The organism is Marmoricola sp. URHA0025 HA25 (genome assembly GCF_054059435.1).
The window spans coordinates 1,072,390-1,128,134 of record NZ_JBSSCD010000001.1 but is presented as its reverse complement, the minus strand read 5'-3'; the positions used below and the strand labels follow the sequence as shown (position 1 = coordinate 1,128,134).

The 55,745-nt window shown below is 71.7% G+C and carries 56 protein-coding genes and 1 riboswitch (1 of these 57 running past the window's edge); of the genes, 21 read left to right on the top strand and 35 right to left on the bottom strand.

What is annotated here, in order from left to right; all coding sequences use genetic code 11:
• Positions 1-167: 167 nt before the first annotated feature.
• From ACVW00_RS05440 to ACVW00_RS05425, 4 genes are all read left to right on the top strand, one after another.
• On the top strand, positions 168-893 hold the full coding sequence (locus ACVW00_RS05440) for a succinate dehydrogenase cytochrome b subunit (protein WP_457109887.1): 726 nt from the start codon (positions 168-170) through the stop codon (positions 891-893).
• Positions 894-930: 37 nt separating this feature from the next.
• Positions 931-2,982 (top strand): fumarate reductase/succinate dehydrogenase flavoprotein subunit, encoded by a 2,052-nt coding sequence (locus tag ACVW00_RS05435; RefSeq protein WP_457109886.1) that lies wholly within the window; start codon positions 931-933, stop codon positions 2,980-2,982.
• Positions 2,982-3,725: a succinate dehydrogenase/fumarate reductase iron-sulfur subunit gene (locus ACVW00_RS05430; protein WP_457109885.1), complete on the top strand. Its 744-nt coding sequence runs from the start codon at positions 2,982-2,984 to the stop codon at positions 3,723-3,725. Before ACVW00_RS05435 ends, ACVW00_RS05430 begins: the two co-directional genes overlap by 1 nt.
• 123 nt (positions 3,726-3,848) lie before the next feature.
• Entirely contained in the window at positions 3,849-4,838 is a 990-nt protein-coding gene (locus tag ACVW00_RS05425) for a CAP domain-containing protein (protein ID WP_457109884.1), read from the top strand.
• Between the two features lie 52 nt (positions 4,839-4,890).
• Here the strand turns inward: ACVW00_RS05425 and ACVW00_RS05420 are convergent, their stop codons facing one another.
• Both ACVW00_RS05420 and trpS read right to left on the bottom strand, forming a co-directional pair.
• A complete protein-coding gene (locus ACVW00_RS05420) occupies positions 4,891-5,403 on the bottom strand; it encodes a 2'-5' RNA ligase family protein (protein WP_457109883.1) in 513 nt (170 codons plus the stop codon).
• Between the two features lie 2 nt (positions 5,404-5,405).
• Entirely contained in the window at positions 5,406-6,428 is a 1,023-nt protein-coding gene (trpS, locus tag ACVW00_RS05415) for a tryptophan--tRNA ligase (protein ID WP_457109882.1), read from the bottom strand.
• Between the two features lie 125 nt (positions 6,429-6,553).
• On the opposite strand from trpS, the gene ACVW00_RS05410 reads away from it, so the two are divergent.
• Genes ACVW00_RS05410 through ACVW00_RS05400 form a run of 3 tightly spaced genes read left to right on the top strand, consistent with a single transcriptional unit; the run spans position 6,554 to position 9,407 of the window.
• Positions 6,554-7,057, top strand: a complete 504-nt coding sequence (locus ACVW00_RS05410) for an RNA polymerase sigma factor (protein WP_457109881.1) — start codon at positions 6,554-6,556, stop codon at positions 7,055-7,057.
• Complete coding sequence (locus ACVW00_RS05405; RefSeq protein ID WP_457109880.1) at positions 7,050-8,234, top strand: hypothetical protein; 1,185 nt, start codon at positions 7,050-7,052, stop codon at positions 8,232-8,234. The genes ACVW00_RS05410 and ACVW00_RS05405 overlap by 8 nt, the downstream gene beginning before the upstream one ends.
• Before the next feature lie 42 nt (positions 8,235-8,276).
• Positions 8,277-9,407, top strand: a complete 1,131-nt coding sequence (locus ACVW00_RS05400; RefSeq protein WP_457109879.1) for a GNAT family N-acetyltransferase — start codon at positions 8,277-8,279, stop codon at positions 9,405-9,407.
• Between the two features lie 2 nt (positions 9,408-9,409).
• Here ACVW00_RS05400 and ACVW00_RS05395 read toward each other — a convergent pair whose 3' ends face one another.
• Positions 9,410-11,629, bottom strand: a complete 2,220-nt coding sequence (locus ACVW00_RS05395) for an NADP-dependent isocitrate dehydrogenase (RefSeq protein ID WP_457109878.1) — start codon at positions 11,627-11,629, stop codon at positions 9,410-9,412.
• A gap of 100 nt (positions 11,630-11,729) precedes the next feature.
• On the opposite strand from ACVW00_RS05395, the gene aqpZ reads away from it, so the two are divergent.
• Positions 11,730-12,464: an aquaporin Z gene (gene aqpZ, locus ACVW00_RS05390; protein WP_457109877.1), complete on the top strand. Its 735-nt coding sequence runs from the start codon at positions 11,730-11,732 to the stop codon at positions 12,462-12,464.
• A 117-nt stretch (positions 12,465-12,581) separates the two neighbouring features.
• Here aqpZ and katG read toward each other — a convergent pair whose 3' ends face one another.
• The gene (katG, locus tag ACVW00_RS05385) at positions 12,582-14,786 is read right to left on the bottom strand and encodes a catalase/peroxidase HPI (RefSeq protein WP_457109876.1); all 2,205 of its coding nucleotides are present in this window, start codon (positions 14,784-14,786) and stop codon (positions 12,582-12,584) included.
• Positions 14,787-14,825: 39 nt separating this feature from the next.
• The gene (locus ACVW00_RS05380) at positions 14,826-15,254 is read right to left on the bottom strand and encodes a Fur family transcriptional regulator (RefSeq protein ID WP_457109875.1); all 429 of its coding nucleotides are present in this window, start codon (positions 15,252-15,254) and stop codon (positions 14,826-14,828) included.
• A 138-nt stretch (positions 15,255-15,392) separates the two neighbouring features.
• On the opposite strand from ACVW00_RS05380, the gene ACVW00_RS05375 reads away from it, so the two are divergent.
• Complete coding sequence (locus tag ACVW00_RS05375; protein ID WP_457109874.1) at positions 15,393-16,379, top strand: malate dehydrogenase; 987 nt, start codon at positions 15,393-15,395, stop codon at positions 16,377-16,379.
• 21 nt (positions 16,380-16,400) lie between these two features.
• On the opposite strand, the gene ACVW00_RS05370 is transcribed toward ACVW00_RS05375, so the two are convergent.
• From ACVW00_RS05370 to ACVW00_RS05345, 6 genes are all read right to left on the bottom strand, one after another.
• Positions 16,401-17,303, bottom strand: a complete 903-nt coding sequence (locus ACVW00_RS05370; protein WP_457109873.1) for a Gfo/Idh/MocA family protein — start codon at positions 17,301-17,303, stop codon at positions 16,401-16,403.
• A 1-nt stretch (position 17,304) separates the two neighbouring features.
• Positions 17,305-17,601, bottom strand: a complete 297-nt coding sequence (locus tag ACVW00_RS05365) for a DUF3017 domain-containing protein (RefSeq protein WP_457109872.1) — start codon at positions 17,599-17,601, stop codon at positions 17,305-17,307.
• Positions 17,598-18,446 carry a bifunctional methylenetetrahydrofolate dehydrogenase/methenyltetrahydrofolate cyclohydrolase gene (locus tag ACVW00_RS05360; protein ID WP_457109871.1) on the bottom strand — a complete coding sequence of 283 codons (849 nt, stop codon included), beginning with the start codon at positions 18,444-18,446 and terminating at the stop codon, positions 17,598-17,600. The genes ACVW00_RS05365 and ACVW00_RS05360 overlap by 4 nt, the downstream gene beginning before the upstream one ends.
• A gap of 14 nt (positions 18,447-18,460) precedes the next feature.
• Positions 18,461-20,038: a bifunctional phosphoribosylaminoimidazolecarboxamide formyltransferase/IMP cyclohydrolase gene (gene purH / locus ACVW00_RS05355; protein ID WP_457109870.1), complete on the bottom strand. Its 1,578-nt coding sequence runs from the start codon at positions 20,036-20,038 to the stop codon at positions 18,461-18,463.
• Positions 20,039-20,068: 30 nt separating this feature from the next.
• Positions 20,069-20,157: riboswitch (ZMP/ZTP riboswitch) on the bottom strand.
• A gap of 1 nt (position 20,158) precedes the next feature.
• Complete coding sequence (purN, locus tag ACVW00_RS05350) at positions 20,159-20,797, bottom strand: phosphoribosylglycinamide formyltransferase (RefSeq protein ID WP_457109869.1); 639 nt, start codon at positions 20,795-20,797, stop codon at positions 20,159-20,161.
• A 10-nt stretch (positions 20,798-20,807) separates the two neighbouring features.
• Positions 20,808-22,118, bottom strand: coding sequence for a cell division protein PerM (locus ACVW00_RS05345; protein WP_457109868.1), 1,311 nt, complete (start codon positions 22,116-22,118; stop codon positions 20,808-20,810).
• A gap of 159 nt (positions 22,119-22,277) precedes the next feature.
• Here ACVW00_RS05345 and ACVW00_RS05340 point away from each other — a divergent pair, with 159 nt between their 5' ends.
• The 4 genes from ACVW00_RS05340 to ACVW00_RS05325 are packed head-to-tail and all read left to right on the top strand — an operon-like array spanning position 22,278 to position 27,305.
• Positions 22,278-24,059, top strand: coding sequence for a sigma factor-like helix-turn-helix DNA-binding protein (locus tag ACVW00_RS05340; protein ID WP_457109867.1), 1,782 nt, complete (start codon positions 22,278-22,280; stop codon positions 24,057-24,059).
• Entirely contained in the window at positions 24,056-25,318 is a 1,263-nt protein-coding gene (kynU, locus tag ACVW00_RS05335; RefSeq protein WP_457109866.1) for a kynureninase, read from the top strand. Before ACVW00_RS05340 ends, kynU begins: the two co-directional genes overlap by 4 nt.
• 38 nt (positions 25,319-25,356) lie before the next feature.
• On the top strand, positions 25,357-25,854 hold the full coding sequence (locus ACVW00_RS05330) for a DUF2834 domain-containing protein (protein WP_457109865.1): 498 nt from the start codon (positions 25,357-25,359) through the stop codon (positions 25,852-25,854).
• Between the two features lie 35 nt (positions 25,855-25,889).
• On the top strand, positions 25,890-27,305 hold the full coding sequence (locus tag ACVW00_RS05325) for an MFS transporter (protein WP_457109864.1): 1,416 nt from the start codon (positions 25,890-25,892) through the stop codon (positions 27,303-27,305).
• A gap of 200 nt (positions 27,306-27,505) precedes the next feature.
• Here the strand turns inward: ACVW00_RS05325 and sucD are convergent, their stop codons facing one another.
• The 3 genes from sucD to ACVW00_RS05310 form a co-directional block, all read right to left on the bottom strand.
• The gene (gene sucD / locus ACVW00_RS05320) at positions 27,506-28,387 is read right to left on the bottom strand and encodes a succinate--CoA ligase subunit alpha (protein ID WP_457109863.1); all 882 of its coding nucleotides are present in this window, start codon (positions 28,385-28,387) and stop codon (positions 27,506-27,508) included.
• An 11-nt stretch (positions 28,388-28,398) separates the two neighbouring features.
• Entirely contained in the window at positions 28,399-29,562 is a 1,164-nt protein-coding gene (gene sucC / locus ACVW00_RS05315; protein ID WP_457113075.1) for an ADP-forming succinate--CoA ligase subunit beta, read from the bottom strand.
• 147 nt (positions 29,563-29,709) lie between these two features.
• Positions 29,710-30,099, bottom strand: coding sequence for a cobalamin B12-binding domain-containing protein (locus ACVW00_RS05310; protein WP_457109862.1), 390 nt, complete (start codon positions 30,097-30,099; stop codon positions 29,710-29,712).
• A gap of 192 nt (positions 30,100-30,291) precedes the next feature.
• On the opposite strand from ACVW00_RS05310, the gene ACVW00_RS05305 reads away from it, so the two are divergent.
• Positions 30,292-31,191 carry a M23 family metallopeptidase gene (locus ACVW00_RS05305; protein WP_457109861.1) on the top strand — a complete coding sequence of 300 codons (900 nt, stop codon included), beginning with the start codon at positions 30,292-30,294 and terminating at the stop codon, positions 31,189-31,191.
• A 127-nt stretch (positions 31,192-31,318) separates the two neighbouring features.
• Here the strand turns inward: ACVW00_RS05305 and pcrA are convergent, their stop codons facing one another.
• The 3 genes from pcrA to ACVW00_RS05290 are packed head-to-tail and all read right to left on the bottom strand — an operon-like array spanning position 31,319 to position 35,490.
• Complete coding sequence (pcrA, locus tag ACVW00_RS05300; RefSeq protein ID WP_457109860.1) at positions 31,319-33,799, bottom strand: DNA helicase PcrA; 2,481 nt, start codon at positions 33,797-33,799, stop codon at positions 31,319-31,321.
• 59 nt (positions 33,800-33,858) lie between these two features.
• Positions 33,859-34,320: a DUF4234 domain-containing protein gene (locus tag ACVW00_RS05295; protein WP_457109859.1), complete on the bottom strand. Its 462-nt coding sequence runs from the start codon at positions 34,318-34,320 to the stop codon at positions 33,859-33,861.
• Positions 34,321-34,329: 9 nt separating this feature from the next.
• Positions 34,330-35,490 carry an MBL fold metallo-hydrolase gene (locus ACVW00_RS05290; protein ID WP_457109858.1) on the bottom strand — a complete coding sequence of 387 codons (1,161 nt, stop codon included), beginning with the start codon at positions 35,488-35,490 and terminating at the stop codon, positions 34,330-34,332.
• A gap of 115 nt (positions 35,491-35,605) precedes the next feature.
• Between ACVW00_RS05290 and ACVW00_RS05285 the strand changes: the two genes are divergently transcribed.
• Positions 35,606-36,001, top strand: a complete 396-nt coding sequence (locus ACVW00_RS05285) for a DUF2237 family protein (RefSeq protein ID WP_457109857.1) — start codon at positions 35,606-35,608, stop codon at positions 35,999-36,001.
• On the opposite strand, the gene ACVW00_RS05280 is transcribed toward ACVW00_RS05285, so the two are convergent.
• A complete protein-coding gene (locus ACVW00_RS05280; RefSeq protein ID WP_457109856.1) occupies positions 35,994-36,758 on the bottom strand; it encodes a class I SAM-dependent methyltransferase in 765 nt (254 codons plus the stop codon). The two genes, ACVW00_RS05285 and ACVW00_RS05280, sit on opposite strands and share 8 nt — an antisense overlap.
• Before the next feature lie 35 nt (positions 36,759-36,793).
• Here ACVW00_RS05280 and ACVW00_RS05275 point away from each other — a divergent pair, with 35 nt between their 5' ends.
• From ACVW00_RS05275 to ACVW00_RS05260, 4 genes are all read left to right on the top strand, one after another.
• Positions 36,794-37,465, top strand: coding sequence for a hypothetical protein (locus ACVW00_RS05275; protein ID WP_457109855.1), 672 nt, complete (start codon positions 36,794-36,796; stop codon positions 37,463-37,465).
• A gap of 114 nt (positions 37,466-37,579) precedes the next feature.
• A complete protein-coding gene (locus ACVW00_RS05270; protein ID WP_457109854.1) occupies positions 37,580-37,942 on the top strand; it encodes a YciI family protein in 363 nt (120 codons plus the stop codon).
• A gap of 60 nt (positions 37,943-38,002) precedes the next feature.
• A complete protein-coding gene (locus ACVW00_RS05265; protein ID WP_457109853.1) occupies positions 38,003-39,313 on the top strand; it encodes an RNA polymerase sigma factor in 1,311 nt (436 codons plus the stop codon).
• Positions 39,314-39,359: 46 nt separating this feature from the next.
• Positions 39,360-40,184 carry an alpha/beta fold hydrolase gene (locus tag ACVW00_RS05260; RefSeq protein WP_457109852.1) on the top strand — a complete coding sequence of 275 codons (825 nt, stop codon included), beginning with the start codon at positions 39,360-39,362 and terminating at the stop codon, positions 40,182-40,184.
• A gap of 22 nt (positions 40,185-40,206) precedes the next feature.
• On the opposite strand, the gene ACVW00_RS05255 is transcribed toward ACVW00_RS05260, so the two are convergent.
• From ACVW00_RS05255 to ACVW00_RS05185, 15 genes are all read right to left on the bottom strand, one after another.
• Positions 40,207-40,356, bottom strand: a complete 150-nt coding sequence (locus tag ACVW00_RS05255; protein ID WP_457109851.1) for a hypothetical protein — start codon at positions 40,354-40,356, stop codon at positions 40,207-40,209.
• Between the two features lie 76 nt (positions 40,357-40,432).
• Entirely contained in the window at positions 40,433-40,621 is a 189-nt protein-coding gene (locus ACVW00_RS05250; RefSeq protein WP_457109850.1) for a DUF1918 domain-containing protein, read from the bottom strand.
• 107 nt (positions 40,622-40,728) lie between these two features.
• A complete protein-coding gene (locus ACVW00_RS05245; protein ID WP_457109849.1) occupies positions 40,729-41,718 on the bottom strand; it encodes a TIGR03557 family F420-dependent LLM class oxidoreductase in 990 nt (329 codons plus the stop codon).
• A 57-nt stretch (positions 41,719-41,775) separates the two neighbouring features.
• Positions 41,776-42,264, bottom strand: coding sequence for a hypothetical protein (locus ACVW00_RS05240; RefSeq protein WP_457109848.1), 489 nt, complete (start codon positions 42,262-42,264; stop codon positions 41,776-41,778).
• Positions 42,261-44,645 carry a molybdopterin oxidoreductase family protein gene (locus ACVW00_RS05235; RefSeq protein WP_457109847.1) on the bottom strand — a complete coding sequence of 795 codons (2,385 nt, stop codon included), beginning with the start codon at positions 44,643-44,645 and terminating at the stop codon, positions 42,261-42,263. The genes ACVW00_RS05240 and ACVW00_RS05235 overlap by 4 nt, the downstream gene beginning before the upstream one ends.
• A 39-nt stretch (positions 44,646-44,684) precedes the next feature.
• Positions 44,685-45,197 (bottom strand): flavin reductase family protein, encoded by a 513-nt coding sequence (locus tag ACVW00_RS05230; RefSeq protein ID WP_457109846.1) that lies wholly within the window; start codon positions 45,195-45,197, stop codon positions 44,685-44,687.
• A 69-nt stretch (positions 45,198-45,266) separates the two neighbouring features.
• Positions 45,267-45,650, bottom strand: coding sequence for a VOC family protein (locus ACVW00_RS05225; RefSeq protein ID WP_457109845.1), 384 nt, complete (start codon positions 45,648-45,650; stop codon positions 45,267-45,269).
• A gap of 160 nt (positions 45,651-45,810) precedes the next feature.
• On the bottom strand, positions 45,811-46,227 hold the full coding sequence (locus ACVW00_RS05220) for a globin domain-containing protein (protein ID WP_457109844.1): 417 nt from the start codon (positions 46,225-46,227) through the stop codon (positions 45,811-45,813).
• A gap of 91 nt (positions 46,228-46,318) precedes the next feature.
• Complete coding sequence (locus tag ACVW00_RS05215; protein ID WP_457109843.1) at positions 46,319-47,329, bottom strand: zinc-dependent alcohol dehydrogenase; 1,011 nt, start codon at positions 47,327-47,329, stop codon at positions 46,319-46,321.
• A 113-nt stretch (positions 47,330-47,442) separates the two neighbouring features.
• Positions 47,443-47,874 (bottom strand): hypothetical protein, encoded by a 432-nt coding sequence (locus ACVW00_RS05210; protein ID WP_457109842.1) that lies wholly within the window; start codon positions 47,872-47,874, stop codon positions 47,443-47,445.
• Between the two features lie 96 nt (positions 47,875-47,970).
• A complete protein-coding gene (locus tag ACVW00_RS05205; protein WP_457109841.1) occupies positions 47,971-50,589 on the bottom strand; it encodes an NERD domain-containing protein in 2,619 nt (872 codons plus the stop codon).
• An 88-nt stretch (positions 50,590-50,677) separates the two neighbouring features.
• The gene (locus tag ACVW00_RS05200; RefSeq protein ID WP_457109840.1) at positions 50,678-50,947 is read right to left on the bottom strand and encodes a hypothetical protein; all 270 of its coding nucleotides are present in this window, start codon (positions 50,945-50,947) and stop codon (positions 50,678-50,680) included.
• Between the two features lie 25 nt (positions 50,948-50,972).
• Positions 50,973-51,392: a hypothetical protein gene (locus tag ACVW00_RS05195; RefSeq protein WP_457109839.1), complete on the bottom strand. Its 420-nt coding sequence runs from the start codon at positions 51,390-51,392 to the stop codon at positions 50,973-50,975.
• A 99-nt stretch (positions 51,393-51,491) separates the two neighbouring features.
• On the bottom strand, positions 51,492-52,133 hold the full coding sequence (locus tag ACVW00_RS05190; RefSeq protein ID WP_457109838.1) for an SDR family oxidoreductase: 642 nt from the start codon (positions 52,131-52,133) through the stop codon (positions 51,492-51,494).
• Positions 52,134-52,143: 10 nt separating this feature from the next.
• Complete coding sequence (locus tag ACVW00_RS05185) at positions 52,144-52,953, bottom strand: class II glutamine amidotransferase (RefSeq protein ID WP_457109837.1); 810 nt, start codon at positions 52,951-52,953, stop codon at positions 52,144-52,146.
• A 113-nt stretch (positions 52,954-53,066) separates the two neighbouring features.
• On the opposite strand from ACVW00_RS05185, the gene ACVW00_RS05180 reads away from it, so the two are divergent.
• Both ACVW00_RS05180 and ACVW00_RS05175 read left to right on the top strand, forming a co-directional pair.
• The gene (locus tag ACVW00_RS05180; protein ID WP_457109836.1) at positions 53,067-54,182 is read left to right on the top strand and encodes a carboxylate-amine ligase; all 1,116 of its coding nucleotides are present in this window, start codon (positions 53,067-53,069) and stop codon (positions 54,180-54,182) included.
• Positions 54,183-54,222: 40 nt separating this feature from the next.
• The gene (locus ACVW00_RS05175; RefSeq protein ID WP_457109835.1) at positions 54,223-54,894 is read left to right on the top strand and encodes an HD domain-containing protein; all 672 of its coding nucleotides are present in this window, start codon (positions 54,223-54,225) and stop codon (positions 54,892-54,894) included.
• Here ACVW00_RS05175 and ACVW00_RS05170 read toward each other — a convergent pair.
• Together ACVW00_RS05170 and ACVW00_RS05165 are read right to left on the bottom strand one after the other, a co-directional pair.
• Positions 54,854-55,120, bottom strand: a complete 267-nt coding sequence (locus ACVW00_RS05170; RefSeq protein ID WP_457109834.1) for a DUF4031 domain-containing protein — start codon at positions 55,118-55,120, stop codon at positions 54,854-54,856. The genes ACVW00_RS05175 and ACVW00_RS05170 overlap by 41 nt on opposite strands.
• On the bottom strand, positions 55,117-55,745 hold the 3' portion of the coding sequence (locus ACVW00_RS05165; protein ID WP_457109833.1) for an NYN domain-containing protein. The gene runs 199 nt beyond the window's last position; only the last 629 of its 828 coding nucleotides appear in the window; the start codon falls outside the window, past its right edge; it ends in the stop codon at positions 55,117-55,119. The genes ACVW00_RS05170 and ACVW00_RS05165 overlap by 4 nt, the downstream gene beginning before the upstream one ends.

Below are 55,745 nucleotides of genomic sequence, written 5' to 3'. Positions count from 1 at the left end.
GTGGACGCCATCGCCACCTCCGTAACTCATCCAGGGGAACCGGCGGGTTCCCTGACAACGGGTCCGACTATGGCGGGAATCACCCTGAGTGGGAAGGGGACGCGCGTGGGATTCCTCACGTCCTCGGGCCGATCTGGAGGGGTCGAGGTCGGGATACGGTGGCGATCGTGGCAATCCAGACTTCCCACCGCACTTCCGGCGCGACCCTGGTCACCGGCGCGCGCGCCGCGCGGACCACGATCTACCTCAAGATCCTGATGGCCACCAGCGGCCTGGTCTTCGTCGCCTTCGTCCTGGCACACATGTACGGCAACCTCAAGGCGTTCGCCGGCCACGACGCGTTCGACGAGTACGCCGAGCACCTGCGCACCATGGGCACGCCGATCCTCCCGTACGCCGGCGCCCTCTGGATCATCCGCGCGGTGCTGATCGCCGCGCTGGTGGTGCACGTCGCGTCGGCTGCCGCACTCTGGAAGCGCGCCCGCCGGGCCCGCACCGTGCGCTACCAGGTCAAGAAGCACACCGGCGCGATCTTCGCGAGCCGGCTGATGCGCTGGGGCGGCGTGACGATCCTGCTGTTCATCATCTGGCACCTGCTGAACTTCACCGTCGGCAAGGTCAACGTCGAGGGCGGACCGACGAACGACCCCTACAACCTGCTGGTCGACACGTTCGACACCTGGTGGCTCACGCTGATCTACCTGGTGGCGATGGCCATGCTCGGCGCCCACCTGCACCACGGCACCTGGAGCGCGATGCAGACGCTGGGCCTGACCAGCACCGCGCGTGCACGGGCCCGGGCCAAGCGGCTCGCCCTGACGGTCGCGCTCGTGGTCACGGTCGGCTTCTCGATCGTCCCGATCTTCGTCCTCGCCGGCGTCATCTCCAAGTAACGGCAGCCCCCATGAGAGGCCACGCAGCATGACCGACATGCCGGACACCACCCTCACGTCCGACCCCTCGTACCACGAGCCCGCACCCGGGGAGAGCGACGACGCCGTCGGCTACTACGTCCCCGGCGATCCCCTGGTGGACACGAAGGCACCCGGCGGCCCGATCGACGAGCGGTGGGGCACCCGCAAGTTCGAGGCGCGCCTGGTCAACCCGGCCAACCGCCGCAAGCTCTCCATCATCATCGTCGGCACCGGCCTGGCCGGCGCCTCGGCGGCCGCCACCCTCGGCGAGGCCGGCTACAACGTGAAGTCGTTCTGCTACCAGGACTCCCCCCGCCGGGCGCACTCGATCGCGGCACAGGGCGGCATCAACGCCGCCAAGAACTACAAGGAGGACGGCGACTCCGTCCACCGCCTCTTCTACGACACCGTCAAGGGCGGCGACTACCGCTCCCGGGAGGCGAACGTCTACCGGCTGGCCGAGGTCAGCACGAACATCATCGACCAGTGCGTCGCCCAGGGCGTCCCGTTCGCGCGGGAGTACGGCGGCCTGCTGGACAACCGCTCCTTCGGCGGCGTGCAGGTCTCGCGGACGTTCTACGCCCGCGGGCAGACCGGCCAGCAGCTGCTCATCGGCGCCTACCAGGCGCTCGAGAGGCAGGTCCACGCGGGCACCGTCACGACGTACACGCGGCACGAGATGCTCGAGCTGATCGTCGTCGACGACGGGGCCGGCCAGAAGCGGGCCCGCGGCATCATCGCCCGCGACATGGTCACCGGCGAGATCCAGACCCACCTCGCCGACGTGGTGGTGCTGGCCAGCGGTGGCTACGGCAACGTCTTCTACCTCTCCACCAACGCGATGGGCTCCAACGTCACGGCGAGCTGGCGGGCGCACCGCAAGGGCGCGTACATGGCGAATCCCTGCTACACCCAGATCCACCCGACCTGCATCCCGGTCTCCGGGGCACACCAGTCCAAGCTCACGTTGATGAGCGAGTCGCTGCGCAACGACGGCCGGATCTGGGTGCCGAAGAACAAGTCCGACTGCGCCAAGGACCCGCGGGAGATCCCCGAGGGGGCCCGCGACTACTACCTGGAGCGGATCTACCCCAGCTTCGGCAACCTGGTCCCCCGCGACATCGCCTCGCGCGCCGCGAAGTACCAGTGCGACGACGGCCGCGGCGTCGGGCCCGAGGTCGACGGCGTACGCCGGGGCGTCTACCTGGACTTCGCCGACGCGATCGCGCGGCTCGGGCGCGACGCCGTCGAGGAGAAGTACGGGAACCTCTTCGACATGTACTACCGGATCACCGGTGAGAACCCGTACGACGTGCCGATGCGGATCTACCCGGCGGTGCACTACGTCATGGGCGGGCTCTGGGTCGACTACGACCTGCAGTCGACGATCCCGGGGCTGTTCGTCACCGGCGAGGCGAACTTCTCCGACCACGGCGCCAATCGCCTCGGCGCCTCGGCGCTGATGCAGGGTCTCGCCGACGGCTACTTCGTCCTGCCGCACACGATCCGCGACTACCTGGCCGACGGTCCCTTCGAGCCGGTGCCCGACGACCACCCCGCGGTGGTCGAGGCGCGTGCCTCCGTGCAGGAGCGGATCGAGCACTACCTGACCGTGAACGGCACCCGCAGCGTGGACTCCTACCACCGCGAGCTGGGCAACATCATGTGGGAGTACTGCGGAATGGAGCGCACGGAGGACGGCCTGAAGAAGGCGATCGACCTCATCCGCACCCTGCGCGACGACTTCCACCGCAACGTCAAGGTGCTGGGCAGCGCCGACAGCCTCAACCAGAGCCTCGAGAAGGCGGGCCGCGTGGCCGACTTCCTCGAGCTCGGGGAGCTGATGTGCATCGACGCGCTCAACCGGCGCGAGTCCTGCGGCGGCCACTTCCGCGGGGAGTCGCAGACCGAGGACGGCGAGGCCCTGCGCCACGACGACCTCTACGCCTACGTCGCCGCCTGGGAGTACGCCGGCGACCCCGGCACGGACGCCATGGGCACCCCCGTCCTGCACAAGGAAGACCTCGTCTACACGGCCATCGAGATGAAGCAGCGGAGCTACAAATAATGAGAGTCACCCTGAAGATCTGGCGGCAGCCGAACGCCGACGCCGCCGGCGCGATGCACACCTACGAGGTCGACGACGTCTCCACCGACATGTCCTTCCTCGAGATGCTCGACGTGCTCAACGAGCAGCTCAACGCCCGCGACGAGGAGCCGATCGCCTTCGACTCCGACTGTCGCGAGGGCATCTGCGGCATGTGCGGCCTGATGATCAACGGCGAGCCGCACGGGCCCGAGGTGACCACCACCTGCCAGCTGCACATGCGGTCGTTCAAGGACGGTGACGAGATCACCATCGAGCCCTGGCGCGCCGACGCGTTCCCGGTCGTCAAGGACCTCTGCGTCGACCGCGGCGCCTTCGACCGGATCATCCAGCAGGGCGGCTACATCTCGGTGAACACCGGCTCGGCGCCCGAGGCCCACTCCATCCAGGTGCCCAAGGAGGCCGCCGACCGCGCCTTCGACGTGGCGACCTGCATCGGCTGCGGCGCGTGCGTGGCGGCCTGCCCCAACGGGTCCGCCTCCTTGTTCATGGGCGCGAAGATCACCCACCTCGGCGAGCTGCCGCAGGGACAGGCCGAGCGGGACAACCGGGTGGTCAGCATGGTCGCCCAGCACGACCACGAGGGCTTCGGCGGCTGCACGAACATCGGCGAGTGCACCGCGGCCTGCCCCAAGGAGATCCCGCTGGACGTGATCTCGCAGCTCAACCACGACCTGAGGAGGGCCCTGCAGCACGGCCACTGAGCACTGGTACGGTCTGGTGCCGCTCCGGACTAGACCAGACTGATCAAACCCGTATAAAGTTTTCATAACAGACCTTCCCGATTATCTGGTCAAATCGGACATTTGGGGCTTATCGTTCTTCTCGTGAGGGAGAACACGAAGCGGTTCGGCACCGGCCTAGGCCTGGTGACCGTCATTGCCACGCTGGTGGTGGGCCTTGTCCTGCAGGCCGCGCCAGCTGATGCCCGGACGTCGGACGCGAGCGTCACCGCCCGGTGGTCCGGGGCGATCGACACCCGCAGCGTCGCCGCCGTGAACGCGGCGTACTGGGACCAGTACGCGTCGGTGCAGGCGCTGCCGATCGGCTGGCTCGGTGGCAGCCTCCTGGGCTGCCTGGCCGGCCTGACCTCGGCGTCCACCAACGCCGCGACGCTGTCGGCGATGAACTACGTGCGGTCGCTCGCCGGTCTCGCACCGGTGACCGAGTCCCCGAGCCTGAGCGCCGGGGCCCAGCAGGCGGCGCTGATGATGTCGGCCAACGGCACCCTGAGCCACGAGCCGCCGTCGAGCTGGAAGTGCTACAGCTCCGCAGGCGCAGCGTCCGCCCACCGGTCCAACCTGGCGCTGTCCTACCCGGCGATCACGGCCGGCCAGATCATCGACCTCTACATGGACGACCCGGGCAGCACCAATGCCGCCGTCGGCCACCGCCGCTGGGTGCTCAACCCGTTCACCACGCAGGTGGGGATCGGCAGCACCAGCACGGCCAACGCGCTCACCGTGATCGGGCCCACGAGCGCCGGCCGGCCGAACCCCCGCTATGTCGGCTGGCCGACCGCGGGCTACTTCCCGAACGCGATCGAGCCCGACGGGCGCTGGTCACTGAGCGCCGGTCGCCGCAACATCAGCTTCGCCAAGGCCAAGATCCACGTCTACGGCCCCTCGGGCCGCCTGTCGGTGCACAAGTACGCGGTCGAGAACGGCTACGCGATGCCGACGGTGGTCTGGCAGATGCCGGCGGGGTTCGACAAGTCGGCGTCGTACCGCGTCGTCGTGAAGAACATCCACCGCAGGGGCTCCTCGAAGCACTTCAAGTCCGTCTACACGGTCCGGCTGTTCACGCCCACCCAATGAGCCAGGTGGGGGGCGGGCCTCCTCCCTCGTGCCCGCCCCCCACCTACACCCTTCAGCGACCGAGCTGGAAGGCCTTCGACGGACGCCACCCGTGGCGTTCGTCGTGCTTGTAGAGCCAGAACTCGTCGACCTCGAAGCCGGCCTCGTAGTCGGCCAGCTCCGCGAACGCCCGGTCGAGCCGGTCGTCGGTCAGGTCGTGGGCCACCGTCACGTGCGGGTGGTAGGGGAAGCTGGCCTCCATCGCGAGCGGGCCCTGACGGGTCGCCGCGGCGAGCATCTCGCAGCCGGCGATGCCCTCGACCACCCCGACGAACACGACGGGCGAGACCGGACGGAACGTGCCGGTCCCCCGCAGCCGCACCCGGAACGGCTCGAGGCAGGCCGCCGCGCCGGCCAGGTGGGCCTCGATGTCCCCGAGCGACTCGTCGGGCACCACGGCCGGCGGCACCAGCGTGATGTGGGTCGGGATGTGCTCTGCAGACTCGTCGCCCAGCGAGACGCGGAAGTCCTGCAGCGCGCAGCCGTACGGGTCGGGTACGGGGATGGAGACGCCGATCGTCGGCACGGCTAGGCCTGCGCCGGGAGGAAGCCGACCCGCTCGTACACGTCCGCGAGCGTCCGCGAGGCGACCTCGCGCGCCCGCTCGGCACCGCGGCTGAGCACGGCGTCCAGCTCGGCCCGGTCCTCGAGCAGCTCCCGGGTGCGCGACCTGAACGGGGTCACGAACTCGACGACGACCTCGGCCAGGTCGCCCTTGAAGTCGCCGTACCCCTTGCCGGCGTAGGCCTTCTCGAGGTCGTCGATGCTGCGGCCGGTCAGGGCGGAGTAGATGGTGAGCAGGTTCGACACTCCCGGCTTGGCCGCCTCGTCGAAGCGCACCTCGGTCTCGGAGTCGGTCACCGCGGACCGGATCTTCTTTGCCGAGACCCGGGGCTCGTCGAGGAGCTCGATGATCCCGCCCGGTGCCGAGCCGGTCTTCGACATCTTGCTGGTCGGCTCCTGGAGGTCGAAGATCTTCGCGGTCTCCTTGAGGATGTAGGGCTCCGGCAGCCGGAACGTCTTCTTGTAGCGGTGGTTGAACCGCTGCGCGAGGTCGCGGGTCAGCTCGAGGTGCTGGCGCTGGTCCTCCCCGACCGGGACGTACTGCGGCCGGTAGAGCAGGATGTCGGCGGCCATCAGCATCGGGTAGGCGAACAGCCCCACCGACGACGCGCCCTCGCCGCCCTTGGCGGACTTGTCCTTGAACTGGGTCATCCGGCGGGCCTCGCCGAAGCCGGTCAGGCACTCCATCACCCAGCCGAGCTGGGCGTGCTCGGGCAGGTGGGACTGGACGAAGATCGCGCTCCGCTCCGGGTCGACGCCCGCGGCCAGCAGCTGGGCCGCAGCGGCCAGCGTCCGCTCACGCAGCGCCTTCGGGTCGTGCTCGACGGTGATCGCGTGCTGGTCGGCGATGAAGAAGAACGGCTCGAAGTCGTCCTGGAGCGCCACCCACTGCCGCACCGCGCCGATGTAGTTGCCCAGGTGGTAGGAGTCCGAGGTCGGCTGGATCCCGGACAGGACGCGAGGGCGAGCGGTGGGAGCGTCGGGCATGCGGTCATTGTTCCAGCCGCCGGGTCGCCGGACCCATCGGGCCGATCGATGACACGCTGGTGCAACCAAACCCAGCCCTCGTGAGTCGTAGGTGTGAAGGCCAGGGATCCGGACGAGGGGGCTCCATGCACGGCGAGGACTTCGTCCGCGAGCTGTACGACGCGTCGTACGCGCGCTTGGTCGGCCAGCTCACCGCCTTCACCGGGAGCCGCGAGGAGGCCGAGGACGTCGTCCAGGAGGCCTTCGCGCGCGCGGTCAACCACGCGCGCACGCTGCTGGCTGCGGACAACCCGGAGGCCTGGCTGCGGACCGTGGCGGTGAACCTGGCCCGGAGCCGCTGGCGCCGCGTGCGCCGGCTCGCGGGACTCCTTCCCGACCTCGTCGCCGACCAGCTTCCCCTCGAGGACGACGCTGCGCGGCTCGACCTGGTCGCGGCCCTGCGCCGGCTCCCCGCCGCCCAGCGGGAGGCGATCGCGCTGCACCACCTTGCCGGCCTCCCGGTCCACGAGGTGGCCACGACCCTCGGGGTGCCCAGCGGGACGGTGAAGGCCCGCCTCGCCCGTGGCCGGGCCGCGCTCGCGGCGCGGCTGCGCATCGACGAGACCACGACGGAGGCGCACCATGCCTGAGCTCCCCTTCCCCGACCTCGCCACGCCGGTCGCGCGGGCGACCGAGCCGCCGCCGTTCGAGGAGGTCCTCGGGCGGGCGCGGCGGCGGCGTCGCCGGACCGTCCTCGGCACGGCCGCAGGCACGGCGGCTGTGGTGGCTGCCGTGGCCGGAGGCGCCCTCTTCGGCAACGGCGAAACCGGCTCGGCACCGCAACCGGCGAAGCCCTCGCCGAGCGCGGGCCGCACGGCGGCGCCGGCCGCGGCCGACGCCGCCCGGATCGTCGGGACGGGCGGCCTCCTCTCCTACGCCGGTGGGGCGGACGGGTCACTCCTGACGGTCTGGCGGGCCTGCTCCGCCGCTGGCGAGACCGACTGCGACTCCGCCTGGCAGCTCCAGGTCGGCGGCCACGTGACCCAGGGGCTGGTGAAGGAAGACAACCCGTCCGTGCAGGCCGGCACCGGCGGTTTCGTCATCGGGTCCTGGCACAGGCTCGGCATCGTGGTCGACGAGCAGGGGCAGGTGCGACAGATCCAGAGAGTCGGCTCCGGCACGGTGGCCCCGGGTGACGTGTTCGTGCAGGTCCGTCAGGCGCTCTTGGTGGACCCGCGGACCGCGACCGCATGGCAGCTCGCCACCACTCCCGACCTCGGCAACTGGGTGCAGGCGTCGGTGGCCGGTGACGGCTCGATCTGGGCGATGCGCGAACGCGGCCACGACCTGCCGATGGTCTGGAGCAAGACCCTGTCGCCGGCCTCGCCGTGGAAGCAGCACCTGATGACGTCGACCGACACGCACGACTCACTTCCCGGCTACCTCGCCACCAGCGGGGACCACGTCGCCGCGCTGTCCGGCTTCGACGGAGCGACCGTCCTGCCGGTCGCCGACCTCGCAGTCACGGCGGACGGCGGCGCCACCTGGACCGACCTGCACCAGTCCGACCTGCCTTTCAGGTACGTCGACTCGATGGCGGCCACCTCCGGCGGCACGCTCTACGTGGTCACGCCCGCCGGTGAGCACCTTTACCGCAGCACCGATGCCAGCTGGACCCGTTTCACCGAGGTGCCGAACCCGACCAGGGCCGACACGCTGGTGGCCGCGGGCGACCGCGTGCTCGCACGCGGCGGCACCTTCGAAGATCCCGTGCTGGTGGCGCTGGACTCCGCTGGGCACTCGACTCCCGTCCCGGTCGCCCGCTGAAAGGCGCTTGTGCCGGCTTCGCTGCCTTGGCAGGGTGCGCGCATGGCCCTCGCCCGTGTCCCGACGCTCACGGACGGCGTGGTCACCCTGCGGGCGCACCGCGACGCCGACGTCGACGCGATCGTCGAGCAGAGCCGTGACCCGCTCAGCTGGCGCTGGACGAAGGTCCCGGATCCCTACGACCGGGAGGACGCCCGGCGGTTCGTGCGCGACGTGATGCCCGGCGGGTGGGCGGCCGAACAGGAGTGGGGCTTCGCCGTCGAGGCCGTGGACGACGGCGCGGCCCGGTACGCCGGCACCGTGAGCCTGCGCAGCGAGGGCGAGGGCCGGGCCGAGATCGCCTACGGCTCCCACCCGTGGGCGCGGGGGAGTGGCGTGATGGAGCGGGCCCTGAGGCTGCTCCTGGACTGGGGCTTCTCGCCCGCCCGGGACGGCGGCCGCGAGCTGGACACGGTGATCTGGTGGGCCGAGTCGGGGAACTGGGCGTCGCGCCGCCTCGCCTGGAAGGTCGGCTTCTCGTGCGACGGCACCGTCCGGCGCTGGCTGCGCAACCGGGACGGCCGGGTCGACGCCTGGGTGGGCAGCCTCTGCGCCGGCGACGCACGCGAGTCGCGGACGCCCTGGCTCGACGTCCCGCGGATCGAGGGCGAACGGGTGCGGCTGCGGATGCACCGGGCCGACGACCTGGACCGGATGCACGAGGGCGCGACCGACCCGGTCACGGCGTACTGGCTGGGCCGGATCCCGGACCCGTACACCCTCGAGATGGCCGCGGACTTCCTGGTGCACCGGTCCGACGGGATGGCCGCCGGCACCGACCTGCACTGGATGCTCGCCGACCCCGCGAGCGACGTGCTCCTCGGCACGGTCTCGCTGATGCACCTGGCCGAGGGGATGGCCGAGATCGGCTACTGGTCGCACCCCGAGGCACGCGGCCGCGGGGCGATGACCGAGGCCGTCCGGATGGCCTGCAGGCACGCCTTCATCGACCCCGATGACGGCGGCCTTGGCCTGCACCGCGTCCACGCGACCGTCGCCGTCGACAACCTCGCCTCACGCCGCGTGCTCGAGCGGGCCGGGTTCGCCGAGACCGGCACCGAGCACCGCTCGGTGATCGTCCGCGACGGCATGCACGACGGAGCGGCCTACGAGCTGCTCACACCCGGTGGTTGAGGTCAGAGGCTGGCCAGCGCCTCGTTGAGGGTCTTCGACGGGCGCATCACGGCGTCGACGAGCTTCTCGTCGGGGCGGTAGTAGCCGCCGATGTCGGCCGGGGACCCCTGCACGGCGAGCAGCTCGTCGGCGATCGTCTGCTCGTTCTCCCGCAGCGTCTTCGCCAGTCCGGAGAACGCCTCGGCGAGCTCGGTGTCCTCGGTCTGCGCGGCCAGCTCCTCGGCCCAGTAGAGCGCGAGGTAGAAGTGGCTGCCGCGGTTGTCGGTGGTGCCCAGCCGGCGCCCCGGTGAGCGGTCCTCCTCGAGGAACGTGCCGGTCGCCCGGTCCAGGGTGTCGGCGAGCACCTGCGCACGCGTGTTGCCGGTCGCCTGGGCGAAGTGCTCGAAGCTGGCGGCCAGGGCGAAGAACTCACCGAGGCTGTCCCAGCGCAGGTAGTTCTCCTTGACCAGCTGCTGGACGTGCTTGGGCGCCGAGCCGCCAGCGCCGGTCTCGAACAGGCCACCCCCGGCGATCAGCGGGACGACCGAGAGCATCTTGGCCGACGTGCCGAGCTCGAGGATCGGGAACAGGTCGGTGTTGTAGTCACGCAGCACGTTGCCGGTCACCGAGATGGTGTCCTCACCGCGCCGCAGCCGCTCCAGGGAGTACGCCGTGGCCAGCTCCGGGCTCAGGATCTTGATGTCCAGCCCTTCTGTGTCGTGGTCGGAGAGGTAGGCAGTGACCTTCGCGATCAGGGTCCGGTCGTGCGCGCGGCTCTCGTCGAGCCAGAAGACCGCCGGGGCACCGGTTGCACGTGCACGCGTCACCGCGAGCTTGACCCAGTCGCGGATCGGCACGTCCTTGGTCTGGCACGCGCGCCAGATGTCCCCGGCCTCGACGTCGTGCTCGAGGAGGGCGTCACCTGCGGCGTTCACGACCCGGACGGTGCCGGCGGTGCGGATCTCGAAGGTCTTGTCGTGCGAGCCGTACTCCTCGGCCGCCTGGGCCATCAGGCCCACGTTGGGCACCGAGCCCATCGTGGTCGGGTCGAAGGCGCCGTTGGCCCGGCAGTCGTCGAGCACCGTCTGGTAGACACCGGCGTAGCTGGAGTCGGGGATGACAGCGAGCGTGTCGTGCTCCTGGCCGTCGGCGCCCCACATGTGGCCCGAGGTGCGGATCATCGCCGGCATGCTCGCGTCGACGATCACGTCGCTGGGCACGTGCAGGTTGGTGATGCCGCGGTCGGAGTCGACCATCGCGAGGTCGGGCCCGTCGGCGATCGCCTGCTCGAACGCCGCCCTGATCTCAGCGCCGTCGTCGAGCCGGTCGAGGCCGGCGAGGATCCCGCCGAGCCCGTCGTTGGGGCTCAGGCCGGCGGCAGCCAGCCGGTCGCCGTACTTGGCGAACACGTCGTCGAAGAACGCGGTGACGACGTGGCCGAAGATGATCGGGTCGGAGACCTTCATCATCGTCGCCTTGAGGTGCACCGAGAACAGCACGCCCTCGGCCCTGGCCCGGGCGATGGCGTTGCGCAGGAAGGCGTGCAGGTGAGCCACCTGCATGACGGTCGCGTCGACCACCTCGCCGGCCTGGACGGGCAGCGACTCCTTGAGCACCGTCACGGTGCCGTCAGCGGCCTCCAGCTCGATCCGCAGGGTGTCCTCGGACTCGAGCACCACCGACTTCTCGTTGGCGCGGAAGTCGTGCTGGCCCATGGTGGCGACGTTGGTCTTCGAGTCGGCGGTCCAGGCACCCATCGAGTGCGGGTGCTTGCGGGCGTAGTTCTTCACCGCCGCCGGGGCGCGACGGTCGGAGTTGCCCTGCCGCAGCACCGGGTTGACCGCGCTGCCCTTGACCCGGTCGTAGCGTGCGCGGGCCTCGCGCTCCTCGTCGGTCTGCGGGTCGTCCGGGTAGTCCGGCAGCGCGTAGCCCTGGCCCTGCAGCTCGGCGATCGCGACCTTCAGCTGCGGCATCGACGCGCTCACGTTGGGCAGCTTGATGATGTTCGCCTCGGGCTCGAGCGCCCACTGGCCGAGCTCGGCGAGCGCGTCCGGGATGCGCTGCTCCTCGGTGAGGCGCTCGGGGAAGCTCGAGATGATCCGGCCGGCCAGCGAGATGTCGCGGGTCTCGACGGCGACGCCGGCCTTGGCGGCGTACGCGGCGACGATCGGCAGGAACGAGTACGTCGCCAGCAGGGGCGCCTCGTCGGTGTGGGTGTAGACGATCTTCGGTTCAGTGCTCACGTTCGTGACTCTATCGGTCGGCGTGTCGCCCCGATTCGGCCGGTTCGGTGCCCCAGCATCGAAAGGCTAGGTCCCATTCCGACTCCCCCGGGAGGTCGTCATGTCCGAAGCAGATGCCATTCCGACACCGGTGGTCGACCCCGGCACACCGGTGCCCCCGACCGGCAACTCACGGCTGGGGGCGGAGGCCCTCGGCACGTTCTGGCTGGTCCTCGGTGGTTGCGGCACCGCCATCTACGGCGGCGACCACGTCGCGATCGCCCTCGCGTTCGGTCTCACGGTGCTGACCGGCGCCTACTCGCTGGGCCACATCTCCGGAGCGCACTTCAACCCGGCGGTGACGATCGGCCTCGCGACCGCCCGGAGGTTCGACTGGAAGGACGTCCCCGGCTACGTGATCGCCCAGGTCGTCGGCGCGACGGTGGCCGGCGCCCTGCTGCTGCTGATGGCCGAAGGCGTCGACGGGTTCACGGCCAGCGGCCACATGGCCACCAACGGGTACGGCGACCACTCGCCGGCGCACTTCGCCCTGTGGTCGGTGATCATCGCGGAGATCGTGTTCACCGCGATGTTCCTCTACGTGATCCTCGGTGCGACCTCGCGGCGGGCCACCCCGGCCGTCGCCGGCGTGACCATCGGCCTGTGCCTGACCCTCATCCACCTGGTGTCGATCCCGATCGACGGTACGTCGGTCAACCCGGCCCGGTCCCTCGGGGTCGCCTGGTTCGGCGGAGGCGACGCCCTCGCCCAGGTCTGGGTCTTCCTGCTCGCCCCGCTCCTCGGCGCGGCGATCGCCGGCATGACCCACGCGATGATTGTCGGCGAGACCGACTGACCCCCCCAAATTCCGCCGAGGCGGCGGAGATGAAAGCCTGAAAGACGCCGAGGCGGCGCAGATGAAAGAGAATTCCTTTCATCTGCGCCGCCTCGGCGGTCTCGTGGGTGAGTCCGCTCAGCGCAGGTCGTACCGGTCGAGCTCCATCACCTTCGTCCAGGCGGCCACGAAGTCGCGGACGAACTTCTCGCCGGCGTCGTCGCTGGCGTAGACCTCCGCGAGCGCACGCAGCTGGGAGTTCGACCCGAAGACCAGGTCGACCGCCGTGGCGGTCCGGGTGACCTCGCCGGTGGCGCGGTCGCGACCGTCGTACACGTTCTCGCTGCCCTCGGACGCCTTCCACTCCGTGCCCATGTCGAGCAGGGTCACGAAGAAGTCGTTGCTCAGCACGCCGGGCCGGTCGGTGAAGACACCGTGCGTGGAGCCGCCGTGGTTGGTGGCCAGCACGCGCATGCCGCCGACGAGCACGGTGAGCTCCGGAGCGGTGAGCGAGAGCAGGTTCGCACGGTCCAGCAGCAGCATCTCCGGCGGCAGCTTCTCGCCGGCGCGGAGGTAGTTGCGGAACCCGTCGGCCCGCGGCTCGAGGACCGCGAACGAGTCCACGTCGGTCTGCTCCTGGGTCGCGTCGGTGCGGCCCGGCGTGAACGGCACGGTGACCTCGACGCCCGCCTCTCGCGCTGCCTGCTCGACCGCCGCAGAGCCACCGAGCACGATCAGGTCTGCCAGCGAGACCCGCTTGCCGCCGGTCTGGGAGCCGTTGAAGTCCTGCTGGACCGTCTCGAGCGTCGCCAGGGCCCCGGCGAGCTCGTCGGGCTCGTTGACCTCCCAGCTCCGCTGCGGCTCGAGGCGGAGCCGGCCCCCGTTCGCGCCGCCGCGCTTGTCGGTGTCGCGGTGGCTCGCGGCCGCGGCCCAGGCCGTGGCGACGAGCCGTGAGACCGACAGCCCGGAGGCGAGCAGCTGCGCCTTGAGCGCCGCGACGTCCTCGTCGTCGATCAGCTCGTGGTCGGCCGCCGGCACGGGGTCCTGCCACAGCTGCGGCTCGGGCACCCACGGGCCGAGGTAGCGGGACACCGGGCCCATGTCGCGGTGCAGGAGCTTGTACCAGGCCTTGGCGAAGGCCCCGGCGAACTCCTCGGGGTGCTCCAGGAAGCGCCGCGAGATCTTCTCGTACGCCGGGTCGACGCGCAGCGCGAGGTCCGTGGTGAGCATCGTCGGCTTCCGGGCGGGTCCACCGAACGCGTCGGGCACGGTCGCCTCGGCATCCTTGGCCACCCACTGGTGCGCACCCGCGGGGCTCTCGGTGAGCTCGTACTCGTAGCGGAAGAGGTTCTCGAAGAACCCGTTGCCCCACTGCGTCGGGGTGTTGGTCCAGGTCACCTCGAGCCCGCTGGTGATCGCGTCGGCGCCCTTGCCCGAGCCGTGGCTGCTCTTCCAGCCGAGGCCCTGGTCCTCGACCGGCGCCGCCTCGGGCTCAGGCCCGACGAGGTCGGCGTTGCCGGCCCCATGCGTCTTGCCGAACGAGTGCCCTCCTGCGATCAGGGCGATCGTCTCCTCGTCGTTCATCGCCATCCGGGCGAAGGTCTCGCGGATGTCCCGCGCCGCCGCCAGCGGGTCGGGGTTGCCGTTCGGACCCTCGGGGTTGACGTAGATCAGGCCCATCTGGACCGCACCGAGCGGACCGGCGAGCTCACGGTCGCCGCTGTAGCGCTCGTCGCCGAGCCAGGTGTCCTCGGGACCCCAGAAGACCTCCTCGGGCTCCCAGATGTCCTCACGCCCGAAGCCGAACCCGAACGTCTTGAAGCCCATCGACTCCAGGGCGACGTTGCCGGCGAGCACCAGGAGGTCGGCCCACGAGATCTTGTTGCCGTACTTCTTCTTCACCGGCCACAGCAGACGGCGGGCCTTGTCCAGGTTCGCGTTGTCGGGCCAGCTGTTCAGCGGCGCGAACCGCTGGCTCCCGTCGCCCGCGCCGCCGCGACCGTCGGCGATCCGGTAGGTGCCGGCGGCGTGCCAGCTCAGCCGGATCATCAGGCCGCCGTAGTGACCGAAGTCGGCCGGCCACCAGTCCTGCGAGGTCGTCAGCACCTCGACCACGTCCTGCTTGAGAGCCTCGACGTCGAGGCTCGCGAACGCCTCGGCGTAGTCGAAGTCCTCGTCCAGCGGGCTCGCCGCGGGCGAGTGCTGGTGCAGCACCGACAGGTCGAGCTGGTTGGGCCACCAGTCGCGGTTGGACCGCGGTCGGTGTGCGTGCGCCTCGGGCGAGTCGATCGCCGGGTTCTCGCTCTCGCTGCCCTGCTCGGTGACGCCGTGGGTGTCAGTCATGTGCAACCTTTCGGGAGATGGCCTGCGGGAAGGTGCCGGTCAGGCGGGTCGTGAGGTGGAGCAGGCGGGGCACAGGCCCCAGTAGGTGACCTCGGCCTCGTCGATGACGAAGCCGTGGGTGTCCGAGGCGGTCAGGCAAGGGCGCGCGCCGACGGCGCAGTCGACGTCGGCGATGGTGCCGCAGCCCCGGCAGACCACGTGGTGGTGGTTGTCGTCGACCCGCACCTCGAACCGCGCCGGCGACCCGGCCGGCTCGATCCGGCGCGCCAGGCCCGCGTCGGTGAGGGCTCTGAGTACGTCGTACACGGCCTGCGTGGAGACCGAGCCGAGCTCGGCTCGCGCGGCGTCGGCGAGGGTGTCGGTGTCCGCGTGCGGGTGCTCCTGGAGCGCCCGGAGCACGGCGATGCGGGGACCGGTCGCACGCAGTCCGGCGTCGCGCAGGGCGGCGGTCGGGTCGGCGGTCGGCACCCGCCCACTCAAGCACCGTTTCTGGAATCGATCAAGACTGGGCGGCGCGATTTCCCGGGACCCGGGCTGGTCGCGGGCCGGCCGGAGGGGTGCGCTAATTTCGACCCGAGTCCCCCAGAACGCGGCGAGGAGCCCCACGTGAGCACTACTCCCCTCAAGGTTGCGGTGACCGGCGCAGCCGGTCAGATCGGCTACAGCCTGCTGTTCCGCCTCGCGAGCGGCTCGCTGCTCGGCGACCGGCCGATCGAGCTGCGGCTGCTCGAGATCGAGCCGGCACTGAAGGCCCTCGAGGGCGTCGTGATGGAGCTCGACGACTGCGCGTTCCCGACGCTCGCCGGCGTCGAGATCGGCGCCGACGCGACCAAGATCTTCGACGGCGTCAACCTCGCACTGCTCGTCGGCGCCCGCCCGCGCGGGCCCGGCATGGAGCGCGGCGACCTCCTGGAGGCGAACGGCGCGATCTTCACCGCGCAGGGCAAGGCGCTCAACGACGTCGCCGCCGACGACATCCGCATCGGCGTCACCGGCAACCCGGCGAACACCAACGCGCTGATCGCGATGAAGAACGCCCCCGACATCCCGGCCGAGCGGTTCTCCGCCCTCACCCGGCTCGACCACAACCGCGCCATCTCGCAGCTGGCGGCGAAGACCGGCGCGGCGGTGACCGAGATCAGGAAGATGACCATCTGGGGCAACCACTCCGCCACCCAGTACCCGGACGTCTTCCACGCCGAGGTCGGTGGCCGCAACGCCGCCGAGGTCGTCGGCGACCAGGACTGGATCGAGAACACCTTCATCCCGACCGTCGCCAAGCGCGGCGCGGCGATCATCGAGGCACGCGGTTCCTCGTCGGCCGCCTCCGCGGCGTCGGCGACGATCGACGCCGCCCGCGACTGGCTGACCGGCTCGGCCGACGACGACTGGCTCTCGATGGCGGTCGTCTCCGACGGCTCCTACGGGGTGCCCGAGGGCCTGATCTCGTCGTTCCCGGTCACCACCAAGGACGGCAACTGGGAGATCGTCCAGGGCCTGGAGATCGACGACTTCTCCCGCGGCCGGATCGACGCGTCCACCGCCGAGCTCGCCGAGGAGCGCGACGCGGTCAGCGAGCTCGGGCTGATCTGACCGTCGGCGAGACCCCTCCGGTCAGGAGCGGCGGCCGAGCACGTCCTCGCAGCGGCTGAGCACCTCGACCACGTCGCGGCCGAAGCGTACGTCGCAGCGGTGCCGGGTCTCCCCTGCGGCCGCATTGGCGAGCAGCTCGTCGAGCGCGGTCGCATAGGCCTGCTGGACGTCGCGCTCGGGCTCCGGCCGGGTGTGCCAGCCGTGCTCGTCGTAGACCTCGATCCCGACCCGCTCGCCGCCGGCGGGCATCGTCATGCTCAGCGACATCACGCTGGTCGCGCCGCTCTCGTGGGTCAGCACCAGGTGGGCGAGGTCGCCGTGGCCGCGCGAGCCGGTGATCGCCGTGACCGGTCCGAGCGCGGGAAGCAGCCCGGAGAGGGCATGCGGTCCGACGTCCCACAGCGCGCCTTCCTGCTGGCGCCACGGCGACGAGGCGAACGGGCTGCCCGCGGCCGCGTGGCCGGCGTACCACCACGCGGCGCCGCCGAGCAGGTCGTGGGAGGCGACGTCCTGGAGCCAGGTCTCCGCGACCGGCACGAAGCGGTAGGTGAAGAACACGACCGTGCTGATCCCGGCCCCGTCAGCCGCCTCGACCATCCGGTCCGCGGACGCGAGGTCGATCGCGATCGGCTTCTCCAGGAGCAGGTGCTTCCCGGCCTCGGCGGCACGGACGGCCAGCGGCGCCTGCACGTCCGGCGGCACCGCGAAGGTGAGCACGTCGACGGTGTCGAGCAGGGCATCGAAGTCGTCGTACGCGCGTGCACCGCGGGGGTCGGCCACCGCGGCCGCCTTCTCGAGGTCGCGGCCCCACACTCCGAGCAGGTCGACGCCCGGGTGCTCGGCCGCGCCGGACACGTGCACGACGTCGGCCCAGTAGCCGGTCCCGACCACACCCATCCGCAACCGGGGCGTCTCAGCGGTCATCTCAGGGCCCCGTCTGCTCGGGGATGCTCGCGCCCAGGGCGAGCAGCGCGACGCCCACCCCGGCGAGCACGGTGACGTCGAACCAGCGGCTGCGCACCCGCAGCATGCCGGCCTCGTCCTCCTTGGTCACCAGGCGCATCGCAGCCGCGAAGATCAGCGCGAACCCGAGCAGCGAGACACCCCGCCGCCACGGGCCGAAAGCGACCAGCGCCAGGCCGACGATCGTGACCAGCACGACGACGATGTAGATCAGGCCGCCGAACGTGGACGGGTAGCGACGACGCACGCGGTCGGTCACCCCGCGGCGCGCTGTTCGGCGATCGACACCACGTTCTCGAGCAGCATCGCCCGCGTCATCGGACCGACTCCACCGGGGTTCGGGGAGACCCAGCCGGCCACGTCGTGCACGTCCGCCGCGAGGTCGCCGGCGATCTTGCCGTCCACCCGCGAGACGCCGACGTCCAGCACCGCGGCGCCGGGCTTGACCATGTCGCCGGTGATGATGCCGGGCACGCCGGCCGCCGCGACCACGATGTCCGCGCTGCGCACGTGTGCCGCGAGGTCGCGGGTGCCGGTGTGGCAGAGCGTGACGGTGGCGTTCTCGCTGCGCCGCGTCAGCAGCAGCCCGAGCGGGCGGCCGACCGTGATCCCGCGACCGACGACGACCACCTCCGCACCGGCGATCGGTACGTCGTGACGCCGCAGCAGCTCGATGATCCCGACCGGCGTGCACGGGAGCGGGCCCGCCTGGCCGAGCACCAGCTTGCCGAGGTTGAACGGGTGCAGCCCGTCGACGTCCTTGTCGGGGTCGACCCGCGAGAGCAGGGCGAACTCGTCGAGACCGGTGGGCTGCTGGACGAGGAAGCCTGTGCACCCGGGGTCGGCGTTGAGCTCGTCGATGACCGCCTCGACCTCTGCCTGGGTCGCGGTGGCGGGGAGGTCGTGGCGCAGCGAGTGGATCCCGATCTCGGCGCAGTCCTTGTGCTTCGCGCCGACGTACCAGTGCGAGCCGGGGTCGTCGCCGACCAGGACGGTGCCCAGGCCGGGCGTGACGCCCTGCTCCCTCAGCTTGGCGACCCGTTCGGTCAGCTCGGCCTTGATCGTCCGGAGGGTGGCGGTTCCGTCGAGTGTCTGTGCGGTCACGGAGTCATCCTGCCTCAGTGGAAGAAGTGCCGGGTGCCGGTGAAGTACATGGTGACCCCGGCGGCCTTCGCCGCCTCGATGGTCAGCTCGTCGCGCACCGAGCCGCCCGGCTGCACGATCGCCTTCACGCCGGCGTCGATCAGCACCTGCGGGCCGTCCTCGAAGGGGAAGAACGCGTCGGAGGCGGCCACCGAGCCGCCCGCGCGGTCGCCGGCTCGCGCGACGGCGAGCTTGCAGGAGTCGACCCGGTTGACCTGGCCCATCCCGACGCCGACCGAGGCGCCGCCGGAGGCCAGCAGGATCGCGTTGGACTTGACGTAGCGGCAGGCACGCCACGCGAACGCGAGGTCGGCCAGCTGCTCGGGCGTCGCCGGCTGGCCGGTCGCGAGGGTCCAGCTCTGCGGGTCGTCGCCCTCGGCGTCCACGTGGTCGACGCGCTGCATCAGCATGCCGCCGCTGATGCCGCGGAACTCGACGGGGTCCGGGTGCTCGTCGGGCGCGCACACGAGGATCCGGATGTTCTTGCCTCCGCGCGGGAGGGACTGCAGCACCTCGACGGCGCCGTCGTCGTACGCCGGGGCCACGATCGCCTCGGTGAACGTCTCCCGCATCGCCTCGGCCATCTCCACCGACACCGGGCGGTTGACGGCGATCACGCCGCCGAACGCCGAGGTCGGGTCGCACTCGTTGGCCTTGACGTAGGCCTCGGCCACGTCCACTCCGACCGCGATCCCGCAGGGGTTGGCGTGCTTGATGATCGCCACCGCCGGCTCCGCGAAGCCGTTGGCGGCCTTCCATGCGGCGTCGGTGTCGACGTAGTTGTTGTAGGACATCTCCTTGCCGTGCAGCTGCTCGGCGGCGGCCAGGCCACCGCGCCAGTGACGGTAGAGGGCGGCCGGCTGGTGCGGGTTCTCGCCGTAGCGGAGCACGGCGGCCTTCTCCCAGGTGGCGCCGGTCCAGGCGGGGAACCCGGTGCCCTCGGAGGTGTCGGCCAGGACACTGCTCATCCACGAGGCCACGGCGACGTCGTAGGACGCCGTGTGCTGGAACGCCTCGGCGGCCAGCCGCTTGCGCTCCTCCAGCGTGAAGCCACCGGCGGCCACGGCGGCGAGCACGTCGGCGTACCGGTCGGGCGAGGTGACGATGGCCACCGACGGGTGGTTCTTCGCGGCGGCCCGGACCATCGACGGGCCGCCGATGTCGATCTGCTCCACGCACTCGTCGGCCGACGCCCCGGACAGCACGGTCTGCGTGAACGGGTAGAGGTTGGAGACGACCAGGTCGAACGGCTCGACGCCGAGGTCGGCGAGCTGTGCGACGTGGCTGTCCAGCCGGCGGTCGGCGAGGATCCCGGCGTGCACCTTCGGGTGCAGGGTCTTGACCCTCCCGTCCAGGCACTCCGGGAACCCGGTGAGGTCCTCGACGCGGGTCACGGCAATGCCCAGCCCGTCGATGAGGGCGGCCGAGCCGCCGGTCGAGACGAGCTCGACGCCGGCCTCGTGCAGGCCGCGGACGAGGTCCTCGAGACCGGACTTGTCGTAGACGGAGACCAGGGCGCGCCTGACTGGGATCTGGTTCAGCTGGTTGCTCATCGGTGCCACTCCTCATCGGTTCGATCACGATGAGGGCACCCAGGCGTTCGATGCACTCGCCACCCGTCTCCGGGCCACTCCCCGGTGGTTGCCCACCTGCGCCAGTTGTGTGCCCTCATCCTAGGTCGTGCGGACGCCGTGGCCGAACCGGACCCTCCGGCCGTCGACGGTGACTCCCTCGCGCGCCATCCTGCCGATGCTCTCGACGAGCATCTGCCGCTCGGCGACCTTGATCCGCTCGTGCAGCGACTCGACGTCGTCGTCGTCCTCGACCGGTACGACGGCCTGGGCGACGATCGGACCGGTGTCCACGCCCTCGTCGACGACGAACAGCGTGGCCCCGGTGACCTTGACCCCGTAGTCCAGCGCATCGGCGGCCCCGTGCATCCCCGGGAACGACGGCAGCAGCGCCGGGTGAGTGTTGAGGTAGCGGTGGTGGAAGCGCTCGAGGAAGGCCGTGCCGGCCAGCTTCATGAAGCCCGCGGAGACGACGAGGTCCGGCTCGAAGGCTGCGACGGTGTCGGCCATCGCGAGGTCCCAGTGCTCGCGGGAGGTGAACTGCCCGACCTTGCGCACGAAGGTGGGGATCCCGGCGCGCTCGGCCCGGGCGAGGCCCTCGATGCCGTCGCGGTCGGCGCCCACGGCGACCACCCGCGCCCCGTACGCCGGGTCGGCGCACGCGTCGAGCAGGGCCTGCAGGTTCGTCCCGGCTCCGGAGACGAGCACGACCAGGCGTGCGGGATCTGCGGCGGCGGGCATGGCCGACAGGCTACAGATGGACCTCGATGGTCGCTTCGGTGTCCTGCGGGCCGGTGGCCGGGCCCTCGATCGGGGCGGTGACCACCTCCTCGCCGCGGTGTCGTCGCCACCAGTTGCGACCGAAGGCGCCGAGCATGCCGCCGACACTCATCAGCCCGGTGGCGAAGACCAGCACCTCGGCGACCGGGGCGCCGATGTCGGCCATCCGGCCGGTGCCGAGCGGGCCGCCGGAGAGGGCGACCAGGGTCGTGACGAGGATGCCCGCGAGGAAGCCGGCCGCGGCGCCGCGCAGGGCGGCCAGGTCGTGCGGCATCGCTCCGCCACGGGTGACGGCCGCGCCGGCCCCGAGCGCGGCGGCGAGGACGGGGATCGCGAGGAGCAGCACCAGCCACCCGGGCGTCGGACCCTCGCCGGGCAGCGCGGCGAGCACGGGATACGCCGGCACCACCCCGAGCGAGACCGCGGTCGGGGAGACCGTCGTACCGGTGCCGAAGGCGAACCCGGGACCGACCAGGTAGGAGGTGCCGAAGAGCACGGCGTTGGGCGCGAAGAGCGCCATCACGACCGTGTAGCTGAGCGCCTCGCCCGCATCCAGGTGCAGCCGGGAGAGGACGGTGGCGGCCTCGTTGAACGACAGCAGCAGCGAGCCACCGACCAGCAGGGCGCTGGCCGCGACCAGCCACAGGGCGCCGGCGAGCGCGCCCGTGAGAACGTCGGTCGTCCAGGCCGGGGCCAGCCCGATCGCCTCGGCGAGCCGGCCGCTGCCGACGGCGAGGCCGCACCCCCCGGCGAGAGCGGACACCGCGAGAGCGCCGAGCAGGGCACGCCCGAGCACCGGCGAGGCTCCGGACTGCGACGCCAGGACGCAGGTCACCACGGCGATCACGACGTACGCGCAGGTGAACGTGGCGACCGCCATCGAGAGGCTCTCGCGGTCGTCCGGCCGAGGTGTCGCGGGACGACCGGCCCAGCGACCGGCCCAGCGACCGGCCCAGCGACCGGCCCAGCGCCCGGCGCGGAAGGCAGTGAGCACGAGGATCATCGTGACCGCCAGCGGCGTGATCCCGAGCGGGACGCCGGAGAGCACCAGGCGGGAGCCGTGACCGGCGAGCCAGGCGTCGGCGCCGACGCGCAGGGCATCGGTGGTGTCGCCGTGCGAGCCGGCGTCGGCCAGGAACCAGCCGGTCAGCGCGACCGACATGCACACGACCAGGCCGATCAGGGCGGCCGCAGCCCCGGCGACGGCGGCACGCGTCACCAACGGCCTGCCGGGAGGCGGCTCTTCGGCGACGGTGGTGGCTCCCGCCGGGCGAGTGGTCATCGTCATGTCGCTCCCACCCCGGACGGGGCGAAGCTGTCGAGGGAGGTGGCCGGTCTCATCGCCCGTCCATCCTCACCCATGGCCCGGCGGCTTCGGGGGTGTGCCACGCGGGTGAGCGGCACTTCGTGCCCCACACACGTCGCGTAACCTCGACCTGTCATGCCCACTGCCGAGGAATTCGACGAGTTCTACGTCAACACCCGCCGACGACTCGTCCTCCAGACCTTCGCGGTGACCGGCGACCTCCCGGCCTCGCGCAGCGCCGTCCGCGACGCCTACGTGGCTGCCCGGCACCACTGGAGCAAGGTCGGGCGGATGGACGACCCGGAGCAGTGGGTCCGGCCGCGAGCGTGGACGATCGCGCAGCGTCGGCACACGGCCCGCCCGTGGCACAAGGAGAAGAGCCTCGCCGCCGAGCAGGCCGAGCTGCTCGAGGCGCTGCACAAGCTGCCCGACGCAGACCGCAAGACGCTGGTGCTGGCCCACCTCGCGGCGGCGCCCCTCAGTGAGATCGGCCGGGAGATCGGCGAGACGCAGGAGCGTGCCGAGCAGCACCTCCAGCAGGCGACGGCGGCAACCGCCCTGGCCCTCGACGGCGACTCGACGTCGATCCGGGGGCGGCTGGAGGCTCTCGGACCGCTCGCCGACAGCGTGCGGCTCCCCCGCCCGGCGACCATCCGCCGGAGCGGACTGCGCCGGCGTCGCAACCACGCGGTGCTCGGCGCCGCACTCGCGGTCCTGGTCACGATCGGTGCCGGCGCCCTCGTCCTGCCCCAGGGCACCAGCCGGGCAGCCCCCAAGCCGAGCGCACTGGTCAGCAAGAAGCTACTGCTCAGCCCCGAGCAGGTCGCGCCGCTGGCGCCGAAGCAGGCCTGGCAGGTGACCGCGACCACCAACAACACCGCGGCGCAGTGGAAGAACACCATGTGCCAGGCCGCACGCTTCGCCGACCCGAGGGGCCTCGGCACGTGGGTGCGCACGTTCGCCACCGCCACGCCTCAGCGGGGGCTCGTCCAGACCGTCGAGATCTCCAACTCGGCCGGCGCGGCCAAGAAGGCCTACGACACCACCCTGGGCTGGTACGCCGGCTGCACCGCTGCGCGGATCCAGCTCGTCGACGCGTACGCCGTGCACGGCGTCGGCGAGGAGGCGCAGGTGCTGCGGATGCGGATCCCCGACCAGCAGCCGCGGTCGTTCCTGGTCGGGATCGCCCGGACCGGGTCGCTGACGACCTCAGCGGTGCTCGAGACTCCCACGCCCGGGCCCGCCGACGCCGGGCTGATGGTGAACGCGTTGACCGCGTCGGTGCAGAACCTCTGCTCCTCGCGCGTGGCCGGCCAGTGCGTCGGCGCCGTGATCGCGGAGCCGAGCCTGCCGCCGCCCAGCGGTGAAGCGCCGGGCATGCTGGCGATCGCCGACCTTCCCGCGGTGGCCGACGTGATCCAGCCCTGGGGCGGCACCGACCCTGCTCCGGCCAAGGTGAACGTCGCGGCCACGACCTGTGACCAGGCCGACTTCGTGAAGTCCGGCGCGGCGAAGGCGGTGACCCGCACGTACCTGATCCCCGACGCCGGGCTGCCCGACCGCTTCGGCCTGAGCGAGACGCTCGGCCAGTTCCCCAACGAGGCGGCCGCGACCGCCTTCGTCAAGAGGATCGCCGACCGGATGGCGTCGTGCCCCAAGCGCGAGCTCGCCAGCAAGGTGGGCCACTCGGGGGTCCACCTGAAGGCGGCCGGCGGCGCGTCGTACGCGATGTGGCGCCTGGAGAACCAGGTCAACAAGCAGGAGGACGTGGTCCCGTTCTGGATGGGAGTCGTCCAGCTCGGGAGCTACGTGGCCCAGGTGAACCTCACCCCCGTCGGCAAGTACGACGTCGACCAGCAGACGTTCGAGGCGCTCGTCGTGCGCGCACGGGACCGGCTGCACGAGGTCGGTCCGTGACCAGCCGGACGGACGCCCAGCGGCTGGACGAGTCCTCGCCGCTGGCGCACACCCGGGCCAGGTTCACCGTCCCCGAGGGCGTGGTCTATCTCGACGGCAACTCGCTCGGCGCGCTGCCGACCACGGTGCCCACGCGCCTGGCCGAGGTCGTCGCCGAGGAGTGGGGCGACGGCCTGATCCGCTCGTGGAACGCCCTGCCCACGGGTGCCGGACGGTGGATGGAGCTCGCCGCGCGGGTCGCGGGCCGGATCGCCCCGCTGGTCGGAGCCGACGCCGCCGACCTGCACGTGGGCGACTCGACGAGTGTCTCCCTGTTCAAGACGATGGTGGCCGCGGCGCGTCTCCGGCCCGGGCGCCGGGCGATCGTCGTCGAGCCGTCCACGTTCCCCACCGACGGCTACGTCGCCGCCGGGGTGGCCGACCTGCTCGGGCTCGAGCTGCGCTGGTGCGACCCCGCCGACCCGCTCGCCGCGGTGGACGACGACGTGGCGCTGCTCAGCCTGACCCACGTCGACTTCCGCACCGGCGCGATGTTCGACCTGCGCGGGACCACGGCGGCCGCACAGGCGCGCGGTGTCCTGGTGCAGTGGGACCTGTGCCACTCGGCCGGTGCCGTGCCGGTCGACCTGGCTGCGGCGGACGCCGACCTGGCGGTCGGCTGCACCTACAAGTACCTCAACGGCGGACCCGGCTCCCCCGCCTTCACCTGGGTGAGCCCGCGGCTCCAGGACGAGGCCCAGCAGCCGATCACCGGCTGGATGGGCCACGCGGCGCCGTTCGCGATGAGCCGCGACTACGAGCCGGCACCGGGGATCGCCCGGTGGGCGTCCGGCACTCCCCCGGTGCTCGCCCTGTCCGCGCTCGACGCCGCGCTCGAGGCGTTCGACGGCGTCACGGTCGCCGAGCTGCGGCAGGTCTCGCTCTCGCTCACCGACCTGTTCCTCGGCCTGCTCGAGGAGCGCTGCGCCGGCCGCTGGCCGGAGATCGAGATCGTGACTCCTCGCGAGCACGACCGTCGCGGCAGCCAGGTGTCCTTCCGGCACCCGCACGCCTACGGAGTGGTCCAGGCGCTGATCGCGCGCGGGGTGATCGGCGACTACCGCGACGACGGCGCCGCACCCGGCATCGCGCGGTTCGGTCTCGCGCCGCTCTACGTGCGCCACGTGGACGTGTACGACGCCGTCGAGCACCTCGAGGCGGTGCTGGCCGGCGAGGAGCACGCCGACCCGGCGTACTCGACCCGCAACGCGGTCACCTGAGCCTTGCCCGAACGCGGCGAGCGGTCGAGGCTGACCCGATGCTTTCCCTCACCGTGCACGCGATCCTCGGCGTCGTGGTCGTCTGGCTCGTCCTTCGCTCCAACCCGGAGATCTTCCGCCGGCCCGCATCAGGGCCGCTGCTGTCGTCGCTGGAGATCGGCCTGTACGCCGTCGGCCTCGTCTCGATCGGGATCGGCTGGTACTTCAACGTCCGGTTCGTCACCGAGAACACCGACGGCTGGCTCACCAACCCGTTCGTGGGCGACGGCAGCTGGCAGCAGTACGTGGGGCTGCTCTTCGACAACCCGGCGGCCGGCTCCGCGTCCGGCGACTTCATCACCGCGAACGTCGTGCTGCTGCCGCTGATCTCGATCGTGGGCGGCCGTCGACTCGGCATCAACCGTCCCTGGCTGTTCTTCGTGGTCACCCTGTTCGCGAGCTTCTCCGCGGGCTGGGCGTTCTACGCGGCCACGGTCGAGCGCCAGCGGCGCCTTCGGGCAGAGCGCACGTCCCTGCCTGCCGGCGAGCACGCCTGACACATGCCAGGTAACTGGCCGGGTATGCGGGCGTGGTGGGCACCTCAGGACCGAGCACCACCCAACGCCGTACGCCGGCCGACCGGCCTGTCGCGCGTCGAGGGCTGCTGCTGGTCGTCATGTGCGTCGGCTACTTCCTGGTCCTGCTCGACGTGACCGTCGTCAACGTCGCGCTCCCGCGGATCGGGGAGGGCCTGGGGGCCGGCGTCGCGGGCCTGCAGTGGGTCGTCGACGGCTACGCGCTCGCGCTCGCCGTGCTGCTGCTCGCCGGCGGCACCGTCGGCGACGGCCTCGGGCACCGGCGCGTGGTGCTGAGCGGGATGGCCGTCTTCGGACTGGCGTCGGCCGCGTGCGTCGTCGCGCCGACCACGGGGGTGCTCATCGCGGCCCGGGTCGGCCAGGGCGTCGGCGCGGCGCTGCTGCTGCCCGGGACGCTCGCGATCATCAGCCGCGCCTACCCCCAGCGGTCCGAGCAGGCCCGGGCGATCGGGGTGTGGGCGGGGGTCGGGAGCGTGGCCCTGCCTGCCGGTCCGCTGCTCGGGGGTGTCCTGGTCGACGGCGCCGGGTGGCGGTGGGTGTTCCTCGTCAACGTGCCGGTCGTGCTCGTGGCCTTCATCGTCTCGGCCCGGTTGGTGCCTCGCGACCACGGCGCGCGGGACCGCCGGCTCGACGTCACCGGCACCGTCCTGGGCGCCGCCACCCTTGCGGCAGCCACGTTCGCGGTGATCGAGCTCGGTCGGACCGGCCCCGACCTGGGCGTCCTCGCGGCTGCCGCCGCCGCGCTTGCCGGTGGGGTCTGCTTCGTGCTGACCGAGCGCCGGGTCGGCCAGCCGATGCTCCCGCTCAGCCTGTTCGGCAACCGGCCGTTCTCTGTCGCGAACGCGGTCGCCGGGTCGATGAACCTGTGCACCCTGGGGCTGCTGTTCGTGCTGACGCTCTACCTCCAGCACGTCCAGGGGCGCAGCGCGCTCGACGCAGGAGTCGCCGTGCTGCCGCTCTTCCTGCCGCTCGTCGTGCTGCCCCCGCTGGTGGGCGCCGTGATCTCCGCCCGCGGTCCGCGGCTGCCGGCGGTCGTCGGCCTGGCCTTCTCCGCGGTCGGCGTCGGGTTGCTGACGACGTGGTCGACCGACACGTCGTACGCACGGATCGTGCCGGCACTGCTCTGCTGGGGCATCGGGATCGGGATCCTGACGCCCGCGGTCGTCGCAGCCGCGATCGGGGCGGTGACGCCGGACCGCTCCGGCCTCGCCTCGGGCGTCAACAACACCGCTCGTCAGGCCGGTGGCGCCATCGGCATCGCGGCGTACGGCGCCGTCGCCGGCACGCCCGCGAAGGCGGTGCCCTTCCTCCACGGCCTGCACGTCGCCGCGGCCGTCACCGTCGCGGTGTGGGCGCTCGCGGCGCTCGCCTCGGCCCGCTGGCTCCCCCACACGCCGAGGCGGCGCAGCTGAAAGACCCGGGTACGTCGAGACGGCGCAAATGAAAGACCCCGGTACGCCGAGACGGCGCAAATGAAAGACCCCGGTACGCCGAGACGGCGCAAATGAAGGGCCCGGGTACGCCGAGACGGCGCAAATGAAAGGTCTACGCTTTCATCTCCGCCGCCTCGGCGTGCTTCAGGCTTTCGGCTGCGCCGCCTCGGCGACGGGGGTCAGAGCTCCTTGAGCAGCTGGCGCATCAGCTCGGCGGTCTCCGAGGGCGTCTTCCCGACCCGCACGCCGGCGGCCTCGAGGGCCTCCTTCTTGGCCTGCGCGGTGCCCGACGAGCCGGAGACGATGGCCCCTGCGTGGCCCATCGTCTTGCCCTCGGGAGCGGTGAACCCGGCGACGTACCCGACGACCGGCTTGGTGACGTGCGCCTTGATGTAGTCGGCCGCCCGCTCCTCGGCGTCGCCGCCGATCTCGCCGATCATCACGATCGCCTTGGTCTCCGGGTCGTTCTCGAAGGCCTCCAGCGCGTCGATGTGGGTGGTGCCGATGACCGGGTCGCCGCCGATGCCGATGGCGGTGGTGAAGCCGTAGTCACGCAGCTCGTACATCATCTGGTAGGTCAGCGTGCCGGACTTCGAGACCAGGCCGATCGGCCCCTTGCCCGCGATCGTGTGCGGGGTGATGCCGGCCAACGACTCCTCGGGCGTGATGATGCCGGGGCAGTTCGGGCCGATCATCCGCGTGGACTTGCCTTCGAGGTAGGCGAAGACCTCGGCGGTGTCCTGGACCGGCACGCCCTCGGTGATCACGACGAGCAGGCCGATGCCGGCGTCGATCGCCTCGATGCAGGCGTCCTTGGTGAAGGCCGGGGGCACGAAGACCACCGACACGTCGGCGCCGGTCTCGGCCATGGCCTCCGCGACGTTGCCGAAGACGGGCAGGTCCTTGCCGCCGAGGTTCACCGAGGTGCCGGCCTTGCGGGCGTTGACCCCGCCGACGATGTTCGACCCGGCCTGGACCATCAGGGTGGTGTGCTTCGAGCCCATCCCGCCGGTCATGCCCTGGACGATGATCTTCGAGTCCTTGTTCAGGTAGATCGCCACTGTTCCGTCTCCTAGGCGTTCGCGAGCTCGGCGGCCTTGTCGGCCGCGCCGTCCATGGTCTCCACCAGCGTCACCAGCGGGTGGTTGGCCTCGATGAGGATTCGGCGACCCTCCTCGACGTTGTTGCCGTCGAGCCGTACGACGAGCGGCTTGGTCTCCTCGCTGCCGAGGATGCCGAGCGCGCCGACGATGCCGTTCGCGACCTCGTCACAGGCGGTGATGCCGCCGAAGACGTTCACGAACACGCTCTTGACCTGCGGGTCGCCGAGGATGATGTGCAGGCCGTCGGCCATCACCTGGGCGTTGGCGCCACCACCGATGTCGAGGAAGTTGGCCGGCTTGACGCCGCCGTGGGCCTCGCCGGCGTACGCGACGACGTCGAGGGTCGACATGACCAGTCCCGCGCCGTTGCCGATGATGCCGACCTGCCCGTCGAGCTTGACGTAGTTGAGGTTCTTCTCCTTCGCCGCGGCCTCGAGGGGGTCCTCCTCCTCGCGGATCTCGAAGGCCTCGTGGTCGGTGTGCCGGAACTCTGCGTTCTCGTCCAGCGAGACCTTGCCGTCGAGCGCCTCGAGCTTGTCGCCGGCGAGCCGCGACAGCGGGTTCACCTCGACGAGCGTCGCGTCCTCCTCGACGAAGACCTTCCACAGCGCCTGCACGGTCTGGATCGCCTGGTCGCGCAGGGCGGCGGGGAAGGCGGCCTCGTCGACGATCTCGGCGGCCTTCGCGGCGTCGACACCGGTGGCGGCACTGATCGGGATCTTCTTCACGGCGTCGGGGTTGGTCTTGGCGACCTCCTCGATCTCCACCCCACCCTCGACGCTGGCGATGCACAGGTAGGAGCGGTTCGCCCGGTCGAGCAGGAAGCTGAAGTAGTACTCCTCCTCGATGGACGCCGCGGGCGCGATCAGCACGCGGTTCACCGTGAGGCCCTTGATCTGCATCCCGAGGATCGCCTTCGCGTGCTCGACCGCCTCGGCGGGAGTCTTCGCGAGCTTGACGCCGCCGGCCTTGCCGCGGCCGCCGGCCTTGACCTGCGCCTTCACCACCACGACACCGCCGAGCTGCTCGGCCGCGGCCTCCGCGTCCTCCGCCTTCTCGACCACGATGCCGAGCGTCACCGGCACTCCATGCTTGGCGAAGAGCTCCTTCGCCTGGTACTCCATCAGGTCCACGGGATCACCCATCTGTCGAGGCCAGGGATGTGGCGCCGAGGTGAAACCGGCGCACCGCTGACCATAAACCCGCGAAAGGGCCTCGATCGAAGCCAGGTCCCGGGATGGACGTGGGATCCGCCACACTCCCCCTGCGCCTGCGGCTGCTCAGTCGTCGGGGAACCGCTCCGCGACCCAGCCGGTGATCTCACCGGTCGTTGCACCGGGGGTGAAGATCTTCGCCACCCCCATCTCCGTGAGGGCCGGGAGGTCCTCGTCGGGGACGATGCCGCCGCCGAACACGACGATGTCGGCGGCGTCACGCTCGGCGAGCAGCTCGGTGAGCCGCCGGAACAGTGACATGTGGGCACCAGAGAGAACCGAGAGGCCGATGATGTCGGCGTCCTCCTGGATCGCGGTCTCCACGATCTGCTCGGGCGTCTGGTGCAGACCGGTGTAGATCACCTCGTGGCCGGCGTCGCGCAGCGCCCGGGCGACCACCTTGGCCCCCCGGTCGTGGCCGTCCAGACCGGGCTTCGCGACGACGATGCGGAGCATGTCCGGAAGGCTAACCGACCCCGGCCCGGCACCGTGTCCGCAACGGGGTGGTCCACCGGGCCTTCATGAGCCGTCCACATTCGTGGGCGCCCCGATTTCACTGGCCGATACCGTTCCGTTACTGTTTGGCCGGTCACACGTTCAACCATCCGACGACGTTGAACCGTCAGCGCCGTTCGAGCAAAGGGAAGTATGGGTAACCACCGGGCAGACCATCGCGGCCCCAAGCGGGCTGCGGTCGAGCCACGGCGCACCCGTGAAGCGGCGCGTGAACCTGTCCGTGAACCGGCACCGCGGACGACGTCCCGAGCCGGCTCCGCCGGGGGGAAGCGCAAGGCGAGTCGTCGCCGGGCCACCCCCGCCTTCCTGCCCTCGGCGCCGACGATCGTCGGCGCGGTCGCGATCCTCGCCGCCGCAGGCGGCGCGGTCGCGTTCGGCCCCGGCCAGCTGCCCGGCAGCGACGGCAACCTGGCGCTGTCCTCCGGATCCGCCGAGGCCCTCAACGGCTCGGATGCGCTTCCCGCCGGCAGCGACGCCCGGGCCCTGGCGATCAGCCGCGACTCCCAGCGGCAGGCCCTGCAGGACACGTCGAAGGCGAGCACCCAGCAGGCGGTCGAGGAGCAGGCTGATCAGCGCACCGGCAAGCTGCTCGAGCTGGCCGACTCCGCGGAGAAGCGCGCCGACCAGATCGCGAAGAACCTCTGGGTGCTGCCCACCGTCGGCTACCACCTGACCGCCCGCTTCGGGCAGGTCGGCCTCTGGTCGAGCGTGCACACCGGCCTGGACTTCGCGGCACCGAGCGGCACGCCGATCTACGCGATCGCCACCGGCGTGATCACCGACACCGGCTACGACGGCTCCTACGGCAACAAGACGGTCGAGACCCTGCCCGACGGCACCGAGATCTGGTACTGCCACCAGACCACGATCGGCGTCAGCATCGGCGACAAGGTGATCCAGAGCGCCCAGATCGGCACCGTGGGCAGCACCGGGCACACCACCGGCCCGCACGTGCACATCGAGGTCCGCCCCGGCGGCGGCGACCCGGTGGACCCGTACCCGGAGTTCGTGTACCACGGGGTCACGCCCTGACGAGGCTCGATGCCGACGTCAGGGCGTGGAGCCGAGCGGGCTGAAACGCGTCTCCTCGGCGCGCCCGCGCGTTTCTGCCCGCTCGGCGATCCGGGCAGGGACCGCACCTGACAGCGCGACCTGAACGTCAGAGTTTTTCTACCGGCGCATACCGCAGCAGCAGCCGCTTCACGCCCTCGCTGCCGAAGTCGATCGAGGCGACCGAGTTCTCGGCGACTCCCTCGACGGTGATCACCGTGCCGAGGCCGAAGGAATCGTGCTGCACCCGGTCGCCCGGGTCGAGGCTCGGCACCTGGCGACCCGCCATCGCCTTCTTCGACGCATCCGCCTTGACCGACGCGCTGCCGAAGCGGCTCTGCATCTGCTCCCGTCCGCGACCGGTGAGCGCTCCCGCCAGGGGGCGCGACGAGCCGAACCCGGCCCCCAGATCCGGCCGGCCCCACGAGGTCTGCTCGGCCGCCGTACGACGCCAGTCCACGAGGTCGACGGGCAGCTCGTCGAGGAAGCGCGACGCCGGGTTGTGCGCCGGAGCGCCCCAGGCGGACCGCATCACGGCGCGGGAGACGTAGAGCCGCTCGCGCGCGCGGGTGACACCGACGTACGCGAGCCGGCGCTCCTCCTCGAGCTCGGGCTTGTCGCCCAGCGACCGCGAGTGAGGGAAGATCCCGTCCTCGAGGCCGGTGAGGAACACGACCGGGAACTCCAGGCCCTTGGCGGTGTGCAGCGTCATCAGCGTGACCACGCCTGGAGCGTCCTCGCCGTCGGGGGCGTCGGGGATCTGGTCGGAGTCGGCGACGAGCGCGACCCGCTCGAGGAAGTCGGTCAGCCCGGGCGGCGGTGCGACGGGATCGCCCTCGGACGCGAAGACAGCGTCGGCCGGATCGGCACTGGGACCGACCTGGGGGTCGTCGGCGAACTCGCGGGCGACCGCGACCAGCTCGGCGAGGTTCTCGACCCGGGTCTCGTCCTGGGGGTCGTCGGAGTCCTCGAGCTCCTTGAGGTAGCCGCTGCGGGTGAGCACCTGCTCGAGCACGACGTCGACACGCTCGCCTGCCTCCACCATCGACTGGAGCTGCTCGATCAGCTCCACGAACCCCTTGATCGCGTTCAGCGACCGGGTCGCGAGGCCGGGCACCTCGTCGGCATGCTGCAGCGCCTCCCAGAACGTGACCCGCTCGCGCGCGGCGTAGACGTCGACGCAGGCCTCCGCACGGTCGCCGATGCCGCGCTTGGGGGTGTTCAGGATCCGCCGGAGCGGCACCTGGTCGGCGGGGTTGACCAGCGTCCGCAGGTAGGCGAGGGCGTCGCGGACCTCGCGACGCTCGTAGAAGCGGACCCCGCCGACCACCTTGTAGGGCATCCCGACCCGGATGAACACCTCCTCGAAGACGCGCGACTGGGCGTTGGTGCGGTAGAAGACCGCGACGTCGCCGGCCCGGGCGGACCCCTCGTCGGACAGCTTGTCGATCTCCTCGGCCACGAACCGAGCCTCGTCGCGCTCGTCGTCGCCGACGTAGCCGATGATCTTCGCCCCGTCGCCGGCCTCGCTCCAGAGCCGCTTGGGCTTGCGTCCCTCGTTGTGCCCGATCACGGAGTTCGCCGCGGTCAGGATCGTCTGCGTCGACCGGTAGTTCTGCTCCAGCAGGACCGTCTCGGCGTTCGGGAAGTCCTGCTCGAAGTCCATGATGTTGCGGATGTTGGCACCGCGGAACGCGTAGATCGACTGGTCCGCGTCGCCGACCACCATCAGCTCAGCGGGCGGGATCGCCTCGGCCTCGAGCTGCTCCGGGTCGTGCGCACAGAGCTCGTGGATCAGGGCGTACTGCGCGTGGTTGGTGTCCTGGTACTCGTCGACGAGGACGTGCCGGAAGCGCCGCCGCCAGTTCTCGCGCACGTCGGGGAACTGCCGGAAGAGGTGCACCGTCATCATCAGCAGGTCGTCGAAGTCCAGGGCGTTGGCCTGCCGCAGCCGCTCCTGGTAGACCCGGTACGCCGCGGCGTACGTCTCCTCCTGGACGTTCCTTGCGTCCTTGCCGGCGTCGTCCGGGTCCTGCAGCTCGTTCTTCGCGTTCGAGATCCAGTGCAGCACCGCGCCAGGCGGGAACCGCTTCACGTCGAGGTCGAGATCACGGCAGACCAGGGTCATCAGCCGCTTGGAGTCCGCGGCGTCGTAGATGGTGAAGTTCGACTTGAAGTCGAAGTGGCCGATCTCCTTGCGCAGGATGCGCACGCACGCGGAGTGGAAGGTGCTCACCCACATGATCCGGGCGCGGTTGCCGACCAGCTCCTGCACGCGCTCGCGCATCTCCGCGGCGGCCTTGTTGGTGAAGGTGATCGCCAGCACCGAGCCGGGGTGGACGTTGCGCTGGGAGATCAGCCAGGCGATCCGCCGCGTCAGCACGCGTGTCTTGCCCGAGCCGGCGCCCGCGACCACCAGCAGGGGCGCACCCTCGTGCACGACCGCCCTGCGCTGCGGCTCGTTCAGCCCGGCGAGGAGCTCGTCGCGGGTCGGCTTGTGGCGCTTTGCCGACCCAGCTCCCTCACCGGTGGTGGCGTCGTCGGTCGCGTCGGCGGCCGGCATGCCGGGGATCGGGAACTGGGTCGTCATGTCGCCCCAACCCTACGTGGCAGAGCGGACACGAACCCGTCGGCGGGTGTGGTCCAGGATCAGCCGACGGCGCCGCGCGAGCGCCAGTACTCGTTGAGTGCGCCGTTGGTCTTGACGAACCAGACGATCGCGCCGACCAGGGGCAGCAGGATCCACAGTCCGCTCACGCCCGACACGGTCTTCTGACGCCCGGCGGCCTCCTGGAGGTTGCCGACCTCGGAGGAGGTGATGAACGGCATCACGAACCCGACGAAGAACGCGAGGATCAGCGCGACGACTCCCCCGAGGCCGCGACCGCTGTGCCGCTTCATGTCCTCGTGGGTCTGGTAGTACCAGTACAGGCCGTAGAAGCCGAGGGTGACGATCTCGAGCAGGATGCAGGTCCCCGTGGAGCGCACCGCGCCGACGTGGGTCCCGACCGGTGTCGCCCCGCCGTATGCCTGGGGAGGCGGCGGCGGTGCGGCCGATGTCGGCGCGGGCGGAGGGGGCGGAGGGGGCGGCGGTGGGGCCTGATCGCTCATCGGAGCAACCTAGCGGGCGACAGCGGTCCACCAGTCGGTTATCGGCAGATCGCCGTCGATCTCGAAGCGCTCACCCGGTCGAGGCTGCGCGATCGCCACACCTCGCTCGGCGGCCTCCTCGCGCAGCCAGTCTGCCGGCGCGGCCCAGCGGTGGAACGCCAGGTCGAAGGTTGCCCAGTGGATCGGCAGCAGCACGCCGGGCGCCGGATTGGGCGCCGGCTCGTCCTCAGGTGCGTCGTGGACGGGCACCGGTCCGCCCTGGACGTCCAGGTGGCACTGGACCGCCTCGGCCGGGTCCATGTGGACATCGCGCCACCGGTGGTCGTAGGCCCCGATCGGCAGCACGGTCAGGTCGAACGGACCGTGGTCGGCACCGATCTGCTCGAACGCGGGCGTGTAGCCGGTGTCGCCGCCGAAGAAGACCCGCCGGTCGCCCGCCGCCGCGACCCACGAAGACCACAGGGTCGTGTTGCGGGTGAAGCCTCGACCGGAGAAGTGCCGGGCCTCGGTGCAGGTGAGGGTGAGGTCACCGACGCGGTGCGACTGGCCCCAGTCCAGCTCGACGATGCGGTTCTCCGGCACGCCCCACCGGCGGAGGTGTGCGCTGATGCCGAGCGGCACCACGATCGGTGCGTCCTGCAGCGCGACGAGCCTGTCGATGGTCGCCGTGTCGAGGTGGTCGTAGTGGTCGTGCGAGATCAGGATCGCCGAGAGCGGCGGCAGGTCGGCCAGCTCCATCGGGACCGGGTGGTTGCGGCGCGGACCGACGGTCGCCGACGGCGACACCCGGTCGCTCCACACCGGATCGGTGAGCACCCAGTGCCCGCCGATCTCGAGCAGCACGGTTGCGTGGCCCAGCCAGGTGGCGGCCAGGTCGCCGGCGCGGCGCGGCAGGTCCGGGGTCACCAGCGGCACGGTCCCCTTCGGCCGGCCGACGTCACCGCGACGGGCCCACTCGGCCGCCATCGAACCCGTGCTCCCGGGCTCGACCACGCTCATCGGCAGCCGGTTGTGGAAGACGCCTTCCCGGAACTGTGGCGAGTCGTACGCCGCGGCGGGACGCGCACCCATCGACCGGCGTACTCCCCGAGCGGCCCCGGCGAGCGGGGACACGAGCGCGGCCGACGCGGCGACGGCGGCGGTCAGGAGCGGGATGCGGATGCGGCTCACGCTGCAATTGTGCGCCATGCGTGGTGACCGGCAGGTCACGGCGGCCCCGCCCCACGTGAAGTTGCGGTGAACACTCGCGCGCCGCAGAAGTGGGCCGACGTGGCAGGCTCGACCCATGACCGACTCGGAGCGCAACGTCCTCGGCGGTGAGCTGCTCCCGTGCGGGACCGATCCGATGACCGGCTTCCAGCGGGACGGCACGTGCACCTGCGGACCGGAGGACGTCGGGCTGCACGCCGTGTGCGCGGTGATGAGCGCCGAGTTCCTCGAGCACCAGCGCGGCGTCGGCAACGACCTGAGCACGCCCCGGCCGGAGTGGCAGTTCCCCGGCCTCCACCCCGGAGACCGCTGGTGCGTGGTGACGGCGCGCTGGCTGCAGGCCTACGACGACGGCGTCGCCGCCCCGGTCCTCCTCGCGGCGACCAACGAGCGTGCCCTGGAGCTGATCCCCTTGGAAGTGCTCCGCGCGCACTCGGTCGACGTACCGGACGACCCGGGCATGCTCACGTAGCGACCGTGCTCCGCATGCACCAGGCCTGGGCCACCACGTCGAACGGTGCCGGCCCCAGGAGCTCGGCGCACCGGTCACGCAGCGTCGCCCGCTGCGGCTCGCCGAGACGAGCGACGTGGTCGCCGGCCGGTCCGACCCCGAACGTGTAGGGCTCCCACCACTCCTCGAAGGTCTCGTAGCGGACCGACACGGTGAGCACGGACTGCTCGGCCCCCACCAGCCCGGCATCACCGGCGAGGTCGACGAGCTGACCGTCCCGCACGCCGGCCAGTCCCGACTCTCCGGCGACGTCGCCGTCGAGGTCCCGCACCGCGGACCAGAAGGTCGACAGCGGGCTGGGCCCGCCGGACATGTCCCACACGCAGGCAGCGACCACGCCACCAGGGCGCGTCACGCGCCCCATCTCGCGGAGGCCGGCGACCGGATCGGCCATGAACTGCACCACCAGCTGCGCCAGCGCCGCGTCGAACGTGTCGTCCCCGAACGGGAGCGCCTCAGCGGGCGCGAGCCGGACGTCCACATCGGGGAACCGGGAGCGGGCCGCCTCGACGAAGAGAGGCGAGGGGTCCGCGGCGGCGACGGCGTCGGCACCGACCCGGTCGACCAGCTGGGCGGTGAGCGCACCGGGGCCGCTGCCCACGTCCAGCACGCGCCTGCCCGGGGCGAGCCCCGCGACGTCGGCGAACTCGACGGCGAGCTGCTCGGAGTAACGGCCCATGAACCGCCCGTACTTCTCGGCAGAGACGTCGAAGCTCATGACGCCCAATCTGCCACGGCTCTAGGTTGTTGTCCGTGACCAAGCTGATGTTTGCGCTGCACGGCAGTGCCCTGCCGGACGTGCTGCTCTCCCCCGGGGTGCGCGAACGGCTCCGCGCGACGGGGGTGACCCGGCTGCAGGTCAACCTCGACGACGCCGACGTCGCCGAGGCACCACTCCGCTTCGGACCCGGTACGCCGATCACGGCGGCCGTCAGCCTGTGGACCGCCGACGCCGCGGTCCCGGACGCGACCGGGGTCCTGCGCGACCTCGACCCGACTGCCGACGGCTGGAGGGTCGAGGAGCGGCGCCCGCTCGAGCCGCCCCCGGTGACCGACGGCGAGCGTGCGGACGCCCTCGCCAACCTCGCGTTCCTGCGCCGGCCCGAGGCGATGTCCCCCGAGGCGTGGCGGGCGGACTGGCTGGACCGGCACACGACCGTGGCGATCGAGACCCAGGGGACGTTCGGCTACGTGCAGAACCCGGTGCTGGAGCCGGTCACGTCCGGCGCCCCCGACGTCGCCGGCATCGTCGAGGAGCTGTTCCCGACGGCCGCCATGACCGACTCGCACGCGTTCTACGGCAGCGGCGGGGACGACGAGGAGCTGAAGCGCCGGTTCACCCGGCTGATGGAGAGCGTCGGCCGGTTCGGGGCCGACCAGGGGCTGGATCTGGTCCCGACGAGCAGGTACGTCTGGAGCCTGTGAACTTTTTTCCGGATCGATGTCGAAGCACCCGGTCGCCGTCCGACGTACCGGTGAACGCAGGCCCCGGACCACGGTGGCCGCCACGAGCGAAGGAGCGCACCAATGCCTCGATTCATGGGATTCGTGAAGATGGAAGAGGGCCACGGCGCACCGCCGCAGGCCCTGATGGACGCGATGGACGCCTTCATCGGCGAGAGCGCCGCCTCGGGGGTGTTCCTCGACGGTGGCGGCCTGTTCGGCACCGAGGACGCGGTGAACTTCGTGGTCCGCAAGGGTGACGTCACCCGCGTCGACGGACCGTATGCCGAGGCCAAGGAGGTCGTCGGCGGCTGGGCGCTGATGCAGTACGACACCGTCGAGGAGGCCGTCGCCGGCCAGGAGCAGTTCGCCCAGCTGCACGCCAAGTACTGGCCCGAGTGCTCGATGGTGGCCACCCTGCGGCAGGTCGCCGACATGCCGCCGGAGACCTCGGACTGACGGGTTTCGACAGGCTCGACCACCAGTGGTCGAGCCTGTCGAAACCCCTAGGCTGAGCGGGTGAGCGACCCGCAGACCACGACGACGACCGAGGCGATCACGGGTGTCTGGCGGGCGGAGTCGGCTCGGGTCGTCGCGGCGCTCACCCGGATGACCCGCGACCTCGGGCTCGCCGAGGACCTCGCCCAGGACGCACTGGTCGCTGCCCTCGAGCAGTGGCCGGCCGACGGCCTGCCCGACAATCCCGGCGCGTGGCTGATGACCACCGCGAAGCGCCGGGCGATCGACCACTTCCGCCGCGCCGACACGCTGCGCCGCAAGACCGAGGAGCTCGGCCATGCCCTCCTCGAAGCACACGGGAAGGAGGACGCGATGCCGGACCTCGACACCATGGTCGACCAGATCGAGGACGACGTCCTGCGGCTGATCTTCCTGTGCTGCCACCCGGTGCTCTCCCCCGACTCCCGCGCGGCGCTGACGCTGCGCCTGGTCGGCGGCCTCACCACCCGCGAGATCGCCCGCGGCTTCCTGGCCGCCGAGACCGCGATGGGCCAGCGGATCAGTCGCGCGAAGCGCACCCTGGCCGAGGCGAGGGCCGAGCTCGAGCTGCCGACCGGCGAGGACCGCGTCCGGCGGCTCGACGACGTGATGGCGGTGGTGTACCTGATCTTCAACGAGGGCTACTCGGCGACCGTCGGCGACGACTGGATGCGCCCGGAGCTCTGCCAGGAGGCGATCCGGCTGGCCCGGATGCTCGCCCAGATGGTGCCCGACGAGCCGGAGGTCCACGGGCTGCAGGCCCTGCTCGAGATCCAGGCGTCCCGGACCCACGCCCGCACCGACGCCGACGGCAACCCGGTCCTCCTCGACGACCAGGACCGCAGCCGCTGGGACCAGCTGCTGGTCCGGCGCGGGCTCGAGGCCCTCGGCCGCGCGGAGCTGCTCGCGGCGCGCGGCAAGCCGGTGGGGAGCTACTACCTCCAGGCCGCGATCGCGTCGCGGCACGCGCGCGCCGCCCGGCCCGAGGACACCGACTGGAAGTCCATCGCGAGCCTGTACGACGTGCTCGCCGAGGTCGCGCCGGGCCCGGTGGTCGAGGTCAACCGCGCCGTGGCCCACGGCCGCGCGTTCGAGCCCGGAGCCGGCCTGGCCGTGCTCGAGGCGCTGCCCGCCGATGCTCTCCCGGGCTCCCACCTGGTCCCGAGCGTGCGCGGCGACCTGCTCGAGCGGCTCGGCCGCCATGCGGAGGCCGCCGCTGCGTTCCGCGAGGCCGCGGCGCTGACCAGCAACAACAGCGAGCGCGCCCTCCTCACCGCCCGCGCAGAGGAGTGCGACCGATCGGCCGCCGGCCCGATGTCGAAGTCGACGTGAGCTGCTCGACGTACGGGCAACAGATCCCCGACTCCAGGAGCGCGCGATGAGCACGACGACCACCCAGACCCGGTTCGCCATCTCGGCGGACGGCACCCGGATCGCCTACGACGTGACCGGCAGCGGACCCGCCCTCGTCATCGTCGAGGGCGCGATGTGCCAGCGCTCGATGGGCGCGGGCAAGACCCTGAAGGACTCACTCGGCGACCGCTTCTCGGTGTACTCCTACGACCGGCGTGGCCGCGGCGAGAGCGGGCCTGGTGCACAGCGAGCGGCCTACGACGTCCAGCGTGAGGTAGAGGACCTGCTCGCGGTGCTGGAGGCGGCCGGCGGCACGCCGTTCGTCCTCGGCGCGTCCTCGGGCGCGGTCCTCGCGCTGGAGGCAGCGCGCCAAGGTGCACCGATCGGGCGGCTGGCGGTCTACGAGGCGCCGTTCATCCTCGACGACACCCACGCTCCGAACGACCCGGCGCTGGCCGAGCGCACGCGTCGGCTCGTCGAGGACGGGCGCCGCGGCGACGCCGTCAAGCTGTTCATGCGCGTCGTCGGCGCGCCCCGCGTGATGGTCTCGGTGATGTCGCTGCTGCCGGTCTGGAAGAAGATCACCGAGGTCGCGCACACCCTTCCCCACGACTACGAGATCGTGCTGCCCTTCCAGCACGGCCGGCCGCTGCCGGAGGGCTACTACGCCGAGGTACAGCCCGAGACGCTGGTGATCGCGGAAGGCAAGAGCCCGGCGTACATGCGCAACGCGCAGGCCGCCATCGCCGATCAGCTGCCCCACGGACGCCTGGTCACGCTGCCCGGCCAGACCCACATGGTCAAGGCCAGGGCGACGACGCCGGTCGTCGTCGAGCACTTCCTCAGGTGAGGGTGCCGGGCCCGGGCGCGGCTCAGTGGTTCTTGCCGTGACCCTTGCCGGTGGTGAGGCGCTCCATGTCGCTGGCCGCGGGCCCGCCCTTGGCCTTCTTCTCGCGGCGCTTCTCCTTCAGGGACTTGCCGCTCTTCTTCGACGCGCTCTGGCGCGGGGACTTGTCGGACATGTGGGGCTCCTTCGGAGAGCCACCGCGGCTCAGCACCTCTGACAGTACGCCGTCCCGCCGGGTCGGCCCGGGATCGTCATCCGCCGGCGTGATCCACGTGCGCGTCGGGACCGGGGAACATCAGGCCCTCGTGCCCGTCGTTCCAGCGCACGAGGTAGGGCGGCTCGCCGTTGGCGCCGCGGACCTCGAGGACCTCGCCGATCTTGCGCGCCTGGCCCACCCGGTTGCTCTCCACGACCAGACGGTCACCGACCTTGGCCTCCATCGCGACACCTCCCTCGGTCCGGCGCCGACCGGCGCCTGTCCTCACCATGCGCCGGTGCCCGCCCGCAGGCAAGAGGCAACGTGCGGATCAGCGCTGCCGGACGCGGGTCAGGCCGGTCCGTCGGCGGGCCGGAGCTCGGCGTGCAGGGTCGCGAGGAGCTCCTTGCCCGCCACGTCGAGGAAGTCGGTCTGGTGCTGGTCGCCGATCTGGCACAGCGCGATGTCGGTGAACCCGGCGTCGGCGTACTTCTGCACCGCCTCGACCACCGGGGCGATGTCCGGGCCGCACGGGATCGACGCCGCGACGTCCTCGGGCTTGACGAACTGGGTCGCGCCGGCGAAGGCGGCCGTCCCGGGCAGCTCGGCGTTGACCTTCCAGCCCGAGCCGAACCAGCGGAACTGCTCGTGCGCGATCCGCACCGCCTCCTCGCGGTCGGGCGCCCAGCAGATCGGCAGCTGGCCGATCTTGCGTGACGGGCGCCCGTCACGGGCGACGTCCCAGTCCGCGACCAGGTCCGCGTCGGGCTGGACCGCGATCAGGTGGTCGGCGTTGGGCGCGAACAGGTCGACGCCCTGCTGCCCGGACACCGCCACCCCGATCTCGACACGCTGGTCGGGCAGGTCCCACAGCTTCGCGGAGTCGACCTGGAAGTGGTCGCCGCCGAAGCTCACGTAGCCGCCGTCGAAGAGCGCGTTGATCAGGTCCAGGGCCTCGGCGAGCATCTCCTGGCGCACGTTCGCTGCCGGCCACGGGCCGGCGATGTGCTCGTTGAGGTTCTCCCCGGAGCCGAGGCCGAGGACGAACCGGCCGTTGCTCAGCAGGCCCAGCGTGGCCGCCTTCTGGGCGACGACCGCCGGGTGGTAGCGACGAGTCGGGCAGGTCACGTAGGTCATCAGGTCGACGCGCTCGGTGACCTGGCTGACCGCCCCCAGCACGCTCCACGCGTACGGCGCGTGGCCCTGGCTGTCCAGCCACGGGAAGTAGTGGTCGCTGGAGACCTCGAAGTCGAAGCCGGCGGCCTCGGCGAGCTCGGCGTAGCGGACCAGCTCGCGAGGACCCGACTGCTCGGTCATCAGGGTGTATCCGATCCTGGTCATGGCGGCGCCAGTACCCGGCGACCCGGCAGCCACACACCTGCTCCGGTGCTCGAGCAGTCAGGGGATCGTCATGGCCTGGACCACGGAGTCCTTGAGCTTCGACTCGGCCCAGTGCACCTGGCGCTCGGACTCGGCACCACAGCTGCCGGCCAGGTCGAGCAGCGCGCTGTCGCGGGTGGCCTGGGCGAGCTGGCCGAGGAGCACCCAGTCGAGGTGCACCAGGCAGGCGTCGCCGTAGACCTGGCGCAGGTCGTTGACCAGCAGCACCGCGGGAGCGTGCCGGCGGCCCATCAGCTCGCTGCTCTTCCGGCGGACGCCGGCAGCCAGCGGGTTGGTGGAGCGAGGGACGTCGCCCAGCTCGAGGTCGAACCGGCGACCCTCGCTCGCCAGCCTCTGGACGTGGGCGGCCGACCAGGCGGCCAGGTCGCGGGTGACGTGGGCGTCCTCGTGGTCCGCTCCGTGGCGCTCCCCCAGCCGCTGGAGCTCGAGGTGCAGGTGCACCTCGGCCTCGTGGAGGTCGGCGAGGACGACCGGGATGCCCTTCACGACCGGGCCGCCTCGGTGCTCGTGACACGCGAGTCGCCGCGGACCGCGATCCGCTCCACCTGGGCCGCGGCAGTCTTGAACAGCGGCTGCTTCGAGGCCGGGTCCCAGGCCGTCAGGGTCAGCTCGTTCGCGGCGCGCGGATGCCCGTCGGGCTCGTGCCCGCCCGGCTGGTCCCAGTAGCCGTAGTGGAACGGCAGGAACAGCACCCCGCGGCGTACCCCGGTGACGCGCAGCGGCGCCTCGACCCGGCCGCGCGGCGTGGTGACCGACAGAAGATCGCCGTCGGACCACCCGCGCTCCTCGGCGTCGGCCAGGGACATCTCCACCCACACCTCCGGGGCGGCCGCCTGGAGCTCGGGGGCGCGGCCCGTCTTCGTGCGCGTGTGGAAGTGGTAGATCGTGCGCCCGGTGGTCAGCGTGAACGGGTGGCGCTCGTCGGGCTCCTCGTGCGGAGGGCTGTACTCGCACGCGTGCAGCATCGCGCGGCCCATCGGGTTCAGCCGGCGGTACTTGTCGGCCGGCTGCGGTGCGCCGGTGACCAGGTCCTTCCCGTAGCTCTCGCACACGTCGGGTGCGGCCCAGAACGAGCCGTCGGCGTACAGCCGCTCGGTGCCGTCGGGTCGGTCGGGCGTGCACGGCCACTGCACTCCGCCGGAGCGGAGCCGCTGGTAGGTCAGCCCCGAGTAGTCGCAGGGCCGGCCGCGGCTGCACTCCTTCCAGGCCGCGAACGCCGACTCGGGGTCGCTCCAGTGCACCAGCGGTGCGCCGTCCTGGTCCTGCAGGTCCAGGCGGCCGGCGAGGTCGAGCAGGATCTCGAGGTCGGATCGCGCGTCGCCCGGAGGATCGACGGCCTTCTCCGACAGGTGCACGGTCCGGTCGGCATTGGTGAAGGTGCCGGTCTTCTCACCCCAGGTCGCGGCCGGCAGCACGACGTCGGCGAGCTGGGCGGTCTCGGTCAGGAAGAGGTCCTGCACGACCACGAACAGCCGCTCCTGGCTCAGGACGCTGCGGATCCGGGCCAGCTCCGGCAGCGACACCGCCGGGTTGGTGCCGCTGATGTGCAGGAACCGGATCGACCCCTCCTCGGCGTACCGGATCATCTGCATGAGGTGGGTCGGGGGTGCCCAGTGCGGGATGGACATCGGGTCGACGTTCCAGATGCGCGCGAGCTCGGCGACGTGCTCCGGGTTCGCCCAGTTGCGGAAGCCGGGCAGGTCGCCGTTGGCGCCGGTCTCGCGGGTGTTCTGCGCGGTCGGCTGGCCGTTCATCTGCAGGACGCCGCACCCCGGCCGGCCGAGCATGCCCCGCAGGATGTGCAGGTTGTTGACCTGAACGCTGGCCGCAGTGGCCTGGTGGGACTGGTAGAAGCCCTGAAGCACCGTGGACAGCAGCCGGTCGGAGGTGCCGATCAGCCGGGCGGCCTCGCGCAGGTCGGCGACCGGTACGTCGCACACCTCGGCCGCCCGCTCCGGTGGGTAGCCGGCAACCGCCGTGGCGAGCTCCTCGAGCCCGACGGCGTGCTGGGCGATGTAGTCGCGGTCGATCCAGTCGTGGGCGAGCACCTCGTGGACGAGCGCGTTCATCAGCATCAGGTTGGTGCCGGGTCGCGGCGCGAGGTGCACGGTCGCTGCCTGGGCGACCGGCGTCATCCGCGGGTCGACGCAGACGATCCGCGGCGGGTTCGGCCCCGCGAGCCGGTCCAGGATCCTCGACCACAGCACGCTCTGGGTCTCGGCCACGTTGTGCCCGTAGAGCGCGATGGTGTCCGCGTGGTCGACATCGGTGTACGAGCCGGGCTGGCCGTCGCATCCGAAGGACTCCTTCAGTGCCTCCGCGGAGGTGGCGGTGCAGAGCCGGGTGTTGCCGTCGAGGTGGTGCGTGCCGATCCCGGCGCGCGCCATCACGGCGAGCGTGTAGTACTCCTCGAGGAACAGCTGTCCGGTCGTGTAGAAGCCGATCGACCCCGGCCCCCGCTCCACGAGCAGGTCGGAGATCCGCTGCGCGACCGTGTCAAGGGCGACGTCCCAGTCGGTCTCGACCAGCCGGCCGTCGCGGCGTACGAGCGGGCGGGTGAGCCGGTCGGAGGCGTTGTTGGCCTGCCACCCGTAGAGGTCCTTGGGGCCGAGCCGTCCGTGGTTGACCCGGTCCTGGGCGCGGCCGCGCACCCCGGCGATCCGGCCGTCCTTCACCGCGATGTCCATCGCGTCGCCGTTGGAGTGCAGCAGCGACGCCGAGGGCACCCAGCGGTCGACGTCCTGCTCGGTCAGGCCCTCGGCGAGCTGGCTGTCGACCCTGACCGGCCACTCCTCGCCGGCGGCATACGGCGTCCGCTCCCCCCAGGGTCGTGCGATCCGTTCGGGACTGCCGGCAGGCGCGCGCATGCCCGCCGGTACCCAGTCGGCGGCCCGTGGAAACCGCGCTCAGGCGGGGTGGCCGGGGTCGACGTCGGTCACGTCGTCGAGCGTGAGCGGATCGCTCTCGTGATCGTCCCCGTCCTCGGCAGCGACCGCGACGGGCTCGAGGAGGAACCCGGTGTGATCGCCCATCGGCTGCCGGGCGAGCACACGCCCCACGACGTACGCCGGGCAGTCCTCGAGCACCGGCACGCCCGCCGGCCCCCGACGCCAACGAACCCGCGCGAACTTGTCGGTCTGGTCACCGGTCTCACCGCCGAAGACCTCGGCGAGCCCGTGCTGGTCGTCGCCGAGCCGGTGGACCGCGAGCAGGTCGGCGTCCCGGGCGACGCGGAAGGTGTGGTTCTTCTCCGACAGGCAGACCAGGAAGCGCGGTGGATCGATGCTCGTCTGCGTGGTGAAACCGACCAGGCACCCGGACGGCTCCGTGCCGTCGGTGGCGGTCACCACGAACATCGGGTAGTCGAGTGGCTCCGCGAACTCGTCGAACTCGGCCGTGCTCAGGGGTCGTGGATCCATCCCGCGATCGTAGGCAGACGGGTCGTCAGCCGGTCCCCCCAGCGGGACGAGCTGACGACCCGGCGCCGGTCAGCCGCGCTGGTGCAGGCAGAGGACGTTGCCGTCCGGGTCGAGGAACCAGGCGGCCTTCTCCGCGCCCATCGACGCGATGTGGTGCTCGGTCTTCAGGCCGGGCATGTCGTAGTCCTCGAACGTGACTCCGCGCGACTCGAGGTCGCTGATCTCCCGGGCGACGTCGCCGACCTCGAAGCTCATCGCGGTGCTGCTCAGCGGCTTCTCCTCGGGACGGTGCAGCAGCACGAGCGTGCCGCCGCCGCCGAGCCCGAAGGTCGGGCCGCCCTCCATGTCCGGGCCCTGGTAGGGAAGGCCGAGCTGGTCTGCGTAGAACTTCTGTGCGCGGTCCGGGTCGCTGATGGGGAGCATCACGGCGACCGTGCTGTCGTTGAGGGACATGGTCGGACCTCCTTCTGTCCCCCTCAGCCTCCGCCTGTCCGGCCCAGACCGCCATGGATCGATCTGACCAATTCCTGACGTCGCGACCTTGCTGCCCGTCCGCGCAACCGTCCGGGCACCCGTCCGGGCACCCGTCCGGGGCAACAGGTACGCCGTGCGGTCAGCTGGCCAGGTCGGCGTCGGCCGGGTAGCCGAGCAGCATCAGCCCGGCGACGGCATCGAGTGCCTCGACCCAGGAGTCGGTCATCTGCGGCGTCCACGCGTCGCCGCCGATCTCGGCCATCGCGGCCACCATGCACTCGGTGACCGCGTCGTACATCGGCGCGATCACGCCCCACGACGCGTGCCGGGCCCCGAGCTCGCCGAGGGTCTCGGTGAGCCAGATCGGGTCGTCGAGGTGGTCGACGACCGAGACGATCGCGCTGCGCAGCATCTTCGCCTGGCGGCCCATGTCCTCGGAGAACATCGGGCGCACCGCCGGGTGGCGCTCGAAGAGCAGGTCGTAGAGGCGGGTGGTCAGGCCGTCGCCCGGGGTGTCCACGAGGGCCAGGCTGCTTTCGAGGAGTTCGGCGTCCATGGAAGGACGCTGCCGCAGGCGTGTTAACCGGGGCTGCGCCCTTTGTCGCGGCTGTGTGAACTCACGCTCACACGTCCCGCGCCGGCCCGTGTCAGGCGAACTCGAAGACCAGCCGTGCCGGCACGTCGCCCGCGAGCACCTCGTCGAAGCACGCGTTGACGTCCTCTAGCTTCCGCGTCTCGGCCACGACGCGGGTGCGGCCCTGCGCATGCAGCTCGAAGACGTCCTGCAGGTCGTTGCGGGTGCCGACCAGGGAGCCGATCACGCTGATCCCCTTGAGCACGGTCTCGAAGACCGGCAGCTCCAGCCGGTTGTCCGCAGGCAGGCCGACGATCACCAGCCGGCCGTTCGGGTTGAGGGCTGCGTGCGCGGCCCTCATCGCGGCCGGCGAGGGCACCGTCACCAGCGCGAGGTCGAGGCCGCCGAGCGCCTCGAGCTCCGCTGCCTGGTCGCCGCGAGCGTCGACCACGTGGTCGGCACCGAGGTCCTTGGCGAGCTGGAGCTTGTCGTCCTCGACGTCGATCGCGATCGTGGTGGTGCCGAAGATCTTCGCGTACTGCAGCCCCAGGTGGCCGAGTCCGCCGATGCCGACGACCGCGGCGTTCTCACCGGGCTGCGGGTGGCCGACCTTGAGCGCCTTGTACGTCGTCACGCCGGCGCAGGTCAGCGGCGCCGCGTCGACCGGGCTGATCCCGTCGGGCACACGCACCACGTGCGAGGCGTAGCCGATCGCGTACTCGGCGTACGAGCCGTCGATCGTGTAGCCCATGTACTGCGGCGCGGTGCAGTAGGTCTCCCAGCCGGCGATGCAGTAGCGGCAGTGGCCGCAGGCCAGGCCGAGCCAGGGCAGCGCGACCCGGTCGCCGACGGCGACCGGGCCCGCGCCCTCCCCCACGCTCTCCACACGCCCGACTCCCTCGTGGCCGGGGATGAGCAGCTCCTTGGGCTTCACCGGCCAGTCGCCCCTGGCGGCGTGGATGTCGGTGTGGCACAGCCCGCTGGCCTCGATCTTCACCAGCACCTGGCCGGGGCCCGGCGCCGGGACCGGCACCTCCCGGATCTCCAGCGGTGCTCCGAGTGCGGGTACGACGGCGGCCTTCATGTCTGCTCCTCGATGGTGGTGGACTCAGCCCCATCCCATCGCGTGGACGGTCCCGGCGGCAGGAGAAGAGGTCCCCGATCGAGGGGCCGAACGGCCCGGTGTCCCGGGTGCGGTCAGGCGCTCGCCCGGTCGTGCTGCCCGGGATCAGGGACCACCACCAGCTCACGGTCGTTCGCGCGATGGAGCGGCCAGACCTGCCCGCCGATCCGATGCGCGATCGCGGTCAGGTAGCGCGCCCACGCCCGGTCGCCGACGTGCCACGGATCGGTCCCAGGCCGGGTGATCAGCATGGCGACCGAGCCTCGGCCACCACCCGGGCCTTCGAGGAGGTCGCGGCACAGGTCGGCGAGGGCGTCGACCTCGAGCCCGTGCGGTCCGTCGGGCAGGTCAGCGAAGTCGAGAAGGGGGCCGAGCGGCCGCCCGCCCGGCCCGATGAAGAGCAGCCAGAGGGTGCGCTCGGAGAAGCCGACGTCACCCATCAGGGCGCGCCAGGTGAGGTGCAGGTCAGCCGGCGTCAGCACCGCCGGCAGCTGGTCGTCGGTCACGTTCACGATCGTGGCCCCGCGGCGCCTGCCCCCGCCGACGCAATCCACAGCTGCCCAGATCTGCATTCAGCATGGACACGGGGCCACGACCGTGGTTCAGGGAGTCACCTGCCAGGTGACGGTGTCGCCTCCGGCGCGCGAGACGCGCAGGCTGACCGAGCTGACGTCCTGCCCGTCGGGCACCGAGAAGACGACGTACCCGGTCGCGTCCTTGCCGGGCGGCACCCGGGTCTGCGACGGCAGCAGCGGAAGACCCGCGAGCCCCGGGACGTCCTTCGCGACCGTCCTGGTCGTCCCGCCGCTGTCGACCACGTTCACCCGGGCCGCCAGTCCCACGTCCCAGCGGACCAGTCCGCTGTTGGTGATCCGGAGTGGTACGGCGACCAGGTGCTGGCCCTTCGGCGGCTTGAAGCCGCCGGTCGCACGGGCGTTGACCGGGGTGCCGGCCAGCAGCGTGAGGTCGGGGTGGGTGCTGGTCGCCTTGACCACGACCGCCGTACCGACCTGGGTGCCGGACGACTTCGCGAAGAGGCCGTGCGCCTGGGAGACGAGGTCGGGCACGCGGGGTGCGCCGAGCACGACCGCGGCGATCAACAGCGCACCGAGCGCGACGTTGAGGAGAGCGCGGTTGGAGCGCCCGCGCTCCTCGGGCTCCTCGAACTCATGGGCCCTCGTGTGGTGCGAAGGCCTGACCGGCCTCGGGACGGCGACCGGTGTCACCGGCGCAGCGGGGCTCGCCGTCTCGGGCGCGCGGACCGCCGCGCTCGGGACCGGGCGCCGGTCCGGGTCGGCCAGCCGCCGGCGGGCGGGGCGGTCGTCCGCTGCCTCCTCGGCAGCGCGCTCACGTGCGCGTTGTGCCTCACGCTCGCGGATCGCGGCCACCCGGTCGGCTCGCGCCTGGACCTCGTCGTCGTCAATGGCCTCGACCGTCGGGGCGTCCTCGAGGGTGTCGTCGTCGATCGTGGCGTCGACCGACTGCTCCTCGAGGGGCGTGTACGTGACGACAACCTCCTCGTCAGCCTCCTCGACGACAACCTCCTCGACGGCAGCGTCCTCGACGACGGGTTCTTCGACGACAGCGTCCTCGACGGCGGGAGCTTCGACTCCGGCAGCTTCGAGGAGCGCGGCTTCCGCAAGGCGGGCCTGCTCTGCGGCGGCGTCCTGGGCGGCGGCTGCTTCCTCGGCGGCGGCCCTCTCGGCAGCCTTCTTGGCGGCGGCCTCCTCGGCAGCCTGTGCCGCGTGTGCCCGGGCCACCCATTCGGCGCGTCGGCGCTCGAGCTCGACGCGTTCCTGCTCGAGGCGCTCCTGCTCGAGGCGCTCCAGCTCGGCACGCTCCTGCTCGGCACGCTCCTGCTCGAGACGCTCCTGCTCGGCGCGTTCCTGCTCCAGACGCGCCAGCTCGGCGAGCTGCTGCTCGACACGTTCGCGCTCGAGGCGCTCCTGCTCGAGGCGCTCCTGCTCGGCACGTACCTCCGCCTCGTGGGCGGCGACCCGGCGAGCCTCGCGCTCGGCGAGCTCGGCGACCTCCTGCTCGGCGAGCTTGAGGGCCTCCTGCTCGATCCGCTCGAGTGCCTCGCGCGCCTTGCGGTCGCGGGCCTGACTGGCGGCGACCTCCGCCGCGGCCCGATCGCGATCGTCCTCGACCTCGCGCTCCCACAGCTCCGCCTCGAGCAGCGCTGCCTCGAGATCGGGGACCACGGTCAGCGGCGCGACATCAAGGGCGACCTCAGAGCGTGCTTCCGGATCGGCGACTGCCTCGGTCTCGGCCTCGGCCTCGGCCTCGGTCTTGGCCTCGGGCTCGGTTTCGGGCTCGGTTTCGGTCTTGGCCTCGGCCTCGGGCTCCACCGTCTCGGTCAGCTCGCGCCACAGGGCAGCCCCGGCGTCGTGGACCGCGGAGTACGAGTCGACCTGCTCGACGACCTGCTCGGTCTCGCGGGGCTCCGAGGCGTTCGGGGCCGTGGGCGCGCCCGCACCTGTCGATCCGTCGAGGAGCTGCTCGAACGTCGCCACCCGGGTGATCTCGTCGGCCGAGTCGATCGCTGAGGGCTCGGCGACGAGCTCGGGCTCAGCGAGCTCGGGGTCAGCGCGCTCGGGGTTTTTGGCGGGGCGGGCGCGGACCCGGTCGCGGGGCGACCCACCGGACGCGTCCGGCCTGCGTGCGTCGGGCCGGCACACCGAGCCGAGCGTCCGCGAGGCCTTCGCGAACGCTGCGTCGTTCACGATGACCGGTTGGTGGGTCAGCAGGTCCAGGATGTTCTCGCTCGCGCAGAGGGCGACGTCGGCGACCACGCCGGTCACCGGCTCGAGCCGCTCGAAGCACAGCATCGGTGCGACGGGGATCCCGTGCAGCACGGCGCGCACCGCGTCGGCGGCGGCGCCCACCTCCGCGAGCTCGTCGGCGCGGTCGACCTTGCCGACGACGAGAGCGTGCTCCTTCACCTCGATCGGGCCGGGCCACTTCACCGTGTTGACGACGTACACACCGGACGGGCCCGCGAGGAGGTGGTCGACGATCGCGGCCTGGTACGCGCCGTCCGGGTCACCGGGGACCACGACGTCGTGCAGCACCAGCCAGCCGAGCACCCGCAGCAGGTCCAGCCCGGCATCGGTGGCCTGCTGGACGTCGTCCTTGGACTGGCGGTGTCGCAGGACCCGCCGGGTCCGACCCCCGCCCCTCGTGCGCGGCACAGGTGCCTGCGCAGACAATTCAGCCATGTCCCTCCCCGACTTGTAACTCGGATATTACGGGACAAATAGGACATACGTCGATAGCCCGACCTAGTCATGGGCCGCCGCCGTCCGGTCAGGCCGGGTGGGGCGGGTCCTCGGGCGTGGTGGCCGGGCCCGCGAGCACGCCGCCACGGCTGCGCCAGGACAGCAGCGAGCCGGCCGAGAGCCCGGACAGCGCGGAGCCCGCGCTGGCGAACGACCCGACCGCGAAGGCCGAGGCGAGCGAGCCGATCGAGCCGATCGAGAGGACGGAGCCGACGCTGCCGATCGAGAGGATCGATCCCCGGCAGCCGATCGACAGGATCGAGTCCTCCGAGCGCCACGAGAGCAGGTTCCGGCTCATCGCGCCAGTCTGCCGCAGGAGGCGGTCAGCCGCGGTGCTGCCCCGACGCACCCTGGTCGCTCGAGGCGTCGACCCCGGCATCGCGATCGACGTCCGGATCGATCTCGTCGGCCTCGGCGAGCACCTCGTCGCGCCGCTGCACGTGCTCGTGCAGCGTGGACTTCTTGTCGCCCAGCTCTGACTCGAGGCGCTTGGCCTCCGCCTGCTTGCGGTCGGCCTCGGCCCTCATCTCGCGCGCATGGGCCTCTGCGGCGTCGATCTCGGCCTGGTGCCGCCGGATCCCCTGCTGGGTCGCGCCTGCCTGCTCGCGCAGCTCACTCGCGCGTTCGCGCTGACGTCCGGCCTTGCGTGCCGAGGCACGCCTGCTCAGCGCCACCGCCGCCGCGATCACCACCAGCACCACGATGATCGCCACGATGATCCAGATCACGGTCGAGCCGTCCATGAGTACCCTCCTCCGTCGCCGGCCTCGGTCACCGGTACGACGCTGGGTACCCCGGCGTGAGCCGGACAATCCCGACAGCTCGACGGTGACGGCGAACCGCTACAGCGCGTCGACGATCGGCGTCGAGCCGCTGTTGAAGTCGATCGTCCGGTGCACGGTCGACGGCGTCTCGAGCACCTGGGAGACGACCTCGGCGACGTCGTCACGGCTCACCGATCGCGGTCGAACGCCGGGGCCCGTCTCGATCCGCCCGATGCCGGGCTCGTCGGTCAACCGGCTCGGCCCCAGGATCGTCCACGCCAGCGAGGTGGCGCGCAGGTGGTCGTCGGCGGCGGCCTTCGCCTCGGCGTACGGGAAGAACGTGCTGTCGGGCGGGACGCCGTGCTCGGGCCGGTCGTAGAAGTACGACACCATCACGAAGCGCGGCACCTCAGCCGCCTCGGCCGCGGCCATCGACCGGATCGCCGCGTCGCGGTCGACGGCGTACGTGCGCGCCGGATCGCCGCCGCCGGCACCCGCCGACCACACGACCGCGTCGTGAGCGGCGAGCCGGGCCGCCATCTCCTCGACGTCGAGCCGCTCGGCGTCCGCGACCAGCGCGGTCGCGCCCGCGGCCTCGACGTCGGCGACGTGATCGGGGTTGCGCACCCAGGAGGTCACGTCGTGCCCGGTCGCGGTCAGCAGCCTGGTCAGCCGCAGCGCGACCTTGCCGTGCCCGCCGATGATCGTCGTGCGTGTCATGTCGGCCACCCTAGGAGGGGACCGGAAGCGTGGTGATCCGGCGGGTCTCGAGGTCGATGATCGACGCGCTGTCCACCGGCACGGGTGTCCAGCCGGTCTCGTCGAGCCCGCTGGAGATCACGTGCACGGCGTCGGCCTGCTCGCGGTAGTCCATCGCGAAGTACTCCGTCGTGTGCCGCGCCGGGATGTCCTCCTCGCTGTCGAACAGGGCGCGGAGTCGTCGCTGGGGAGACGCAGCCGCGCTGTTGACGTGCACGGCCACCATCGCCCGCGGGGTGAGCATCAAGGCGTTGAGGCTGGAGGTCGGGAACTGCTCGACGAGGACCCCCAGGGCACGGTTCACCCCGGCTTCGAGGTCCTGCTCCTTGGCCACGCACTCGAGCAGGAGCCGGAAGTACCGCTCGCTGTCGGTGGTCCCGCGCAGCCGCGCGCGCGAGTCGCCGCCGAGCAGGGACTCGAGCCGGTCGATCGGATCGATCTGCCCGTTGTGGGCGAAGGCGACCGTGCCGAGGAGCGGGTCGGTCTCCACGAACGGATGGGTGTTCTCCGGGACGACCGCGAGCCCCTCGCTGGCCCAGCGCAGGTGCACGATGCCGGCCCGGCCGAGCGGCGTACGGCTCAGCGAGCGGTACGACGCGTCGGCGCTCGCCGAGTCGGCGACCGACACCGTCTGGATGGTCTCGTCCTCCGCGCGCCAGGCCATCCCCCAGCCGTCCCCGTGCACCGCGGTGAGGGCGGTGAACCGGTCGAGCCCGTCCTCACCCAGCACGTCGAGGACCGAGGTCGGCCGCGCCGCGACGTAGCCGAGCAGTCGGCACACGTGGCTGTCCTCCTGGTTGCGGGCCTCCCCGCACCGAGCCTCCCGCAAGCGCCGGTCCGCGAGCAAGGGCCGCCCGCCGGTGTCGCGAGGGTCGCGCCGGGGTACTGGGTGCCATGCGGACGGTCGGCGTCGAGGAGGAGCTGATCCTCGTCGACGCGCGCACCGGCCACCCGCGCGCGGTGGCGTCGCAGGTGCTCGAGGTCGCGGCCGAGCACGGTGAGGTCCACTACGGCGACCTCGAGCACGGCGCGATGGTCCACGAGCTGCAGCAGGAGCAGCTGGAGACCTACACGAAGCCGGAAGCGGACCTGGACCAGCTGGCCGCCGACCTGCGCCGCTGGCGCGGCCTGGCGGCTTGCCGGGCGGCGGAGTTCGACGCCCAGGTGGTCGCCAGCGGCACGTCGCCGGTGCCGGCGATGCCCCGGCTGGTGCCGACCACGCGCTACGCGCAGATGGCCGAGCGCTTCGGCCTGACCACCCGCGAGCAGCTCGTCTGCGGCTGCCACGTGCACGTCGCGGTGGAGTCGCTCGACGAGGCGGTCGGCGTGCTCGACCGGATCCGCGCCTGGCTGTCGCCGCTGCTCGCACTGACCACCAACTCGCCGTTCTGGGCCGGCGCGGACTCGGGCTACGCCAGCTACCGTTCCCAGGTCCAGCAGCGCTGGCCCACCTCAGGACCGCCGGAGCTCCTCGGCTCGCTCGAGGCCTATGTGCGACACCAGGCCGAGCTGCTCGGATCCGGCGTGCCTCTCGACGCCGCGATGATCTACACCGACGCCCGGCCCTCGCACCACTACTCCACGATCGAGATCCGGGTCGCCGACGTGTGTGCCGACGTCGACGACGCCGTGCTGCTGGCGGCCCTGTGCCGCGGGCTGGTCGAGACCGCCGCGCGGGAGTACGCCGGCGGCGAGCCGGCACCCTCGTGGTCGACCTCGATCCTCCGGCTCGCGGACTGGCAGGCGGGCCGCTACGGCATCTCCGACCAGCTACTCGACCCGGTCACCGCGCGGCCGCGGCCGGCCCGCGAGGTGGTGGACGCACTGGTCGACCACGTCGCCGCCGCGCTGTGCGACTACGGCGACGAGGCGGCGGTCGCCAAGGGTGTGCAGCGCATCTTCAGCCGCGGCACCGGCGACGTCCGCCAGCGTGCCGTGCTCGCCAGGACCGGCCGGCTCGAGGACGTGACGTCCTACCTGGTCCGGGCAACGGCTGGGGAGCTGAGCTAGCCGGGCGACCGCCCGGAAGCGCGTGAATACCATGGCGCTCGTGCCCGAGCCCTCGCTGAACTGGCCGCTGCCGGACCGCCTCGACCTCGAGGAGGGCCTGATCGCGGCCTACTCGACGGGACGCGGCTACCACGACCTGCGCCACCTGACCGAGGTGCTGATCCGGCTCGACGAGCTCGGCCAGTCCGACGACGTCGAGCTGGTCCTGGCCGCGTGGTTCCACGACGCGGTGTACGACGGCGCACCGGAGGCCGAGGAGCGATCCGCCCGGCTCGCCGAGAGCGAGCTCGCCGGCATCGGGGTCGCCGGCATCGGGGTCAACGGCATCGGGGTCGACGGCATCGGGGTCGACGGCATCGGGGTCGATGTGGCCGAGGTCGCGCGGCTGGTGCGGCTGACCGAGCACCACGACCCGGAGCCGGGCGACCACCGTGGGGAGGCGCTCTGCGACGCAGACCTGGCGATCCTGGCCGCGGCCCCGGAGCGTTACGACGAGTACGCCGCCGGCGTACGCCGCGAGTACGCCGCCTACTCCGACGCGGACTTCAGGGCCGGCCGCCTGGCCGTCCTGCAGGACCTCGCCTCGCGGGAGGCGCTCTTCCGCACGGCGTACGCGCGCGAGCACTGGGAGCCTCGGGCGCGGGAGAACCTCGCCCGGGAGATCGGGCAGCTCAGCGACCCGGCGTCTTCCGCACCCGGAGCCCGGCCCTGACCAGCCGGGCCACCAGCTCACGACTGCGCACCGGCACCGCACCGGCGGCGACCATCGCGTCGTAGTGCTCGGCCGGTACGTCGTAGTGGTCCCCGTCGAACCCGCGCTCCGGCACGCCCAGCCCGCGGGCGAACTCGTGCAGCTCGTCGTAGGAGCTGTCCGACGCGAGGTGGGACCACATCCGGCCCCGCGACGGCACCGAGGGCGGGTCGATCAGGATGGTCACGACGCCGATGCGGCCTTCTTCGCCGGCCGACGCGACGACTTCTTCGCCGGAGACTTGGCCTCGCCCTTGCCGCCGGACTTGCTCTCGGACTTGCTGTCCGGCTTCGTGTCGGAGATCAGCACCGCTCCCTCCTGCCGGGAGACGGTGAAGAGGCCGATCGCGTCGATCAGCCCGCTGAGCTTGGCGTAGCCGTAGTTGCGCGGGTCGAAGTCCGGCCGCTGCTTGAGGATGATGTTGCCGACCTGCCCCAGCGGCGCGCGACCGTTGTCGTCGGACGCGGCGTTGATCGCCGAGCGGATGAGGGACAGCAGCGCACGGTCCTGGCGCAGGTCGCCGCCCGGCACGCGCGTCCGGGAGTCGTCGTCACTGACCGGCGCCGACCGGAAGATCTCGTTGTAGATGAACTGGTCGCACGCCTTCACGAACGCCTCAGGGGTCTTGCGCTCACCGAAGCCGTACACGCGCTTGCCCGACTCGCGCAGCCGCGACGCGAGCCGGGTGAAGTCGCTGTCGCTCGACACCAGGCAGAACCCGTCGAACTCGCCGGCGTGCAGCAGGTCCATCGCGTCGATGATCATCGCGCTGTCGGTCGCGTTCTTGCCGGTGGTGTACGCGAACTGCTGGA

What these genes read in the sequence shown, in the direction of transcription:
- ACVW00_RS05235 (WP_457109847.1), bottom strand. Translation starts at nt 44,645, where the DNA reads ATGCGCGCGCCTGCCGGCAGTCCCGAACGGATCGCACGACCCTGGGGG.
- ACVW00_RS05260 (WP_457109852.1), top strand. Translation starts at nt 39,360, where the DNA reads ATGAGCACGACGACCACCCAGACCCGGTTCGCCATCTCGGCGGACGGC.
- pcrA (WP_457109860.1), bottom strand. Translation starts at nt 33,799, where the DNA reads ATGACGACCCAGTTCCCGATCCCCGGCATGCCGGCCGCCGACGCGACC.
- ACVW00_RS05225 (WP_457109845.1), bottom strand. Translation starts at nt 45,650, where the DNA reads ATGTCCCTCAACGACAGCACGGTCGCCGTGATGCTCCCCATCAGCGAC.
- katG (WP_457109876.1), bottom strand. Translation starts at nt 14,786, where the DNA reads ATGACTGACACCCACGGCGTCACCGAGCAGGGCAGCGAGAGCGAGAAC.
- ACVW00_RS05305 (WP_457109861.1), top strand. Translation starts at nt 30,292, where the DNA reads ATGGGTAACCACCGGGCAGACCATCGCGGCCCCAAGCGGGCTGCGGTC.
- ACVW00_RS05330 (WP_457109865.1), top strand. Translation starts at nt 25,357, where the DNA reads ATGCTTTCCCTCACCGTGCACGCGATCCTCGGCGTCGTGGTCGTCTGG.
- ACVW00_RS05340 (WP_457109867.1), top strand. Translation starts at nt 22,278, where the DNA reads ATGCCCACTGCCGAGGAATTCGACGAGTTCTACGTCAACACCCGCCGA.
- ACVW00_RS05280 (WP_457109856.1), bottom strand. Translation starts at nt 36,758, where the DNA reads ATGAGCTTCGACGTCTCTGCCGAGAAGTACGGGCGGTTCATGGGCCGT.
- purN (WP_457109869.1), bottom strand. Translation starts at nt 20,797, where the DNA reads ATGCCCGCCGCCGCAGATCCCGCACGCCTGGTCGTGCTCGTCTCCGGA.
- ACVW00_RS05295 (WP_457109859.1), bottom strand. Translation starts at nt 34,320, where the DNA reads ATGAGCGATCAGGCCCCACCGCCGCCCCCTCCGCCCCCTCCGCCCGCG.
- ACVW00_RS05405 (WP_457109880.1), top strand. Translation starts at nt 7,050, where the DNA reads ATGCCTGAGCTCCCCTTCCCCGACCTCGCCACGCCGGTCGCGCGGGCG.
- ACVW00_RS05250 (WP_457109850.1), bottom strand. Translation starts at nt 40,621, where the DNA reads ATGGAGGCCAAGGTCGGTGACCGTCTGGTCGTGGAGAGCAACCGGGTG.
- ACVW00_RS05255 (WP_457109851.1), bottom strand. Translation starts at nt 40,356, where the DNA reads ATGTCCGACAAGTCCCCGCGCCAGAGCGCGTCGAAGAAGAGCGGCAAG.
- ACVW00_RS05310 (WP_457109862.1), bottom strand. Translation starts at nt 30,099, where the DNA reads ATGCTCCGCATCGTCGTCGCGAAGCCCGGTCTGGACGGCCACGACCGG.
- ACVW00_RS05285 (WP_457109857.1), top strand. Translation starts at nt 35,606, where the DNA reads ATGACCGACTCGGAGCGCAACGTCCTCGGCGGTGAGCTGCTCCCGTGC.
- purH (WP_457109870.1), bottom strand. Translation starts at nt 20,038, where the DNA reads ATGAGCAACCAGCTGAACCAGATCCCAGTCAGGCGCGCCCTGGTCTCC.
- ACVW00_RS05180 (WP_457109836.1), top strand. Translation starts at nt 53,067, where the DNA reads ATGCGGACGGTCGGCGTCGAGGAGGAGCTGATCCTCGTCGACGCGCGC.
- ACVW00_RS05200 (WP_457109840.1), bottom strand. Translation starts at nt 50,947, where the DNA reads ATGAGCCGGAACCTGCTCTCGTGGCGCTCGGAGGACTCGATCCTGTCG.
- ACVW00_RS05220 (WP_457109844.1), bottom strand. Translation starts at nt 46,227, where the DNA reads ATGGACGCCGAACTCCTCGAAAGCAGCCTGGCCCTCGTGGACACCCCG.
- ACVW00_RS05230 (WP_457109846.1), bottom strand. Translation starts at nt 45,197, where the DNA reads ATGGATCCACGACCCCTGAGCACGGCCGAGTTCGACGAGTTCGCGGAG.
- ACVW00_RS05190 (WP_457109838.1), bottom strand. Translation starts at nt 52,133, where the DNA reads ATGACACGCACGACGATCATCGGCGGGCACGGCAAGGTCGCGCTGCGG.
- ACVW00_RS05195 (WP_457109839.1), bottom strand. Translation starts at nt 51,392, where the DNA reads ATGGACGGCTCGACCGTGATCTGGATCATCGTGGCGATCATCGTGGTG.
- ACVW00_RS05430 (WP_457109885.1), top strand. Translation starts at nt 2,982, where the DNA reads ATGAGAGTCACCCTGAAGATCTGGCGGCAGCCGAACGCCGACGCCGCC.
- aqpZ (WP_457109877.1), top strand. Translation starts at nt 11,730, where the DNA reads ATGTCCGAAGCAGATGCCATTCCGACACCGGTGGTCGACCCCGGCACA.
- ACVW00_RS05345 (WP_457109868.1), bottom strand. Translation starts at nt 22,118, where the DNA reads ATGACCACTCGCCCGGCGGGAGCCACCACCGTCGCCGAAGAGCCGCCT.
- ACVW00_RS05435 (WP_457109886.1), top strand. Translation starts at nt 931, where the DNA reads ATGCCGGACACCACCCTCACGTCCGACCCCTCGTACCACGAGCCCGCA.
- ACVW00_RS05400 (WP_457109879.1), top strand. Translation starts at nt 8,277, where the DNA reads ATGGCCCTCGCCCGTGTCCCGACGCTCACGGACGGCGTGGTCACCCTG.
- trpS (WP_457109882.1), bottom strand. Translation starts at nt 6,428, where the DNA reads ATGCCCGACGCTCCCACCGCTCGCCCTCGCGTCCTGTCCGGGATCCAG.
- ACVW00_RS05215 (WP_457109843.1), bottom strand. Translation starts at nt 47,329, where the DNA reads ATGAAGGCCGCCGTCGTACCCGCACTCGGAGCACCGCTGGAGATCCGG.
- ACVW00_RS05205 (WP_457109841.1), bottom strand. Translation starts at nt 50,589, where the DNA reads ATGGCTGAATTGTCTGCGCAGGCACCTGTGCCGCGCACGAGGGGCGGG.
- ACVW00_RS05270 (WP_457109854.1), top strand. Translation starts at nt 37,580, where the DNA reads ATGGGATTCGTGAAGATGGAAGAGGGCCACGGCGCACCGCCGCAGGCC.
- ACVW00_RS05245 (WP_457109849.1), bottom strand. Translation starts at nt 41,718, where the DNA reads ATGACCAGGATCGGATACACCCTGATGACCGAGCAGTCGGGTCCTCGC.
- ACVW00_RS05410 (WP_457109881.1), top strand. Translation starts at nt 6,554, where the DNA reads ATGCACGGCGAGGACTTCGTCCGCGAGCTGTACGACGCGTCGTACGCG.
- ACVW00_RS05370 (WP_457109873.1), bottom strand. Translation starts at nt 17,303, where the DNA reads ATGACCGCTGAGACGCCCCGGTTGCGGATGGGTGTGGTCGGGACCGGC.